The 57,671-nt window shown below is 61.2% G+C and carries 44 protein-coding genes and 7 pseudogenes (2 of these 51 running past the window's edge); 29 read left to right on the top strand and 22 right to left on the bottom strand.

What is annotated here, in order from left to right; all coding sequences use genetic code 11:
• From WI26_RS28580 to WI26_RS28595, 5 genes and pseudogenes are all read right to left on the bottom strand, one after another.
• Positions 1-506, bottom strand: the 5' portion of a protein-coding gene (locus WI26_RS28580; protein ID WP_230939485.1) for a LysR family transcriptional regulator. The gene continues 418 nt to the left of window position 1, outside the view; the window shows 506 of its 924 coding nt (coding positions 1-506); its start codon is at positions 504-506; the stop codon falls past the left edge of the window.
• A gap of 92 nt (positions 507-598) precedes the next feature.
• Positions 599-1,408 (bottom strand): alpha/beta hydrolase, encoded by an 810-nt coding sequence (locus tag WI26_RS28585; RefSeq protein ID WP_236849385.1) that lies wholly within the window; start codon positions 1,406-1,408, stop codon positions 599-601.
• A 264-nt stretch (positions 1,409-1,672) separates the two neighbouring features.
• Positions 1,673-2,287: a nitroreductase family protein gene (locus tag WI26_RS32810; protein ID WP_059539230.1), complete on the bottom strand. Its 615-nt coding sequence runs from the start codon at positions 2,285-2,287 to the stop codon at positions 1,673-1,675.
• A 255-nt stretch (positions 2,288-2,542) separates the two neighbouring features.
• Positions 2,543-2,788 (bottom strand): annotated as a pseudogene (locus WI26_RS33175) (DoxX family protein); the annotation flags it as partial.
• A gap of 113 nt (positions 2,789-2,901) precedes the next feature.
• A complete protein-coding gene (locus tag WI26_RS28595) occupies positions 2,902-3,888 on the bottom strand; it encodes a zinc-binding dehydrogenase (protein WP_069228351.1) in 987 nt (328 codons plus the stop codon).
• Between the two features lie 232 nt (positions 3,889-4,120).
• Here WI26_RS28595 and WI26_RS28600 point away from each other — a divergent pair, with 232 nt between their 5' ends.
• Positions 4,121-5,011 carry a LysR family transcriptional regulator gene (locus WI26_RS28600; protein WP_069228073.1) on the top strand — a complete coding sequence of 297 codons (891 nt, stop codon included), beginning with the start codon at positions 4,121-4,123 and terminating at the stop codon, positions 5,009-5,011.
• Positions 5,012-5,104: 93 nt separating this feature from the next.
• On the opposite strand, the gene WI26_RS28605 is transcribed toward WI26_RS28600, so the two are convergent.
• From WI26_RS28605 to WI26_RS28625, 4 genes are all read right to left on the bottom strand, one after another.
• Positions 5,105-6,505, bottom strand: coding sequence for a kelch repeat-containing protein (locus WI26_RS28605; RefSeq protein ID WP_081334393.1), 1,401 nt, complete (start codon positions 6,503-6,505; stop codon positions 5,105-5,107).
• A gap of 320 nt (positions 6,506-6,825) precedes the next feature.
• Positions 6,826-9,642: a YadA-like family protein gene (locus WI26_RS28615; RefSeq protein ID WP_081334394.1), complete on the bottom strand. Its 2,817-nt coding sequence runs from the start codon at positions 9,640-9,642 to the stop codon at positions 6,826-6,828.
• Positions 9,643-9,921: 279 nt separating this feature from the next.
• A complete protein-coding gene (locus tag WI26_RS28620) occupies positions 9,922-11,643 on the bottom strand; it encodes a ShlB/FhaC/HecB family hemolysin secretion/activation protein (protein WP_167359273.1) in 1,722 nt (573 codons plus the stop codon).
• A gap of 185 nt (positions 11,644-11,828) precedes the next feature.
• Positions 11,829-14,483 carry a filamentous hemagglutinin N-terminal domain-containing protein gene (locus tag WI26_RS28625; RefSeq protein WP_167359274.1) on the bottom strand — a complete coding sequence of 885 codons (2,655 nt, stop codon included), beginning with the start codon at positions 14,481-14,483 and terminating at the stop codon, positions 11,829-11,831.
• A 474-nt stretch (positions 14,484-14,957) separates the two neighbouring features.
• On the opposite strand from WI26_RS28625, the gene WI26_RS28630 reads away from it, so the two are divergent.
• The 7 genes from WI26_RS28630 (at position 14,958) to WI26_RS28660 (ending at position 25,834) form a co-directional block, all read left to right on the top strand.
• Positions 14,958-15,620 (top strand): common pilus major fimbrillin subunit EcpA, encoded by a 663-nt coding sequence (locus WI26_RS28630; RefSeq protein ID WP_155768842.1) that lies wholly within the window; start codon positions 14,958-14,960, stop codon positions 15,618-15,620.
• 85 nt (positions 15,621-15,705) lie between these two features.
• Positions 15,706-16,413, top strand: a complete 708-nt coding sequence (locus WI26_RS28635; RefSeq protein WP_069228080.1) for a fimbria/pilus periplasmic chaperone — start codon at positions 15,706-15,708, stop codon at positions 16,411-16,413.
• Positions 16,414-16,483: 70 nt separating this feature from the next.
• The gene (locus WI26_RS28640; RefSeq protein ID WP_167359275.1) at positions 16,484-19,567 is read left to right on the top strand and encodes a TcfC E-set like domain-containing protein; all 3,084 of its coding nucleotides are present in this window, start codon (positions 16,484-16,486) and stop codon (positions 19,565-19,567) included.
• Between the two features lie 47 nt (positions 19,568-19,614).
• On the top strand, positions 19,615-20,334 hold the full coding sequence (locus tag WI26_RS28645; protein WP_069228082.1) for a hypothetical protein: 720 nt from the start codon (positions 19,615-19,617) through the stop codon (positions 20,332-20,334).
• The gene (locus WI26_RS28650) at positions 20,324-22,105 is read left to right on the top strand and encodes a hypothetical protein (RefSeq protein ID WP_155768843.1); all 1,782 of its coding nucleotides are present in this window, start codon (positions 20,324-20,326) and stop codon (positions 22,103-22,105) included. Before WI26_RS28645 ends, WI26_RS28650 begins: the two co-directional genes overlap by 11 nt.
• Before the next feature lie 456 nt (positions 22,106-22,561).
• The gene (locus WI26_RS28655; protein ID WP_059536067.1) at positions 22,562-23,269 is read left to right on the top strand and encodes a response regulator transcription factor; all 708 of its coding nucleotides are present in this window, start codon (positions 22,562-22,564) and stop codon (positions 23,267-23,269) included.
• Positions 23,270-23,452: 183 nt separating this feature from the next.
• Positions 23,453-25,834 carry an ATP-binding protein gene (locus WI26_RS28660; protein ID WP_081334398.1) on the top strand — a complete coding sequence of 794 codons (2,382 nt, stop codon included), beginning with the start codon at positions 23,453-23,455 and terminating at the stop codon, positions 25,832-25,834.
• Between the two features lie 88 nt (positions 25,835-25,922).
• Here the strand turns inward: WI26_RS28660 and WI26_RS28665 are convergent, their stop codons facing one another.
• On the bottom strand, positions 25,923-28,394 hold the full coding sequence (locus WI26_RS28665) for an ATP-binding protein (protein WP_069228352.1): 2,472 nt from the start codon (positions 28,392-28,394) through the stop codon (positions 25,923-25,925).
• Positions 28,395-28,949: 555 nt separating this feature from the next.
• Here WI26_RS28665 and WI26_RS28670 point away from each other — a divergent pair.
• The 3 genes and pseudogenes from WI26_RS28670 to WI26_RS33355 form a co-directional block, all read left to right on the top strand.
• Positions 28,950-30,365, top strand: coding sequence for an ISNCY family transposase (locus tag WI26_RS28670; protein WP_155768749.1), 1,416 nt, complete (start codon positions 28,950-28,952; stop codon positions 30,363-30,365).
• A 170-nt stretch (positions 30,366-30,535) separates the two neighbouring features.
• Positions 30,536-31,744, top strand: a pseudogene (locus WI26_RS28675) (ISNCY family transposase); the annotation flags it as partial.
• Between the two features lie 256 nt (positions 31,745-32,000).
• Positions 32,001-32,105, top strand: a pseudogene (locus tag WI26_RS33355) (gamma carboxymuconolactone decarboxylase); the annotation flags it as partial.
• Positions 32,106-32,175: 70 nt separating this feature from the next.
• Here the strand turns inward: WI26_RS33355 and WI26_RS28680 are convergent.
• A complete protein-coding gene (locus WI26_RS28680; RefSeq protein WP_069228085.1) occupies positions 32,176-33,138 on the bottom strand; it encodes a 2-hydroxyacid dehydrogenase in 963 nt (320 codons plus the stop codon).
• A gap of 313 nt (positions 33,139-33,451) precedes the next feature.
• On the opposite strand from WI26_RS28680, the pseudogene WI26_RS28685 reads away from it, so the two are divergent.
• The 4 genes and pseudogenes from WI26_RS28685 (at position 33,452) to WI26_RS28700 (ending at position 37,340) form a co-directional block, all read left to right on the top strand.
• Positions 33,452-34,211 (top strand): annotated as a pseudogene (locus WI26_RS28685) (SDR family oxidoreductase).
• A gap of 94 nt (positions 34,212-34,305) precedes the next feature.
• On the top strand, positions 34,306-35,592 hold the full coding sequence (locus WI26_RS28690; protein WP_069228086.1) for an MFS transporter: 1,287 nt from the start codon (positions 34,306-34,308) through the stop codon (positions 35,590-35,592).
• A gap of 47 nt (positions 35,593-35,639) precedes the next feature.
• A complete protein-coding gene (locus WI26_RS28695; protein ID WP_011548570.1) occupies positions 35,640-36,032 on the top strand; it encodes a VOC family protein in 393 nt (130 codons plus the stop codon).
• A gap of 60 nt (positions 36,033-36,092) precedes the next feature.
• A complete protein-coding gene (locus tag WI26_RS28700) occupies positions 36,093-37,340 on the top strand; it encodes a citrate/2-methylcitrate synthase (protein ID WP_069228087.1) in 1,248 nt (415 codons plus the stop codon).
• Between the two features lie 406 nt (positions 37,341-37,746).
• Here the strand turns inward: WI26_RS28700 and WI26_RS28705 are convergent, their stop codons facing one another.
• Positions 37,747-38,184: a winged helix-turn-helix transcriptional regulator gene (locus WI26_RS28705; protein ID WP_069228088.1), complete on the bottom strand. Its 438-nt coding sequence runs from the start codon at positions 38,182-38,184 to the stop codon at positions 37,747-37,749.
• A 93-nt stretch (positions 38,185-38,277) separates the two neighbouring features.
• On the opposite strand from WI26_RS28705, the gene WI26_RS28710 reads away from it, so the two are divergent.
• The gene (locus WI26_RS28710; protein ID WP_069228089.1) at positions 38,278-39,093 is read left to right on the top strand and encodes an oxidoreductase; all 816 of its coding nucleotides are present in this window, start codon (positions 38,278-38,280) and stop codon (positions 39,091-39,093) included.
• Positions 39,094-39,405: 312 nt separating this feature from the next.
• On the opposite strand, the pseudogene blaOXA reads toward WI26_RS28710, so the two are convergent.
• Positions 39,406-40,198 (bottom strand): annotated as a pseudogene (gene blaOXA, locus WI26_RS28715) (class D beta-lactamase).
• Positions 40,199-40,301: 103 nt separating this feature from the next.
• On the bottom strand, positions 40,302-40,592 hold the full coding sequence (locus tag WI26_RS28720) for a hypothetical protein (RefSeq protein ID WP_069228090.1): 291 nt from the start codon (positions 40,590-40,592) through the stop codon (positions 40,302-40,304).
• Positions 40,593-40,873: 281 nt separating this feature from the next.
• Between WI26_RS28720 and WI26_RS28725 the strand changes: the two genes are divergently transcribed.
• The gene (locus tag WI26_RS28725) at positions 40,874-42,013 is read left to right on the top strand and encodes an acyltransferase family protein (protein WP_069228353.1); all 1,140 of its coding nucleotides are present in this window, start codon (positions 40,874-40,876) and stop codon (positions 42,011-42,013) included.
• Between the two features lie 108 nt (positions 42,014-42,121).
• Here the strand turns inward: WI26_RS28725 and WI26_RS28730 are convergent, their stop codons facing one another.
• The gene (locus WI26_RS28730) at positions 42,122-42,748 is read right to left on the bottom strand and encodes a tyrosine-type recombinase/integrase (protein ID WP_069228091.1); all 627 of its coding nucleotides are present in this window, start codon (positions 42,746-42,748) and stop codon (positions 42,122-42,124) included.
• A 204-nt stretch (positions 42,749-42,952) separates the two neighbouring features.
• On the opposite strand from WI26_RS28730, the gene WI26_RS28735 reads away from it, so the two are divergent.
• Positions 42,953-43,459, top strand: a complete 507-nt coding sequence (locus WI26_RS28735) for a hypothetical protein (protein WP_155768844.1) — start codon at positions 42,953-42,955, stop codon at positions 43,457-43,459.
• Positions 43,460-43,667: 208 nt separating this feature from the next.
• Here WI26_RS28735 and WI26_RS28740 read toward each other — a convergent pair whose 3' ends face one another.
• Positions 43,668-45,119, bottom strand: a complete 1,452-nt coding sequence (locus tag WI26_RS28740; RefSeq protein WP_069228093.1) for an IS1182 family transposase — start codon at positions 45,117-45,119, stop codon at positions 43,668-43,670.
• Positions 45,120-45,225: 106 nt separating this feature from the next.
• Between WI26_RS28740 and WI26_RS28745 the strand changes: the two genes are divergently transcribed.
• Positions 45,226-45,480 (top strand): hypothetical protein, encoded by a 255-nt coding sequence (locus tag WI26_RS28745; RefSeq protein ID WP_155624433.1) that lies wholly within the window; start codon positions 45,226-45,228, stop codon positions 45,478-45,480.
• Between the two features lie 179 nt (positions 45,481-45,659).
• Here WI26_RS28745 and WI26_RS28750 read toward each other — a convergent pair whose 3' ends face one another.
• The 3 genes from WI26_RS28750 to WI26_RS28760 all read right to left on the bottom strand — a co-directional run bounded on the left by WI26_RS28750 (position 45,660) and on the right by WI26_RS28760 (position 48,178).
• Positions 45,660-46,634 (bottom strand): DMT family transporter, encoded by a 975-nt coding sequence (locus WI26_RS28750; protein WP_069228095.1) that lies wholly within the window; start codon positions 46,632-46,634, stop codon positions 45,660-45,662.
• 85 nt (positions 46,635-46,719) lie between these two features.
• On the bottom strand, positions 46,720-47,349 hold the full coding sequence (locus tag WI26_RS28755) for a TetR/AcrR family transcriptional regulator (RefSeq protein WP_069228354.1): 630 nt from the start codon (positions 47,347-47,349) through the stop codon (positions 46,720-46,722).
• A 460-nt stretch (positions 47,350-47,809) separates the two neighbouring features.
• On the bottom strand, positions 47,810-48,178 hold the full coding sequence (locus WI26_RS28760) for a MerR family transcriptional regulator (protein ID WP_069228096.1): 369 nt from the start codon (positions 48,176-48,178) through the stop codon (positions 47,810-47,812).
• A 101-nt stretch (positions 48,179-48,279) separates the two neighbouring features.
• Between WI26_RS28760 and WI26_RS28765 the strand changes: the two genes are divergently transcribed.
• The 5 genes and pseudogenes from WI26_RS28765 (at position 48,280) to WI26_RS32490 (ending at position 52,939) form a co-directional block, all read left to right on the top strand.
• Positions 48,280-49,200: an alpha/beta fold hydrolase gene (locus WI26_RS28765; RefSeq protein WP_069228097.1), complete on the top strand. Its 921-nt coding sequence runs from the start codon at positions 48,280-48,282 to the stop codon at positions 49,198-49,200.
• A gap of 327 nt (positions 49,201-49,527) precedes the next feature.
• Positions 49,528-49,746 carry a hypothetical protein gene (locus WI26_RS28770; RefSeq protein ID WP_155768845.1) on the top strand — a complete coding sequence of 73 codons (219 nt, stop codon included), beginning with the start codon at positions 49,528-49,530 and terminating at the stop codon, positions 49,744-49,746.
• A gap of 64 nt (positions 49,747-49,810) precedes the next feature.
• The gene (locus WI26_RS28775) at positions 49,811-51,301 is read left to right on the top strand and encodes an MFS transporter (RefSeq protein ID WP_081334399.1); all 1,491 of its coding nucleotides are present in this window, start codon (positions 49,811-49,813) and stop codon (positions 51,299-51,301) included.
• Positions 51,302-51,817: 516 nt separating this feature from the next.
• Positions 51,818-51,940: pseudogene (locus WI26_RS33480) on the top strand (IS3 family transposase); the annotation flags it as partial.
• 216 nt (positions 51,941-52,156) lie between these two features.
• The gene (locus tag WI26_RS32490) at positions 52,157-52,939 is read left to right on the top strand and encodes a hypothetical protein (RefSeq protein ID WP_155768847.1); all 783 of its coding nucleotides are present in this window, start codon (positions 52,157-52,159) and stop codon (positions 52,937-52,939) included.
• A 232-nt stretch (positions 52,940-53,171) separates the two neighbouring features.
• Here WI26_RS32490 and WI26_RS31935 read toward each other — a convergent pair whose 3' ends face one another.
• Entirely contained in the window at positions 53,172-53,759 is a 588-nt protein-coding gene (locus WI26_RS31935) for a TniQ family protein (protein ID WP_335622153.1), read from the bottom strand.
• A gap of 315 nt (positions 53,760-54,074) precedes the next feature.
• Between WI26_RS31935 and WI26_RS31945 the strand changes: the two are divergent.
• The 5 genes and pseudogenes from WI26_RS31945 to WI26_RS28795 form a co-directional block, all read left to right on the top strand.
• Positions 54,075-54,500 (top strand): annotated as a pseudogene (locus WI26_RS31945) (helix-turn-helix domain-containing protein); the annotation flags it as partial.
• Between the two features lie 160 nt (positions 54,501-54,660).
• A complete protein-coding gene (locus WI26_RS28790) occupies positions 54,661-55,080 on the top strand; it encodes a DUF1810 domain-containing protein (RefSeq protein WP_069228355.1) in 420 nt (139 codons plus the stop codon).
• 51 nt (positions 55,081-55,131) lie between these two features.
• The gene (locus tag WI26_RS33485; RefSeq protein ID WP_155768848.1) at positions 55,132-55,389 is read left to right on the top strand and encodes a hypothetical protein; all 258 of its coding nucleotides are present in this window, start codon (positions 55,132-55,134) and stop codon (positions 55,387-55,389) included.
• Positions 55,390-55,610: 221 nt separating this feature from the next.
• Complete coding sequence (locus WI26_RS31955) at positions 55,611-55,757, top strand: DUF3096 domain-containing protein (protein WP_081054889.1); 147 nt, start codon at positions 55,611-55,613, stop codon at positions 55,755-55,757.
• Between the two features lie 240 nt (positions 55,758-55,997).
• Positions 55,998-56,291, top strand: a complete 294-nt coding sequence (locus WI26_RS28795; protein ID WP_069228356.1) for a hypothetical protein — start codon at positions 55,998-56,000, stop codon at positions 56,289-56,291.
• Positions 56,292-56,390: 99 nt separating this feature from the next.
• Here WI26_RS28795 and WI26_RS32500 read toward each other — a convergent pair whose 3' ends face one another.
• The gene (locus WI26_RS32500; RefSeq protein ID WP_155768849.1) at positions 56,391-56,564 is read right to left on the bottom strand and encodes a hypothetical protein; all 174 of its coding nucleotides are present in this window, start codon (positions 56,562-56,564) and stop codon (positions 56,391-56,393) included.
• Positions 56,565-56,674: 110 nt separating this feature from the next.
• Positions 56,675-57,671, bottom strand: partial view of a YadA-like family protein gene (locus tag WI26_RS28800; protein ID WP_069228101.1) — the 3' portion only. 2,618 nt of this gene lie beyond the right edge of the window; the window shows 997 of its 3,615 coding nt (coding positions 2,619-3,615); the start codon falls outside the window, past its right edge — the gene reads right to left on this strand; the stop codon is at positions 56,675-56,677.

Below are 57,671 nucleotides of genomic sequence, written 5' to 3' on the forward strand. Positions count from 1 at the left end.
CCGCGCCGTGCGAGATAGGCAGGACTCGCGCAGATCAGGTGATGATTCGCGGTGAGTGTGCGCGCAATGAGGTTCGAGTCGGCCAGTTGGCCGACCCGTATCGCCATGTCGAAATGACCGTCCTGCAGATTGGACAACCGGTCTTCCGCCTCGACGTCCACGCACAGTGCCGGATATTTGGCCGCGAAGCGCGCCAATAGCGGTGCAAGCTGACGGGTCATGAACGTGGTCGGCACCGCCAGCCTCAACGTGCCGTGCAGGCTGGCGCCGGCTTCCTGCGCTTCTTCCTCGATTCGTTCGACTTCTTGAAGAAGCAGCCGAGATTGCCCGAAGAAGCTGCGGCCGGCCTCGGTCAATTGCAGCGGGCGCCCGCGCTTGAGCAACGTGCAGCCGAGCCGCTTCTCGAGCTGCTGGACGCGTTGACTGACGATCGACTTGGCTGTGCCGAGGCGGCGCGCGGCTTCGGAAAAGCTGCCCGACTCGACGACCGCCACGAAAGTGCTCATATCGGAAAACTTGTTCATTGCATCCTTCGGAGCGGAGTCACCGGCCGTGCGCGTCCTGTCGCAACCGGCCCGTTGCCGGCCGGGCAGGGGAATTACCGCGAGGTCGTCCGTTCCGTGAGAAACCGGATGCCATCGTCCAGCGCGACTTCGCCCCGCGAATGATTCACTTTGTCTTTGAAGAACTGGATGAAGCCGTGCGCCTGTCCTTCGTAGACGACGACGGACGCTTCCACGCCTGCCGCTTTCAGGCTGTTTGCGTAGGCGACGTTCTCGTCGCGCAACGGATCGAGCTGGCCGACCTGGATCAGCGCCGGCGGCAGGCCGGCATGATCGCCCAGCATCGGAGAAAGCAGCGGCGCGTACGGGCTTATGTCCGGCGGCACATAGCTCGCAAGCACGTTGCGCATCACTTCCCTCGTGGGAAAGTAAGCGTTGCCCAGCTCGGCCCACGAGGCTGTGTCCAGCTTGTTGGTCACGGACGGGTACATGAGCCATTGCGCAACCGGGCGAGGGCCGCCGCGATCGCGGGCAAGCATGGCAGTCGTCGCTGAAAGCGTCGCGCCCGCGCTGTCTCCGCAAAGCACGATCCGCGTGGCGTCGCCGCCCATTTCGTCGGCGTGGTCGGCCGTCCATTGCAGCACGGCATAGACGTCCTCGAGGCCGGCCGGGAACGGAAATTCCGGCGCGAGCCGATAGTCGACGGCGATCACGAGCGCGCGAGCGCGGCCGACGATTGCGCGCACGAGCACATCGTGCGTATCCAGATCGCCGGATACGAAGCCGCCGCCGTGCGCGAACAGCACGATCGGAAGCCGCTCGTCCGCACGCACCTCGGTCGGCCAATAGATGCGCATCGGGATGTTTCGGGACGGTTGACCGGCTGGCACATCGATCGCGAGCACCTTGCCGACCGGGTCGGGCACGCCGGCAGACGGAATCATCGCGCGATAGGACGTTCGCATGTCCTTGGCGAACGCGGATGTGTGGTCGGTGACCAGATCGGTCGCGGCGGCGGCCGGTTCAATGATGTGATGCGACGCCGCGATGCCGAAAAGCGAATGGCTGACGAATTTCCACGGAAACATGCATGCACTCCCAATCTTGCTGTTTGAATACGTTCGTCGTCACCCGGGCTGCGCACGTCACGTGCCGCCCGGGTGAATCGTTCACGCGAAGGTCAACACTTCGGCGACAGGCTTGCGCGGCTTTTGCGGCCAGTTGCCGGGCGCCGGATAGCCGACCGTGACGAGCATGACGGGAACGTCGGTCGGTGCGAGGTTGAATGCTTCGGCCACGCCGTGCGGATCGAAGCCGATCATCGGGCCGGAGACGAGACCCAGATCCTGCGCGGCAAGCATGAGCGTCATCGCCGCCAGCGAACCCGAGCGAATCGCTTCGTCGCGCTGGAATGTCTGGTTGTTCTTGTACATGTTCTGCGCCGCGCCCACCCAGCCGTTGTACACGGCCTCGTCGATGATGCCGGCGTCCAGCGTCGGCTTCAACGCGGTGGCGAGCGTCAGATGCGGATCGAGCGTGCCGCACACGATGAACGTGACGGCGGCGTCCGCGACCTTCTGTTGCCCGTAGGCGAGCGGCAGCAGGCGTGCCTTGGCCGCGTCGCTGCGAACGGCGACGAACTTCCAGTTCTGAAGATTGAAAGCGGACGGCGCGCGGGTGGCGAGCTCGATCAGATCGCTGATCTGTTCTTCCGACACCGTGCGGCCGGTGTCGTAGCGATTCGCGGAAACACGCGACTTGATTACTTCGGCAATATTCGACACTTGAGAATTCCTCTCTTCATTGAGTGGGACAACGGGATGAGTGGCAACGCGAGCGTCGCGGTGCTCATCGAGCGCACCGCGTTTCGCGTCCAGGCTGAAACGGCCTGCGCCGACGCTTGCCAGAAGCAGGAAGCCCCCGGCCATGGCGACGTTCTTGAGGAACATGACCATCTGCGTCTGGTCCGCGAACTGGTTGTGGAACAGCACGCCGGTCACGACACAAAAGGCGGCGAGCAGCCCGGCGACGATGCGGACGCGATATCCGAGGACGATCAGCAGGCCGGTTCCGATCTCGAAGATCACGGTCGGAACGAACAGGAGGCCCGGCACGTGGTTGGCTTCCATGTAGCCGCGAATCGCATCCGGGGCGGCGAGCTTCGACAGGCCGGAAAGCAGGAAGATCAGCGCAAGAAAAACTCGCGCGATCAGCATCGCCGCCGGCTGATATCGGGCGATGCCTGTCGCGGGCAGGGAAATACCGGGCAAGGCGTTCGATTTCATGTTGGACTCCTATGGTTTTGATGGAGTTGAATGGTCGATTCGACGTAGTGGTGGAGATCCGGATTCAGCCGGCCCGGCGGGGCAGGTCGCGCTTCATCGCGGCCGATGAGTCGTCAGACAGACACGACGATCTTGCCCAGCGCCCGGTTGCTTTCCATCAGGCAGTGGGCGCGGCGGAGTTCATCGAAGTCGAAGGTGTGCGTGCGTAGCGACGGCATGCGGCCGTCGGCCGTGGCGCGCGCGATCTCGGGCAGCGGCACGGCCGAGGCCGGCAGCGCCGTCGTGCCGAACATGCCGGACGAGAAGAAGCCGAGACGCGCACCATCCGGCAGATCGCGCATCGGGTGAAAATGCTCGAGCTCCGCGCCGCCGTGCATGCCGACGACACTCGCCGTGCCGAACGGGCGCAACGTGCGCAGGGAATCCCTCAGCGTGCTGGCGCCCACGGCTTCCAGTACGGCATCAACGCCGGACGGAAACGCTTTCCTGACGGTCGATGCAATCTGCCCATCGTCGACGAGCGCAAGATCGGCGCCGACGTCGCGCATCCGTTGCAAATGGGCGTCCGCGCGGCTGGTGGCAACAACCGTGAGGCCGCGGTATTTCGCATAGGCGATGGCCGCGAGCCCGACCGACGACGTGCCGCCGCGAACCAGCAGCGTTTGGCCGGAGCGGATCGCCAGCATCCTGTCGAGCGCACCCGTTACGGTGACATAGGCTTCCGGCAACGCGGCCAGTTCTTCCCACGATAGCGCCGCGTCGGGCACGGCGACGACATTGCCGCGCGGCACGATGATTTGCTCCGCGTAGCTGCCCGGTCGAGTGAACTGCAAGCCGCCCATCGCGGTCGCGACGGCCTGCCCGGTTCGAAACTGGTCGGCGGGATCGTGCAGCACTTCGCCGACGGCCTCGATGCCCGGCACGCGTGGCTGATCGCCCAGCGGCCCGAGTTTGCCCGAGCGAAGATAGGTTTCGGCGCGGTTGAGCCCGAACGCGCGAACGCGGATCCGGACTTCGTCGTCGCCCGGATTCCGAGTCGGGATGTCCTGCAACTGCAGGACGTCCGGGCCGCCGAAGCGTTCAATGACATAGGCCTTCACGAGCACTCCAGATGCACGCCGGGCGCACGCGACGCGATCGCCGTAACGGGCGTCTGTATCGTGACGCCGGACGGAATCCGCTTCCGCATGCACTGCCCGAAGTGCGAAAAGTTGCGTTATGACGGCTCATCCCGCAGACGATGGCCATCGAATGCCTGCCATTCTGGATAATTCAAATCTGCAATGTAACTGGCTAGAATGGAAACGTTGCTTTCATTTTTGGTAGGCTGAATTGGATCTCAACGATGTGCGGATATTCGTGGGCGTCGTGCAGACAGGCAGTCTTTCCGGTGCGGCGGCGCGGCTGGAGATGCCGCTGCCGACGGTCAGCCGCCGGATTCGCGCGCTCGAGAAGCAGCTTCGGGTGCAGTTGCTGGAGCGCACCGCGCGCGGCACCAAGCTGACCGAAGCGGGAACCCGGCTCTACGAGCACGCTAGCCGCGGCGTCGAAATGCTCGCCGAGGGCGAGCAGGCCGTGGTCAGCGATCAGGCACGGCTGAAAGGGCGGCTGCGCTTGTCGTTGCCGCCTGCATTCGAGGCGTGGTGGGAACTGTTGTCGGCGTTTCGGAAGCGGTACCCGGATATCGACTTGCATGTCTATTCCACCGAGCGTCGAGTCGATCTGATCGAAGACGGAATCGATGTCGCACTGCGGATCGGCACGATCTCGCACGAAGCGATGGTGGCGCGCCGGTTGCTGTCCTACCGGCATGTGCTGGTCGCCAGTTCCGGCTTGCTCGACGCCTTGGGTACGCCGGCGGCGCCGGACGACCTCCACCGGTTCCCGTGCGCCGTCTGGAGCACTGGCGCGAATTTCAATCGAGGGTGGCGTTTGGGCGAACGGACGTTCGAACCCGCCGCCGTCTTGTCCACCAATGACTATTCGCACCTGCGCAGCCGCGCGATGTCCGGAGAGGTGGTCACCGAGCTTCCGCCGTTTCTCGCTGCCGAACCGATCCGGCAGGGACGGTTGACGGCACTGCTTCCCGGCCATCCGCTGCCCGAACAGCAGGTCAACCTGCTGTATCCATCGCATCGGCATCCGTCGGCGCTGGTTCGCGCGTATCTCGAGTTTTGCCAGTCGCAGGTTGCGTGGTTTGAAAGCGCCTGTGCCGTTGATTAGCCGGGCGTTTTACGTGATGAGCGGACATGCCGCGGCCGCTGTTGCCTACTTGAATCGTCCGCCGGTTCGTGCGGACGATGCGTCATATTGCGGTTACGGCTCGTATAGCTCCGCCGAAGACAGGTTGCTTTCGCTGGCGCCCGCCGCGACCAGCACCTTTCCGCCATGCAACAGCGTCGCGGTGTGGTTGTAACGTGGCGCAGCCATCCCGCCGGTGGCCGACCATGTAGCGGTGCCCGAGTCGTACAGTTCTGCATCGGATCGGCCGTTTCCGGAGCCATTGGCGCCTCCCGCGACCAGCACCTTTCCGGTGGGCAGCAGCGTCGCGGCGTGATCGTAACGCGGTTCGGCCATGCTGCCCATGGCCGACCACATGCCGGTGTTCGGGTCATACACCTCGGTGGATGATTGGGTTGCACCTTGCTTGTTGCGACCGCCGGTGACCAGCACCGTGCCGCCCGGCAGCAGGGTCGCAGTGTGAGCCAGCCGTGCGGCGCCCATGCGGCCGGTGGCAGACCATATTCCGGTATTCGGGTCGTACAACTCCGCTGAATTCGGATCGAGGAGGCTGCCGCCTGCGACCAGCACCTTGCCGTCGGGAAGCAGCGTCGCGGTGTGGTTGCCACGCGCCAAGGTCATGCTGCCGGCGTCCGACCACATGCCGGTGCTCGGGTCGTACAGCTCTGCGGTAGCCGAGAGGCTGGTAATCACGCTGAAGCCGCCGGCGACCAACACCTTGCCATTCGGCAGCAGCGTCGCGCTGTGGTAGTAACGCGGCGCGGTCATGCTGCCAGTGGCTGACCATGTGCCGGTAATCGGGTCATACAGCTCCGCCGAGGACTTGCTGTCGAACCCGTCGGCGCCTCCGGCGACCAGTACCTTGCCGTTGGGCAAGAGCGTCGCGGTGTGCGTGTGACGCGGCGTAGCCAAGCTGCCGGTGACCGACCACTTGCCGGTGATCGGATCGTACAGCTCGGCTGAAGACTTGCCATCGAGGTTGTCGGCGCCCCCCACGACAAGCACAGTACCGGTGGGTAGAAGCGTCGCGGTGTGTTCCGTCCGCGGGATGGCCATGTTGCCGGCGTGTGTGAATTTACCCACTGACACGACCGTAATGTTCACGATGGTCGAGACCGTTCCCGCGCTGTTGGTGCCGGTGACCGAATATGCCGCCATGTCCGTCGCCGAGGTTGGCGTGCCGGAGATCACGCCCGTGGCCGGATCGAGATTCAGGCCGGCCGGCAACGCCGGCTTCACGCTGTACTGCGTGACTGCGCCGCCGCCGCTCGGTGAGTTGGGTTCGATCGACTGCCCCACCTGGTACACCACCGAGGCATGGTTGTAGATCAGCGAGGCCGGAATGACGCTAATCCCGTCGACTCCGCCGCCACACCCGGTCAGCGTGACAGCAAGCAACCACACAGCGACAAGTGCGCCCCACGAGCGCTTGCGATCCGCTGCGATGGATCGCGAGCCAACTAATCTGCACGACATGTAATTTTCCTCTGCGGAGTTTTCTCCCGCTACGGCCCAGGACGGGCGAAGCAATATTGCGGGCAAAGCTGAAAAGCGTAACGTGAACCCTCTCCGAGGGTCCGGCCGCCAGCCACGCGATGCCGGTTCAAGTACCGGGTACCGGATCGCGCCGCGCTGGCGGGTATTTTGTTTGTGCTGAAGGCCGGCATTCAGCGGCGCTACCCTGATCAGACGATCGAGGACGTTGCAAGAGAGCGATGGCCTGGGCCGGCGGTCAGGCGCATGGCGAACATGCTTGACCAGCCGGTCGATCGTCCGAATCACGGCACTGTTGTCACCTACCAGCGGTAGCCGACGCCTGCGCCAACCGCCACGGTGCCGCGCGTGTTGGTCGAGCCGCTGGCTTTCGCTACCCACTTCCCGTTGCGGGTGGCGGTCGACAAACCGAATGCGACTGCCGACTGGCCGGCATACGTGCCGCCCGCGACCGACACCATGCTTTCGCCGGGGAGCGCCGCTTGCGGCAAGTTCGCGATCGCGACGGCCGAAGCGGTACCGGCGTTCGAGTCACGGCGATAATCTTCGACGTCCGAGCGCAGGCTGCCGAGTGCGCTGTTCATCTGACGCACGTTGACCGCATCGGTCGGTGCCGTGCCGTCCGCGACGTTGGTGATCTGGCGTTCGTTGCCCACCGAGCCCACCGACACCGAGTTTTCCCGATCCGCGACCGAGTTCTGGCCCAATGCCACCGCGTCTTTGCCCGATGCGGTCGAGCCCTGGCCCAATGCAGTCGCATTTTCCCCCGATGCATTCGAACCCTGGCCGACCGCGGTGCTGTTGCTGCCGGACGCATTCGAATCCTGACCAATCGCGGCACTACCGCTGCCCGACGCGTTGGCGTTCTGACCGAGCCCGGTGCTGTTGTTGCCCGTGGCTTGCGAGCCGTCACCGCCAATATTGCCGCTACCGTTTCCGTTCGACACGGCCTGCTCGACAACGTCGATGCGGTTGATCAGGCCATTGTGGCGGTTCTCGAATTCCTGCTGCATCGCATACAACTGGCTACCGTTCACCGCGTCCATGCTGCCGGCCGAAATCGAGCCGTTGGCAACGTTCGCGAGCACTGTGCCGCTCGTACCACCCAGCGTCGCGCGCTTCAGTTCGATGTCGTCGTACGTGAGCGCACCGACCATCCGCCCTTCGGGGTCGACCAGGCCGACCGCTCGCAATTGCGCGATCGTCACTGCATCGCGGTCGCCCTTGCCGTTCGCGAGACCGGTCAATACGCGGTTGCCTTCGGCGCCGGTGAAGTCGACGACCGAACCGCCGATGCCGCGCGCGACGGTCACGCTGTTCGTGCTCGCATCGTGCTTCACGAGGCCGATCGCGCCGCTCGACAAATCATGTTGCATTTGATCGATCGAGGTTTCGGTTCGCGTCACGCGGCCGTCGAGCGTCGTCAGCGATCCGTCGATGCTCTTGATCGCGCTGCCGACGTCCGTCATCGTCCTGCCGTCCACCGTGTAGGTCGGGGCGGCAATCGAGCCGTCGGCATTGACCGTGGCGCCGCCGCCCAGCGCAGCGGCGACGCTCGCCGCCGTGCCGTGCAGTTGGGAGCCGTTCACCGCTTCGCTGCTGGCGGCATTAACCGCGCCATTGGCGACGCCTTTGAGCGTGCGAGCGCCGTCGGCGCCGGTGAAGTCCACCGCCGTGCCACCCTTGGTGCTGGCGACGGTAACGTCCGCGCCTGCGCTTGCCTGCTGCACGAGACCTGCCGTGCCATCCGAGATTCCGGACAGCGAGTTCTGAAGGTCGGCGATGTTGGTTTCCGCCGTGCCGACGCGCGTGTCGAGTCCGCCAATGGCCGAGGTGTTTTTCGCGATATCGGTTTCTGTGGTGTCGACGCGCTTGCCGATGTCGGTGATACCCGTCGCGTTGTCCGCAATGTTTTTGTTGGCGGCGGTAAGGTTACCGTCCAGTGCGTTGAGCGCACCGCCGACATCGCGGTGCGTGCCGCCGTTGGCGAGCGTATAGGTCGGCGCAGCGATTGTACCGTCCGGGTTGACACCGGCACGACCGCCCAGCACTGTCGTCACGCCCTTGAGTTGCGAGAGGTTGACCGCGTCCGTGTCCTGCGTGCCGCGCGCTACGCTGATGATCTGGCGTGTCGCCGTGGCCGTGCCATCGCCGCCGCTGCCTACCGAGACGGCAGACAGGCTGCTGCCGCCTTGGCCGGCAGCCCGATTGGCGATGGATTGGCTGCCCAACGCAACGCCGTCGTTCACCGTCGCGGACGCCGTTGCGCCAAGCGCCATCGCGCCCGCTGCGGTGGCGCGCGTGCCGGTGCCGATCGCAATGGAATCGTCGCCCGACGCAGCGGTGTTGTCGGTCGTGTTCTGAGTCGCGTCTTGGTCGCCGGAATCGGCCGTGGCAGCTGCGCCGAACGCGATGGAGCGCGCCCCCGATGCATCAGCGGATGTGCCGATGGCATTCGCATCCACGCCCCGGCTCGTCGCCAGCGTGCCTAATGCATTGGAGCGATTCGCGACTGCCGCTGTAAAGGAGCCGAGGGCGATCGATTGCGAGCCGCTACTGTAGGATGCCGAGCCGAATGCAAGCGTGTTGCGTCCGAGCGCATTGGCGAAGCCGCCAAAAGCGGCCGCGCCGATCCCGCTGGCAAGGGAATTTGACCCTACGGCTGTCGCGCCAAGCCCTGTGGCTCCAGCATACGATCCAATTGCAGTGGCAGCCACACCGCTATTGTCCGAGTTGATGTCGAAGCCGAGACCGTCCGTACGTCGGTTTCCGAGGATCTTAATACCCCACTTGTTATCGGCCTGTGCGGAAGCGCCTTCACCCAAGAGTGTTTCCTCGGCGGCCGTGGCGAAGGAGGGAACCGCAAATCCCGCAGCCGTCATTGCCACTAAAGCGCACAGTACCCAAACTCTGCGCTGGGCGTCTGCTCCGGACGCCGCGCACGGCAGCGCCAACTTTCCGACGGCAAACAGCCGGGTAAACTTCGGCGATGCACCAGTTGCGGAGCCAGCCGCAGCGGAGCGTGCGCTTTTCGTTTTTCCGAACGATTTGACCCGCTCATCCGCAGCGACCCACACGCCCGTTGCAACGTTCCAGATGACCCGATATACCTTGTTCATTCTCGCCTTTACGTTGAATATCAGAATGACTGGATATTAAATAGCGGCGAGAATATGAAATATAAGAATCGTCCTAAAAGCTGTTTTCTGACAACGAGACAGAGGGCATCAAGAACGGTGCGAGAGCGGACGATATTTACTGATTCTCCGATCTTGACGCCTCCATCCTCAATGCATTCTATACGTCCAAATAAATCAAGCATTCCATAATTAATAGCGTAGATAACGATTTTAAAAAGCACGTCGCGGCGCCCCCTACAGCGCTGACGAACCTGCCTCCTAGAGGCGAATCACACCAGTAACCCACGTCATGGCCTTTGCCGGGTTGCCTGGACCGCCCGTCGTGCGCATCGCGTAAGAGAGACTGACGGTTGCGCGCTTGCCGATCGCGTATTCGATGCCGGCTCCGGCGCCGGCCAGCGTCAACGCGAGCTTGCGCCGCGAGAATTTCTGGACGGTGGAGTGCGCATGATCGTAGAAGACGCTGACGCCGAGGCCGGGAACCGCAGGCACGCCCGCATGCACCGTGGCCGACACGATGTAGCCGGAATCGGCGCTGAACATGTCGTTGTCGTAGGCACGCACTGCATACGGGCCGCCGAGCGACATTTTTTCGGAGCCGTCGAGATTGCGGGTCGTCTGTTGTGCATTGAGCGAGAGATGGACGCGCGTGCGTGCGGACAGTCGCTGATGGAAGTCGAATTGCTGGGTCGTCTTGACATAGCGGCCGCGCGTGGCGACGCCGTTCCAGTCGTCTTCGTTCGTCAGACTGCCGCGGGTGACGCCCACGCGATAGGAGACGATGTTCTGGTTTCCTGACCATGCACCGTATCGAGAACCGGCGAGTTGTACGGTCAGCGCGCGCGCGCTGCGCGGGTTGTCGATGTCGAGCGTCCGGTCGGACAACCGCTTGAATTCGGCGGTGGCTTCGACGTCGAGCGTGCGGCCGGATGTCCTCAGCAACGGGAATGTGCCGTACACGCTGAAGAGCGTTGCATGACCGCCGGTGCCGCTGTCGCGATACTGCTCGCCGCCGAAGGTATAGTCGACGCGCGTGAGCGCCGCGCCTAGCCGCATGCCGCGTGAACCGACAGGAGCGTCGTAGGAGACGCGGCCGATTATCGTGTTGCCGCCGTCGCTGTCGTGACCGCGCTGCAGGAAGTCGGGCGAGAAAAACGCGATGCCCTGCAGACGGTCGCCCAACCCCAACGGACTGTTAATGCCAAGCTGGGCGCCGATGCGGTTGCGGCCGGTGGTGCGCTGACCGGAATTGTCTGCGACGATTGCACCGGTCAACCGCTCGCCGGCTTCGACGTCGATCGACATGGCCGTGCCGCCCGGCAGTCTGCCGGGCACCAGTTCCGGCGCAATCGTCCCGACACCTGGCAGGTCGCCGAGGCGGTCGAGCTGATCCTGCATCCGCCGCACGTCGCCGTCGCGATCGAGGCCGGCGCCGAGATAGCGTTCGATGAACGAATCGCGCACCAGCGAACGATTTTGCCGCAGCGCGGCCGATTCGAGTTTGCCTTGCATCACGGCCAGATGCACGACGTCGTCGACGATATCCTGTTCGGGCAGGTAAGCGTACGAAAGCGATTCGCCGTGATCGAGCAGCACGCGCGTGACACCGATCGCCACCTCACGCAGTTCCGCGAACGTCATCGCGCGCTGTCGGTATGGCGCGACAACGCTATCCACCGCTTGCCGCGTGCGTTCGGGGACGTTGTCCACGACGATGCCGGCAACGTGCAGTCGGATCGCGCCGTCCCTCTCTGGAGTGTCCTCGGAAGGCCGGCGTTCGATCAGCGGCACGTCGGCGCGATGCGGATTGTCCTGCAGCGAGGGGAGCGGATGGTTGCGCAGAATCGAGCCGGTGGAAGGCAAGGGGCCGTGCGCGTCACCCGCCGGCGCGGGCAACGGATTGGCGTGGGCGACAAATGGCGGAAGGACGGCGCACGACAACGCGCCGAGCGTGAGTGCACGAAAGCTTGGAGCGAACATGAGGGACAGGGGGAGCCGCGACGCGCCGTGGTTGCCCGCAGAAGAGCACCCCATGACGTGCGGCGTCGAAATAAGGGAAGCGCCCGGCCGGAGCCGGGCGCTCGAACAGAACGGATCGCGCTAACGCGGTTTCGCCTCGGAAGAGGTCCTCATACGCGATCCGTCAAGCGGGCATGGCGTCGAACTTACGCCTCATCGGCGGCGCGGATCCGTGTGGATTGCGCCGGAACCGAGACCCGAACTGCGCCGTCACGGCTGTAGACCGCGCCGAGGGTCGGTGCGCTGTCCGCCGAGACCGAGACGTCACCCGTTGCATAAATGCCCGGACGATGCGAGTCGTTCCGGCTGCTGACGGCCGTGACGCTTTTGCCGCGGACGGTATTCGACCCGCCGTGCGCCCACAGGTCTGCGCGGAAGCGAACGTCGCCACCGCTCGTGACACGAACGTCGCCGCCACCGGAATGCACGGCAAAGAGGTCGACACCGTGCACGCCGTGGACCGTGACACCTGCCCAACCGAGGATCAGCGGGTCGAATGGCTTGGAATCGCGAGCCGCCAGGACTTCGCCGCCCCGCATGCTCACGATCCCCGTAGCCTGGAGTGGCCCAGAAAAGCGGATTCGTCCGTCGCTGTTGAGCGTCAGATCGCCATACGTCGCCTCCGCATCGCGCACGTTCAGGGCGCCCTTCCCATCGAGCGTCCCATCGTATCGCGCGACGACCGAGGTGACATCAAGCTGCCCATCCGCGGCGAGCGCGACCGACTTGCCGCTGACGTTGCCGAGCGCGGCGTTGCCCTTTGCGGAGACACGCACGTCGCTCGAGCTGGAAATGCGCGCGCGCGCCGAAAGGTGCTCGGTATCGCCGTCGCGAACGAAGGCGGCCGTGACGTTTCTTCCGCTGACGTCCACTGGGCCGCGCATGAACAGGTCGTTGCCGAAGCGCACGTCGCCGTCACTCGCGAGCGACAGGGACGATACGTACGTCTGCCCGGCGTCAATGCCTCGCGCCCCCTGGATCGATGCGTGGGACACCGCGTCGACACGCTCGTAGGCTGCATGGCCGTCCGTTGAGCCGAGCGTGACGCGATTCCCCCGCACATCGCCGAAAGAGGCGTCGCCCCGTACGACCACGTCGACGTTGCCGCTGGCGTCGAGCGTATCGGCAACGAGCTTACCCTGGCCGCGCAGCGTCAGATCGCTGCGCGACTTCGCGCGGCCGATCGTCGTGTCGCCAGCCAGCGACAGACGCGCACCCTGAGCGTCGAGGTCGACGCGCTTCAGCGTGTGCGTGCCGCGAGAGAAGTCGATCTGGCCACCGGACAGGCTGACTTGGTCGGCGCGAACCGTCGCGCGATCGGTGGTTTGCGCTCCGCCGTACCCATGAACGTCGAGCCGCGACGCGTGGACTGCGCCGTCCAGCGTGATGTTCTGGCCGGACAGCGACACGGAATCGGCTTGCGTCGTGCCGGCCAGCTTGATCGAATGGCCCCACACGGTGAGCTGCTTGCCGTGGAAGCCGCTGCTCAGGTCGACATCCGCGGTGCCCGCCAACGACAAGGCGGACGCATTGACGGCGCCGAGCGCGGACACCGTGCCTTGCGACAAGATCCACAGATTCTGCTCGCCTGCCGCCTTGAGGAAGCCGCTGCTGACGGAGCCCTTGCCGCCGGCCAGCGTCGACATGGCGTCGGCGTCGGGCGCGCGGTTCAGCACGTAGCCGGCTTTCGCGTTTTGAGCGCTCAACGTGATTGCGTCGGCCGCGAAGGTTGGCAGCCCGGCGTTTGCTGCGGTCAGCACGTTGTCCGCGACGATATCGACGTAGCCGGCCTTGAGGGTTGCGTCACCGAACGTCACGTGTCCGGCCGCTCCCGCTTGCGGGCGCGTATGCAGCTTGATCGAATCCTGTCCGCCAGCCGTATCGAAGCGCGCGCCATCCGCGATCCGGATGTCTTGCGCCGACACATCGATCGAACGCTCCGGGCCATTCATGGCGGAGCCGGCCAGGCGCATATCCCCTCCCGCAGTCACCGTGCCGCTGCCTTCGCTCGCAATGCGGATCCCGCGCAGTTGCCCCATGCCGCCGGCCTCGATCTTGCCGGTCTGGTTCACGACGGCACGCGTCAGAGCATCACGCGCCCACGCGCTGAGCATCACGTCGCCATTGTCGCTGACGATCATCCCGCCGTTTTCGACCAGCGCCTGCAGGCTGCCGCGCGTGAGCTTCACTTGCAGCCCGTTGCCGGCAAACGAGAGCGACACGCCGTCGGCCGCCGCGAGCGCCACGCTGCCGCGCTGGCTGTGAATCGTGCCGCGGTTCTCGACGCGCGGGCCGAGCAGCGCGACGGATTCCCTGGCGTCGATGTGACCTTCGTTGACGACCTTGGCCTGCGTGTTGCCGGAGAAGTTGAGTCGCCCTCCCAGGAAATCGTCGTCCGACACGTTCAGCGACGAAGCGACCAGGCTGCCGACGTTGATCTTCGCCTGGTTGCCGATCAGGATGCCGTTGGGGTTCACGATGAACACGCGGCCCGATGCGTTCAGCGCGCCGAGAATCTGCGTCGGATCAGCTCCAATGACACGGTTCAATACGGCGGCGGTTTTGCTCGGCTGTGCGAAGTTCAGTGTCTCGTGCGCCGCGACGTTCATGTCGCCCCAGTAGACCACCATCTTGTCGGTCTTCTGATTGACGGTGGTGACGGCGCCGTTGGTGACGACCGAACCATTACCGTGCACGATCGCGCTGGGGCCGACCGCGAGCGCCTGTTGGGCGGCCAGCAGCGACGTTGCAAGCACGATGGGGCGCAGGAGAAATCCGCGTGTTGCAGGCTGTTTATTCAATGTTGATCTCCTCGCAATGAGAAATGTTGCCTTCTATCAGGACTGTCGAAGGCATGTGCATTCTCCTTGAGGGACCGGAGATTGATATAAGACCGTTCCTATTTTTTAATAAAAATCAATTCTATTATTAGCTCATTAATTACTTTTCCAAAATCTACATAGAAAATGACAAAAAATGTTATTTTTTATTAACTTTGCGATCGAGAATCAGGATGGACCCCAATGCAACTCAGAATTCTCCAGCTCGCCAAATTTCTATACTTTTGCACCCAACTATTTCTTGGCTCAGCGCCGATTTACCTTTGGGCATTTTCTGATGTGAGCGAACAAACAAAGCGATTAGGATGACCTCACCCTTTTGTTTGCAAGGGTACTTAACTCATCGACCGAGGCTCCGGCGTCTCCCGGGAGAGTATCCATTTTTCTATGGAAATCGCTGGCCAGCCATTCGGGGTCGCTCAACAACTTCTTTGAATGATCAAAATGAAGAAAAACGCAATTCGTCTCGCAGTAGCCTCCGCGTTGGCCGTAGCGCTTGCAACGCCTGCGATTGCTGCTTCGCCGCCTAACGCTGAAGCCCGTGTCAAGTGGACGGCCTCGGTTCTCAAGAAATCGGACGTGAGCCTCAACGTTTTCTCCGAAGGCAACACGGCGCTCGACTTCCATTGGAACATCAGCGACAACGCCTTCTCGTCGCAGGATCGTACCCTGACCGTCCAGGCTGCCGGTTATGACAAGGGCACTGGCTACAACATCAAGGCGCAGGTGACGCGCGACACGCTGAACGCCGCGCAAGGCGGCGTGAAAGACACGTTGAAGGTGGCCGTCGAGCTGGGCGGCATTGCGCTGACCAACGGGTTGACCGACATCCTGCGCGGTACCACCGGTGCCGTCGATCCGCAAATCGCAGCCAACGGCCTGCAACACATGAACTTGTCGAAGACCGGCCCGAACACGACGCCGAAGGGCGCTTATCACGAAGCCCGCGGCGTTCCCGTCAAGTTCGCCATCACGTCGGGCACGGACAACACGGGCGCACAAATCGATGCAGGCAACCTGCAGAAGATTGCCGACGGCAAGTATAGCGGTGACGTGGAACTGCGTTTTGTAGCCAGCTGGGAAGCACCGCTGCTCTGATGAACGACGCCTGAAACCAGGTTAGATCTGGTGGGCCGGGTCTCCGTAGCTTGAGATCCGGCATTTTTTTGTCGGAAAGCCCGCAATGAAAATACTGAAGACCCTAATGCCAACCTGCGTCGTGGCTTTCAGCCTTCCGGTTCAAGCCATCGATATCGGATCGTTGACAACGGAAATGCAGGAAAAAGAGTTTTATGTCGCGAAGCAAATCCGAAATGACGATTCGGTAGCCAAATTTGTCTCGATGGAAGTCCATCAAGTCAATAACCCGCGCCAGCTTGAAATCCTGCCGCAGCAGAAAAATGATGTGCTCGTTTCGCCGGGCACGGTATTCCTCCCTCCGCATCAGAAGGCCGACATCAAGATCTACTACCAGGGTCTGAAAGACGACAAGGAACGGTACTACCAGCTCAGTTTCATCGAGCAATCCGTTGCGTCCGATTCTCAACTCAAGGAAGGCATCAGCGTTTCCGCCAAGCAGCGGCTTCGACTGAGTTCGATTCTGGTCGTTCGGCCGAGAGTCATTCAGTTTGCCTACGATCATGACGCGAAGGGTCGTGTACACAACCGCGGCAACTCCTTCGTCCACGTCACGGCGACAGGTAGATGCACGGAGAAAGGGCATCACGAACCGCAAGCATGCACGCGCAACATGTATTTGCTACCCGGCGAGTCTGCCGACATGTCCAGGGAACAAGGCATGCAGTCCCTTGGAGGCATTGGCATCTGGAAAGGGAATGACTACCAGTATTTTCCCGTCAACACCAAGCCCGCGAAGGTCGTGACGAAGTAAGCGTTGCCGCATCTTTCCAGTTTATTCTCAACCTCTTATCTATTTGCACTCCGAAATGAAGATGCCGAGGATGTCCGCTTTACACCTGTCGATTTCCCTCGTGGGTGGTTGGGTTTCGTCGTATGCATCGGCGTCGGATCACGCAATGCGCGAAGAGGGCGCGGCGCGGCGGACGGGGGGAGCAACGTGGTTCGTCGAGGCCGACCCGGAACGAGATGCAGCCGTGGTCGACCCGAGCCGAAGCACGTCTGTTTCTTCGCGGCATGCCGCCCCGCAGACAGCGATTCAACATGTACGCGACGACCAGCGGATGATCGGGCAGGCAAGCGACCTTGTCCGCGCACATTCCCGATATTTTCATTCGGCAAAGAGCATTTCGCCAAAGAGCAACGTCTATTTCCAGGGCAAATCAAATGGGACCGTGAAGACACGTGCGTCGCTCCACGTGCCATCGGACATCGAACGTGCAGCATCGACAGCGGACGGGTTGCACGAGGTTGCCTACCGGTCGCCCATCGTGTTGCCGGTTGATGCCGCGAGCGGTGCGCACACGAGCGCGGCGCATCTTACGGGCACGCCGCCTGTTTCGCACGATGCTCACGTTGCACAAGGACAACGCGCGCCGGAAGCTGCAGTTGGATCAAGCGCGCCCGCAGTAGATCCTGGCGAAGCCAACGAACCTTCGCCCGCAATGGACGCACAAGGCTTCAGTCAGCCAGAGCAGAAGGCGACGTTCTCGCGCGCGCCAGTTGATATTGCCGTCGAGCAGCCGGCCGAGAGCCGCACCGCGGGCGAACTGCGCGTGGGCAAGTTCAGCTTTCCAGAAAACCTGCTCGGATCGCTCGAACAAGGCATCGAGGTGCCGGTGAGGGTGAAGACCGCGGCCGGATCGGAGGAAGCCGGCAAGGCCTCCATCAAATATGCAGGCGGTGACATCACGCTGACGGATTTCGCACTGTCCAAGATCAAGCTGACGGAAGCGTCGAAACAGCAAATTGCCGCGCTGCAAGGCAAACCGCTATCGGTCGTTGCGGAGGCAACACCTGCCGCAGCAACGCCCGACACGGTCCTGGCGGAATTCAACCTGCGCACCTTCGAAGTGCTCGCGCAGCTGCCGGAAGAAGCCTACGCAGCCGAAGGCGAAGCACGCAGCTTCGCGCTCGCCGATAGCACGGAAAAGCACCTGAGCGGCGTGCTGAACTACGACGTCTCCGGCGTGAAAAACGCGCGATCGGAAGCCAACGGTTACCTGCACGTCAAATCGGTCACGGGCTACGGCGTCTACCACGCTTACGTGGACGGAGACATTCGCACCGACAGCGACACGAGCCTGTATGAAGCGCGTATCGAACGCGACTTCAAGGGCTTCAACGTCACCGGCGGCTATCTCGGCACGTGGGCCATGAGCACCCTTGGCCAGACGACGTTTCTGCCGGGCGGGAAGTTCTTCGGTATCAGCGCAGGCAACACCGCCCGCTCGGAGATCAACGACGGGTCGCTGGCCCGCACGCCGCTATTTGCCTTCATGCCCGCATCGGGCGAGGTGCAGATCTACCGTGACGGCAAGCTGATCAACGTGCAGCGCCTGTCGATCGGCAATCAGGAAATCGACACGCGATCGCTGCCGGTCGGAAGCTACGCCGTGCGCGTCGACGTCGTGGTGAACGGGCGGGTCGTCTCGTCGAAGGCCGAGCAGGTCTACAAGCCCGGCAATGGTGGAACGGGCAAGGACACGCAGTATCAATTCTTCGGCGGCCAGTACATCGCCAACGGCGTGTACGGCCAGGGCAGTGTCGCCGAACCATTGATTGGCGCCAGCGGCAAGACTGCCACCCGGTTCGGCACCTTCCACGGCAGCAGCTACTACTTCCACGGGCTCGCGGCAGCCGAGTTGCGTTACCAGCGCAACTTCAAATACGGCAGTCTCGGCATCGACACTGGCTTGACAACGGACGGTGGCTTTCGTCTGAACGCAAACGGTGCGGCCAACTACGGCCCGGTCAGTGGGTGGGTCAACCACATGGTGACGACGGGGAGCTCTCCGAGGAACGGCGTCTATAACCAGCGAACCACCAGCTTTGGCGGCAACGTCAACGTCGCGCAGGTGTTCGGTTGGAAAAAGAGTGCCTCCCTGGGGGTAAGCGCCAGTGTTTATCAAGGCAGCAACCAGGACTATCGGCTCGACTGGAACCAGGATATTTACACCAACAAGTGGATGCGCGTGTCGCTGAATGGTGGCCAGATGTTCAGCCGCAACAGTCAACCCGGCCGGACGTGGAACAGGGCGTTCTACGTCGGCCTGAATGCGTCGTTCAGCTTCGGCGATGGAGGCATCGATTACTCGCGCTCGCGGAACAGCGAACAGATCGGCGCGCACATCGGCTGGAAGCCAACGCAGGTTGATGGCCTCGATTACGTCTCCGCCGGCGTGAACCATTCCCGCGCCCTGAACGGCGGGCTCGGCAACGCGAGCAGCACACAGGCCAACATGAGCGCGCAAGGGCACAACAGCCTGTTCGGATGGCAGGGCAACCTCAGCCTGGACGACACGGGGGACCTGAGCGGCACGGCCGCCGCTCAGGGAACGGTTGGGTGGAACGCCAATGGCATCGGCTTCACCAGCAAGCGGGGGGAAAGCGGCGTCATCGTCGGCGTCGACAAAGCCGCACGCGGCCAACTGGAACTGACGTCCGAGAGCAACCGGCAATTGCTGGGCGGGCGTTCCACCTTCGTGCCACTAACTGGCTACAAGGCACACACCGTGCAGATCCGCACTCGGCGCGACACCCCGGAAAACTTCGACATCCAGAACGGCGAAGCCAAGCTGGTGCTTTATCCGGGCAACGTCGCGTCAATCCGGCCGAAGGTGCGCCGCCTTGTCACCGTCTTCGGCGTGCTGACCGAAAACGGCACGGTCAGGCCGAACACCGAGATCCAGAACCATATCGGCAAGACGATCACCGATGCGGCGGGCGGCTTCGTGATCGACGTCGATTCGTCGTATCCCAGCATCCAGTACCAGACCGATTCAGGCGGCACCTGCAAGATCGATTTCGACCTGAGCGCTGCGCAAGGTGCGCTTTGGGTCAACGAGGTGTCGTGCGAACCCGCGCGAGTGGCAAAGGCAAACGCGACGCAGGTGCGCGAGGGTTGAACGTTCAGCATGCAACCACGCAGCAGGACAAATGACGTGAGAAAACCATGTGGCGCTACCTAGTCATCCTTGCGCTTTGGTGGACCCGTTCCGCCTGCGCGCTTTCGATTGGTGATCTGACCTACTTCATGGGGCCGCAGGCAGATTACCTGGCCCGCGAAGTCACCAACGACAGCGACCGGACGCGCGTGTATTCCGTTCATGTGTCACAAAGCGCGCCGCCTTATGCCGACGCGAAGACGTGGCGCCCGGAGGGCGGGGAACTCATGTATGCCCCCACCAAGCTGGTCCTGCGGCCGCAAAAAAGCGGCTGGCTCAAGCTGTATTACAAGGGCGCCAAAGACGAGCAAGCCCGGTATTACCGCGTGGTGTTCAAGGAAGAACCCGCCGTCCAGATGAACAAGGACGCGGTGGAGATGAAACCGCGGCTCAGCCTGGAAAGCATCCTCGTGGTCCAACCGCGGCAGGCGCGGCAGTCGTACCGCATCGAAGGCAACGCACTCGTCAACGACGGCAACACCGTGTATCTCGCCACCGCGTTTGGTCGTTGTCCTGATCCACGCGCGTGTTTTCGGGACCGATTTCTCGCGCCCGGTGAAACCATGGATATCTCCGGTTTGGTGGAGGCTGGTGAATCGGTGCGAGTGGTGCTAGGCAACGAAACAGTTAATGAAAGTCGAGCGGCACCGCGACTCCTGCCGATACCACGCATCGTTGCCGTCGCCCCTGATCGAACCACTCTGGATCAAGCTCACGATGAACCATAAAAACCGCCTCCAATTGAAACTTCGTCTGGCGCGCCTTTGGCTGAGTGCCGCGAACTTGCTAGCTTTCATACGTTCTGCATTCGCCGGCAGGCAACGCTGCAAAAAGACACCCCATCCTGTTCCGACGGGCCAACTGTTGTTCAGCTCGGTCCTGATCGCTACCTTCTTGAGTGCAATGTCAGCCGCCAACGCATACGACGACAGAAATCCATTCATGCCGCCGAACTGTCATCCGGAATCCCTACGAGAACGTCACGAGGCAACCGTCCGGCCGGTCATGGTTTCGATTGGCGACCAGATCTACCTGGCGACAAACAGCCCTTTTAAGGACGGCGCCCTCGTTGGTCGAATCGATCTGGTGGACCCGACCCGCTCACAATTGGGGGTTTCTTTCCGATATCGCCACCAGGGCCACAGCCTTTGGTTTATGAGCTGGGTCGGCGCGCACGCCGTCGGTACCTGGGTAGCCCAAGGGGCAAGCGTCAGCTCGCTAGCCACCTTCGCCTCGCACGACATTCGGGAGCCTTCACTGCCCTACGGGCGTGCCTCTCACAAGAATCGCAACAATGAATTTACTTACAACGGCCACGTTCTGCTCCAGCCGGGCCGTTGGGGTGCAGGGGGAGGGATGGGGGGCGATGATATGCCCGTCGGCACACAGATCATGAACGATGACGCCAAGTGGATTATCGCGCTAGCTGTCATTCAGGGGGAGCCATTCGAGTTCGGGGCAATGGTTGGCTACCACGACTACTTCATCCATTCATGGGGTGTGGAAAACGGCGAAATGATGAGGACGATGTGCGGGGGTAAAGGCGGTAGCGGCGACAACAGCCCCGCGCCTCCTACGGACATCGGTTACGAACGCTACCAATTGAACGTCCAACCTATTGGCGACTCGAAAATTGAGTTCAGGCCAATTTCCGGAACGGTTCAATTGACTTCAAGCAACGTGATCTCCAGCGTGCCGGCAACGTGCAGCAATGTCGGCAATATCATGGCGTGCCCCATTCGCACGGATACCAATACCGGGGCAGATGGCTTCACGCTAAAAGTGCCGAGCGCGATGTCGGGCAAAGTCTGGCTGCTGGTGAATGGGCAGCAGGCAGACAGCATGCGTATGAGCGATCTCAACAATTCGACCGGGCTCGCGGTATCGGCCGAGTACCTCAACGAGTTGCTCGGCCCGAAAGACGAGATGTACCTCCATGACATCGCCCTTCACCTCGTGCCTGATCAAGCCCCCGGATTCAAGATACCCATCAGCCTGTGGAGCGACGTGCTGCTCAAGCGCATCACGTTTGGCGTCGAGATCACAGAGCGCGATCCGAGCGCCAACGGCAGCTATTCCGGCGTGGTCGGCCAGGACCCTGATATTGTGGTGCCGCTTTCAATCCGGCAGTTCGGCATATCGCGCGCCAGCAAAGTGCAGGTCAATGTAGTGGCCGACAACGTGCAGACCCACGAGGGCTTGCAATGCAAGTTCGTCGGCAACAACGGCGCAACTGTCGTGGGCATTCCTTCCACGCTGCGCTTTTATAACGGCACCGAACTGGTTGACCGCCCCGACAACTGCACGGGTCGCATGCATGACATCACGAAAATGCGGTGGCGCGAAACGCTGGGCGGCTTGTCCCCCTACGACGCACATCTGGACATGGATCTGATCTTCCCGTTAGGTCCGTCAGTGCGCTTCGATACGGCCCGCAACGAGTGGTTCGGACGCGTGGAAGCGAAGGGCGAGGTGAGAGTCAGGGCGGAGTGGAATTGAGCGGCGTGGAATGAACAGGATGGCACCGCAGTTTGCACGCGCAGCGTGTGCCCGTTCACGATATTGCACTTGCCGCGTACCGAGCCAACCGGCTTCGCACTCGATATCGGGCCGGTCGCTGGGACGGTCGGAATCTCGCAGCGATATACAGCGAACCGGCCCGAATCGGCAGTTCCCGGTTCGGGCCGTTTTGGTACATGCTGCCGAGCGTCTTTGCGCCAATTCGAGCGCAACAAGGCGTGTTAACGCGTGGTAAAAAGCAGTCGGTTTAAAACGGAAACGCCTTCGGCACCGACACGTCGTTCAACCCATGAAAGTGCCGCCCGGCACATCTCCGTCGGCCAGCGGTCTGCAGTGGCCGATCAGCCGTCATCCGCGAATAGTCGAGCGGAGGCACGTCGGCAGGGTTAAAATTATCCCCTTGGATTGAAAGGTTTGTAACAAAAAGGGGTTGCAATGAGGCCAGCGCATCAACCGATCCGGGTTGTGATTCTGGACGACCATGCCGTCGTCCAGCACGGGATCGCCAGCTACCTGACGGGGCAAACCGGTATCGAGGTGGCAGCGAGCTTCGCGAAGTCGCGCGACCTGATTCGCTGGCTCGAAGCCAATCCGGTGGACGTGGCGCTGCTCGACTACACGTTGGGCCCGGATGAGATCGACGGCCTCAATCTGGTCAAATTGGTCGCCACACGCTTTCCTCATTGCAACATCCTGATGACATCAAGCAGCGATACGCCCGCAACCGTCAACATGACGATGCGCGCCGGCGCGCTCGGATTCTTCGGCAAAAGCGAGAATCTCCGGGAGCTTGCGCATGCGATCCACGTCGTTGCAAGCGGCCGTCCGTATATCAGCGCCGAATTGTCCCGGAAAATGCTGACGAGCACGAGCGCCGATCCGAGCGCGCTCGAGCGCCCCGCCACCGTTGAGGAGAGCGCCGGCTCATCCGACTCCGAACTGTCCGAAAACCTGCGTCTTAGCCCGCGTGAGCATGAGGTTTTGCGCTGCTACCTGGCAGGCATGTCTGTTTCCGATATCGCATCGAAATTCTCGCGCAGTCCGAAGACCATCAGTGCGCAAAAGCAGTCCGCATATCGCAAACTCGGGATCCGTAGCGACGCCGAGCTGTTCGCGTCCCGCAAGATGCTCGAGGAAGGCTGAACGCCGAAGCGTCCGGGCTGTCTACGACAGCGCGCGTGCACGCCATCTCAACCGCAGTTTTCAGTCTTATAAGACAAGTCCTATAGGCGGCGTCTGGAATTCGCGCCGCAAAGTGCGAAATCCGTCGTTCGGCGATTAGATTCATTGCTCTCGTTACACGACTGATGAATCGCACTGGCCTCTATGAAAACTCGGCTCTCCACCAACACCGCCGTCTGGCGGTTGCTTTGCCGCGTACTGCTCGTGGCCATGCTCGTCGCGTCGCCCCCCGCGTCGGCCGAGGCCGAGAGCACGAAGCCAGCGTTCACCAACGAAGAATTGCAATGGATCAAGGCGCATCCCGTCGTCCACATCGCAGTGGAAGCCAACTGGCATCCCATCGAATACCTGCGTGACGGCAAGCATGGAGGCCTGGTCGCGGGCTATCTCGACGCAATTTCCAGGATTAGCGGGCTGTCGTTTCAAACCGTACCCGGTACGCAGTGGGGGCATGCCGACGAAGCCCTGAAATCCGGCCGCGTCGATCTGCTGCCGGGCGTATGGCGGGAACTGGTGCACGACCGTTTCGGCGACGGCGCGCTCGTCAGCATGCCGTATCTCGTCGGTCGGCTGACGGCGGTGACACGCAGCGACTCCACGATGATCTTCAGCCTGCAGCGCCTCGAGGGCAGGCGCGTCGCGATCAAGGGCAACGGAGCGGTCGAATATTTCACACGCCATAGCGGCGTGAACCTCGACGTACTGACATTCGACAGCGAGGAGCAAGCGCTCGCCGCCGTCGCCGCAGGCGAAGCGGATGCCGCGCTCGGCGTGGATGTCACGATGCTGCCGATCGTGCGCAGCCGGTACCTCGGCCAGCTGTTCATGTCGGGCATGCTCGCCGATCGTCCTGTGTCGCTGGCGATGATCACGCGCACCGACATGCCGATTCTCGCGTCGATCATCGACAAGTCGCTTGCCGCCATCCCCGTCAGCGAAACGGCGGCAATGACCCGAAACTGGGTCGAACTGGCAGACTACGGCAAGCCGACGATTCGCTCGATCCTGCATTACCGCGCACCTCAGGTGGTCGCCATCGGCCTCGCGCTGCTGGCCTTTGCCATGCTTGCCTACCTGTCCTGGAAATCCCGCACCGCGGCGGTTCGAAGCGAGCGCGAAAAGGCCACGTTTCTCGCGTTCATCAGCCACGAAATCCGCACACCGATGCAAACGATCCTGTCGTCGCTCGAGTTGCTGCAATGCTCGTCGCTGACCGGGCAACAGGCAAGTCGGGCGGATGCAGCGATCTCGGCCTCGGAAACGCTGCTCACCTTGCTCGATGACGTGCTCGAATTCTCGCGCCTCGATTCGCGCAAGATCCGGCTTGAGCCGCAGGCGGTCACGCTCGAGGCATGGGCCCGGGATACCGTGGGCATGGTGCACTGGCGTACGGACGAGAAGCAGATCGAACTGGCGCTGGAGTTTACATGCCCGCCGTCGATGCAGGTCGTGATCGACCCGGTGCGGCTCCGCCAGATCGCGCTCAACCTGCTCGTCAATGCGATCAAGTTCACGCCGGCCGGTTCGGTTACGCTGCGCGTCGACTACCTGCCCGGTCCGCAAGCGCCGCACGGCACCCTGGTGCTGGAAGTTCGCGATACCGGTGTCGGCATTTCGCCGGAATGTCGTCAACATATGTTCGACGCGTACTGGCAGGCCGAGCGCTTACAACAACACGGTGCGCAAGGCAGTGGATTGGGGCTTGCAATCTGCCGCCAGCTCGTCGAGTTGATGGGCGGGACGATCACGGTCGACAGCACGCCGAACGTGGAAACCACGATCACAGTGCGCCTGCCGGTTTCGGCCACGGTGGAGCCGGCTGCCGCGTGCCAGCCGACGTTCGCTTCGGACATCGCCGTTGCGTCGGAAAATGCCGACGGGAACTGCGAATACGGCAGCAAGCCGCTGATTCTGGTCATCGACGATCACGAGGCCGTGCAGTATTCAATCTGCCAGCAGTGCGACGAAATCGGCTGCCGTACCGTCACGGCGCAAAACGGGATAGCTGCATTGCAGCAATTGGCTCGCACTCGCTTCGACATGGTGCTGCTCGATTGCAACTTGCCCGACATTGACGGCTATGCGTTGGCCCGAATGATCCGCCTCAACGAGGCGACCGGGCAGACGGGGCGAGTCCCGATCATCGCCATTTCAGCTTTGTCCGGCGACGAACACAAGGTGCGCTGCTTTGACAGCGGGATGGACGGCGTGCTCGGCAAGCCGTTGAGGCTGGCTGCGTTGCGGCAGATGCTCGCGATGTGGTGCCCGGCCTATCAGGACATCGCGCCGGACGAGCCAGCGGAATTGCTTCTCGGTAACTCGGTCGACCTGCAAGTGGGCTACGCCCGGACGGTGGTGCAGGACTTCGAGGTGCTCTTCGACGCAATGCAGTCCGGCGATGTCGCCGACGCCTTGGGCGCGGCCCGGCGGATCAAGGGCGCATCGCACACCGTCGGGGCGGCACGCATGGCCGAATTAGCGGAACGCATCGAGTCCCGACTGCGCGAGCATCCCACCGCGCGCTAGGAGGCATGCACATTGTCGCCGATCGCCAGTGGCGCGCCAGGCAACGGGGTGACCCGCCGATGCGCCGCCGTCTGCGACGAAAGGCGATTCATGATGTTGCGTCGGCCGAACCGTTCGCGCTGTCACCGCCATGAGTCACGGCGTCGGCACGATGCATTTGCTGCAACTCGGCAAATTGCTTGTCGACATCGACGGCGGCGCCGTCGGCCGATTCCCGGAGCCGGTGTTCGAGGTCGCCGGCTAGATCGCACATTGCGGTTTTGCCGGCGACCGCCGCCGCGCCCTTGATCCGATGGGCCGCGTGACGGGCCAGATCGAAATCGCGGTTTTGCAGTGCGCGCCCAAGCATCTCCAGATCGCCATCGACGCTTTGCCGGAAAACGGTGCTGAAATCCGCGCGCGGCGTATTGGGCTTCACTGGCAATCCGCTGGGCGCAGCTGACTCATACGACGCGCACCAGAGTTCGATCACCTGTCGCAATACCGCGAGCCGCAGCGGCTTGCCGAGCACGCCGTCCATCCCGCTGTCCAGACAGCGCGCCCGATGTGCATCGTCTGTCGCGGCCGAGATGGCGATGATGGGTGTGCGCTTGCCACGTCGGTGACACTCGATGTCGCGCATTCGTTGCGCGACCGTATATCCGTCGATGCCGGGCAGATTGCAGTCGAGCAGCACCATGTCGAACGGCATTCGTTCGAATCGATCGAGTGCCGCTTCGCCGGTGCCTGCGATCGTAGACCGGCAGGCTAGCGCGTCGAGTTGATGCTGGATCGCGTGCTGCACAGCTTCGTGATCGTCAACGACCAGGATCATCGGGCCGCCGTTCGCATCCGGCGACACAGTTTCCGTGGCGTGATCCGATGCACGCGTCGGTGCGTGCGTGGCGCCGAGGGAAGGGCGTGATTCGTGGGCGGGCGGTCGCGATAACGTCTGCGGACGCACAGGCAGCATGACGGTAAAGACGGTTCCGATGCCGGGGTTGCTGCTGACGGTGATCGCACCTTTCATCAGGTCGACCAGTTCGCGGCAAATGGACAGGCCCAGTCCGCTTCCGCTCGCCCCGCGGTTTCCCGGGTTTTCGACGCGCTGGTAGGGCTCGAAGATGTGTCGCTGGCGATCGGGCGGGATGCCGATGCCCGTGTCGCGGACTTCGAGCACGAGCGTTCCTGAACGGCGCGATTTCCGGGGGAGGTAATCGACGCGTAGCAGGACCGTCCCGGTCGCCGTGAACTTGATCGCGTTGACCAGCAGATTGAGCGCAATTTGCCGTACCCGCATCGAATCGATATGCAATTCGAGTTGCGGCGAGCATGCGAGATCGAGTGTCAGCTTCAGCTTCTTTTCATTCGATCGCCAGCGCACCATCTCGACCGTTTGATTCGCCCACGGCCCGATCTCCGTCGGCTTCAGTGCAAGCGTGACATTGCGCGATTCGAGGCGCGAATATTCGAGCACGTCGTCGAGCAGGGTCAGCAGCGTTTCGGAGGCGGAGATCGCCGCGTCCGCGCGGTTCGCCTGTTGCCCGGTCAGCGCGGAGCGCTGCAGCAATTCGAGCGACGAGAGGATCGTATGCATCGGCGTACGGATCTCGTGGCTGATAAACGCGAGAAACATCGCCTTGTCGTGCTCGCTGCGGACGGCACGTGCGCGTGCGCGCCACGACAGGTACGCTAGCAGCGCGAATGCAATCAGAATGGCGCCGATGACCACGACCTGCTGCTGACGGTAATAGAGGATCGATGCCAGGGTTGGTTCGCCGTAGTCCGCCGTTTCGAGCCATCGATGGCGCATGGCTTCGGTCGCCGATGCAGGAATGGCTATCAGGGACTTGTCGAGAATCGAAGCGAGTATGCGGTTGTCGCTGCGCGTTGCCAGAGCCAAGGCATATGGGCGGTCCCACAAGCTTCCCGAGAGGAAGAGCTTCCCCTTGAACTGCCGATGCAACAGCGGAAGGATCGTGGCGTCGGTGCCGAGCGCGACATCGGCATTGCCGTCGGCAACCGCTTTCAGCGCCTCGTACTCGTTCGGGAAGGTCTGCAGCGCCACGGGCACCTGGCTTTGACGGACCGCGTATTCGAGGGCGCCTCCGCCCTTGATCGCGATGCGCTTGCCGGCAAGCCCCTGAAAATCGACGAAAAGATACTCGCGATCGGTCGTTACGACGTCGATCGTGCCGACGAAATAGGGCGTGGTCGAGATGACGCCGGTGCGATACCGTTCGAGGATTTCGCTTTTGGGCCAGTCCGGCGACACGTCGATCTTGCCGGACGTGAGCGCATTGACCGAACTGTTCCAGCACGAACCCGCGACGAATTCGAAGCGCAATCCGCTAATTCTGGAAATAGCATCGAGATACGCCGGCACAAGGCCGGCGATTTTTCCGTTCTCGACAAATTCGAACGGGCGCCACTCGGAACTGACGCATGTGCGCACCACCGGATGAGCTGAGATCCATGCCGCTTCCTCGGCCGTAAACTTCGGGGCCATGTTCGCCCATCCGGGCCCCGGCAACAACAGCATCGTCGCGAGGGCAAGGGAGGCGGGGCGGATCCAACTCATCATGGTCAAGGTTCTGTATCGCAATGTTATCGGGTTGAAGTGAGGCCAGTCGCTGCCTGGACATGTGCAGTGACATAGGTCGAACCCGACATTGTGCGCCTCCGTTGCAAGGGTATCCGCTGCGTCCAGGCATTTTGCGCCATAGGGCGAGTATGTTGCAGCATCCGCCGATGTTGCTCAACACGTCGTTTATCGGTTATCTCGCCAAGTCAATGAGAGTTGACTTCCTTTTGTCGGGTACGTGTTGCATATCAACATGCGTGGTATGGGGGCCGGTGTTTTTTGGAATGTTTCAAGATCAGACGAGACCGGGCCCGCGTCAAGTGCCAGCATGCCGGCAACGATAGGTACGGGCCATTTGATTGAATTTGCCACGATGGACTACAGGTGTATCGTTCGTGGCGAGGCGATATTCAATATTTGACATAAGCTAAATTATCGACAGTTTTCGTTGTAGCAGCCATATCCTAATGTCGTGTTGTGGCTATTTACAGATGTCGTGTTTTTGACTGCTGGCATGCTGGACGGCTCGTTGAGTAAGCCCGGGAGCCGACCATGCAGCCAGCCGGATTGGTGACACTGACGATGCGAGAGCTTGATCGACTCAAGGTAATCCAGGCCGTGGTGGACACGGGCTTGAAGCCTGGGCGTGCGGCTGAACGGCTGGGCCTGAGCGTGCGCCAGGTGGAACGGCTGATCATCCGATATCGAGAGCAAGGAGCCAGCGGCGTAGCTTCGGGCCGTCGCGGCCGGCCGGGCAACCGCAAGCTCGACGACGGGCTGGCGTTACGTGCCCTGACCGTTATTCGCGAGCGCTACGCCGATTTCGGGCCGACGCTGGCGTGCGAGAAGCTCTGGGAGTGCCACGGCATTCGGCTGGCCAAGGAGACGGTCAGGAAGCTGATGATGGACGCTGGGCTTTGGATTCCGCGTCGACAGCGGCCGCCGAAGGTGTATCAGCCACGAGCCCGACGCGCGTGCCTGGGCGAACTGATCCAGATCGACGGCAGCGATCATCGGTGGTTCGAGGAACGGGCGCCGGCCTGCACGCTGCTGGTGTATGTGGACGACGCGACGAGTCGGTTGATGATGCTGCATTTCACGCAGACCGAATCGACCTTCAGCTACTTCGAGGCCACGCGGGCATATCTGGAGCGCCATGGTAAGCCGGTAGCGTTCTACAGCGACAAATACAGCGTGTTCCGCAATACGAGCGCCGGCAAGACCGGCCAGAGCGTCACGCACTTCGGCCGCGCGATGTATGAGTTGAACATCGACACGTTCTGCGCAAACAGTAGCTCGGCCAAGGGGCGTGTCGAGCGTGCGCACCTGACGCTGCAGGACCGATTGGTCAAGGAGCTACGATTGCGCGGCATCAGCACAGTCGCGGATGCCAACGCTTATGCGCCCTCCTTCATCGCTACGTATAACGCGCGCTTCGGGAAGCCGCCGCGCAGCGGCTTTGATGCGCATCGGCCGCTGCGATCCGACGAGGATCTGGACCTGCTGCTGACCTGGCGTGAGACACGCCGGGTCACGAAGGCGTTGACGGTGCAATACGACCGGGTGCTGTACCTGCTGGACGATACGCCGGGGAATCGAGCGTGGATACATCGCGACGTCGAGGTGTGGGAGTACCCGGATGGTCGGATCGAAATCCGAGCAGCCGGTCAGATATTGGCAGCTCAGTCCTATGACCGGCTGGCCGAGGTCGATCAAGGCGCCATCGTGGACCACAAGCGGCTAAGTCACGCGCTGCAAGTGGCACAAGCGTTTCAGGCGCAGCGCGACAGCCGGCGGATCGGAACCGCGCCGTCGCGAACGCATCGAGGGCTGCCGGTGCGGGAGAACGAAGCGCAACCTGGCACCAAGAAGCCGCGCCGGTTCACGGCGGCTGACATGGAGGCGGCGATTCTGGAGGTCGCATCAAAAGCAGGAACTGAGCGGCGGTCTGCCACGGCCCGCGGATGAGCGTAAGCGCCCTGCTGCTTCAGGCTCGGCGCTTCAACGCTGAATGACGAGAAAGTCGATGAAACATGCGACATTTGTATTTAGCTGGCGCTGCGACATCTGAATCTGGGTATGACATTCGTTGTGGCGGCTAAGTTGTAATGTCCGCTTTTCGACCCATCGTAAGCTGGCTGGCCTACGAGAAACTGTACGAAAGCCACAACATTCGGCTGGCCAAGGAAACGGTCCGCAAGCTGATGACCGACGCTGGCCGCTAGGTGCCGCGCCGGCAACGCCCGCCCAAGGTCTACCAGCCGCGAGCGCGTCGGGCATGCTTGGGTGAACTGATCCAGATCGACGGCAGTGACCATCGATGGTTCGAGGATCGGGCGCCGGCCTGCACGTTGCTGGTGTACGTTGACGATGCGACGAGTCGGCTGATGATGCTGCACTTCACGCAGACCGAATCGACCTTCAGCTACTTCGAGGCGACGCGCGCGTACATCGACTGCCACGGCAAGCCGGGGGCGTTCTATAGCGACAAGTACAGCGTGTTCCGCAACGTAACGCCAGGCAAGACTGGTAATCGGGTGACGCACTTCGGCCGCGCGATGTACGAGCTGAACATCGACACGTTTTGCGCGAACAGCAGTCCGGCCAAGGGGCGAGTCGAGCGAGCACATCTGACGTTGCAGGATCGCTTGGTCAAGGAGCTACAACTGCGCGGGATCAACACGGTGGCCGATGCCAATGCGTATGCGCCCTCCTTCATGGCCGCTTACAACACACGCTTCGCGAAGCCGCCGAAGAGCGATTTCAATGCGCATCGACCGTTGCGCGCCGATGAGAATCTTGACTTGGTGCTGACGTGGCGCGAGCCGCGAAAAGTGACGAAGTCGCTCACGGTGCAGTACGACCGGGTGATGTACTTGCTGGAGGACACGCCGGAGAATCGAAAGTTGATCGACCGGCAGATCGAGGTGTGGGAGTACCCGGATGGGCGCATCGAACTCCGAACAGAGGGTCGCGTGTTGCCCTGCAGGCAGTACGACCGGCTGGCCGAAATTGATCAAGGTTCCATCGTCGAACACAAGCGTCTGAGTCATGTGCTGGAGATCGCGCAAGCGCTTCAGGCGCAACGCGATAACAGCCGAATCGGTAAGGTACCGTCTCGAACGCATCGAGGCGAATCGACCAAGACGAATCGCAACACCACTCAGCCGAACAAAAAGAAGCAGCGTGAGTTCACGCAGACCGATGTCGAGAAAGTGATCGTGGATCTCGCCGAACGCAGACAGGTCCAACAGCCCGCGCGCAAACCTGGCCGTCGGTCTGCGAGGGGCAGTGACGCAAGCGTAAGCACCCTGCCCGTTCAGGATCCGCTCTTCGACACTGCGTGATCTATACCAAGACAAACAAGCCTCAAGCCCGGAAACCCGGACATTTCAACTTAGCCGAGAGGCGGACATTTGAGAATGGCTTTGACACACAGCCACCACATGACATCTTATGACAAATGGTGAACGGAAAAATGGAATCCGATGCTTCGCAAAACTAAGAGCGGCGGCATGGTTTGGCGCATCACGCGAGACCAAGGCGGAACCTCTATCCAACTCGACATTAGGGCGTCCGTCGTCACTCCCCTGGACGTAATAAAAGCGACCCCTGCTGCATTCGACCGCCTATTCGGGTATTCCGCATCGTCTCAGCGCGTTCAAGGCCGCGCATGAGGTGCTGGTGGCGGAGGCGGTGTTGAAGTAACGACGCGGTTGAAGCCGGGGGTTCCGTCATCGGACACCCCGGCATGGGCGAGCGCTCAAGCCTGCCGTCATCACAGCGCGTTCGGCGCCCCCTTCCCGTCAAGCACCGCCGCGACGTTGTCGAGCGCGGTAAACCCCATCTGGTCGCGCGTCTCGACGGTCGCGCTCGCCATGTGCGGCGACAGAAACACATTGTCGAGCGCGGCAAAGCGCGGATCGATGTTGGGTTCGTTCCGGTAAACGTCGAGCCCCGCGGCGAACAGCCGATGCGAGGTCAACGCGTCGTACAGCGCATCCTCGTCGACGAGACTGCCGCGTGCCGCATTCACGAACACGGCACCGTCGCGCAGTAAGCCGAATTCGCGGCGGGTCATCAACGGCGTGCCGCCGCCGGGCACGTGCAGCGTGAGGATGTCGCACTGCGGGAGCAGCGTGTCGAGATCCGCGCAATAGCGCGCGCCGGCCTCGATCTCGGGCGGTGCGGGACGTCGGTCGGTATAGACGATCTTCATCCCGAAACCGCGCGCGCGCTGCGCGACCGCGCGGCCGATCCGCCCGAAACCGACGATTCCGAGCGTCTTGCCGTTCACGCGCGTGCCGAGCATGTCGGTCATGCCGAACGACTTTCCCCACCCCGCGCGCACGATACGCTCGTACTCCGATGCACGCCGGCACGCGGCCAGCGCCAGCAGCATCGTGAAATCGGCCGTGCAGTCGGTCAGCGCATCGGGGGCGTTGCTGACCGCGATTCCGCGTGCGCGTGCGGCGGCGACGTCCATGTGGTCGTACCCGGCGCTCGCGTTCGCGATGATCTTCACGCTCGGTGGCAATGCTGCGATGTGCTCGGCCTGCAGCCCCGATTTCTTGCCGATCAGCACCGCCGGCGTCTCGTAGCGATTGCAGAACTCGACGACGGACGACGCGTCCATGTCGGCGTCCGTTACATACGCGTTGAATTCGGATTCTGCGCGTGCGGCGACTGCGGCGGGAACGCGTCGCGCAACCAACAGGCGGGTGCGATTGTTGTCAGGCATGGTCTCGTCCTTGGGTCGGAAAACGGAACACAGCCTACGAAGCGCAGTCGGCGCAGGTCAATATTGATTGGTTCAATCAACATGTCCGCGCGGCATTGAGCGACCGGATAATCGACCGATTCCGATCATGTCCTCTGCTATACGCGATGCCGTGCCGGCGCGCGAACGGCGCAGTCTCGAACTCAGGAAAACCCTGACGCCAGCCCGTCGGGACGGGGCGGTTGATGTTGATTGAAAGAATCAAGATTGCTGCGAATTCGTCACCGCGCAATGCTTTTTGCATGTTCAACGGACTGAAGACGAGGGCGTGAAAATGCAGGCAGAGAAAAAAATCGCGGCGGTGACGGGTGCCGGCACCGGCATCGGACAGGCCGCTGCGGTAGCGCTCGCGCTAGCCGGCTTCAGCGTCGCGCTGCTCGGCCGGCGCATCGATCCGCTACTCGCGACGCAAGAGATCATCGAGATGGCCGGGGGCGTCGCAGCGGCGATTCCAACCGACGTGTCCGACGAAACATCGGTCGATGCGAGCTTCACGCGAATTGCGCATGACTTCGGCCGCCTCGACGTGCTGTTCAATAACGCGGGCCGCAACGCAGGCGCCGTGCCGCTCGAGGATTATTCGCTTGAGTTCTGGAACGACGTGGTCGCCACCAAACCTGACCGGCGTGTTCCTGTGCGCCCGCGCCGCGTGGCGCCAGATGAAGCGCCAGACGCCGCAAGGCGGCCGCATCATCAACAACGGTTCAATCTCCGCGCACAAGCCGCGCCCGAACACGATCGCGTACACGGCCACGAAGCACGCGGTCCTCGGCATCACGCGTTCGATCGCGCTCGACGGGCGGCCATTCAACATCGCGTGCGGCCAGATCGATATCGGCAACGCCGCCACGTCGCTGACCGAGCGGATGAACAACGGCGTGCTGCAGGCCGACGGCCGCATCGCGCCCGAGCCGCGCGTCGACGTTACGCACGTCGCGAACGCGATCGTGCAGATGGCGAGCCTGCCCCTCGAAGCGAACATTCTGAACATGACAATCATGGCGAGCGCGATGCCCTTCGTCGGACGCGGCTGACAGGACGCGCACCGGCACACACGGCAGGTGCACCGGCACAACCATCACAAAACAGGAGACGACATTGAAAACCGCTGAAGAACAGGTTTCGGTCATGCGCGAGTTCGACGCGCACGCAGGCGCCGCCAGGCGATCGCGGGTGCGCTATGGCGTGCTGTCGATGCTGCTGGTGGCCACCGTCCTCAACTACGTCGATCGCTCCGCGCTCGGCATCGTCGCTCCAGCGTTGTCGAAGGATCTCGCGCTTACCCGCGTGCAGATGGGCGAACTGTTCGCGGTGTTCGGCCTCGCATACTCTATCGCGCTGCTGCCGGCTGGCGCGCTCGCCGACCTGCTCGGCTCGCGCATCGCGTATGCGCTGTCGCTCGTCGGCTGGTCGCTGGCCACGCTTACGCAAGGGCTCGCGCATGGCTACCACATGCTGCTCGGCTCGCGGCTAGCGATGGGCGCGCTCGAAGCGCCCGCGTTTCCGTCGAACGCGCGCGCCGTGACGATGTGGTTTCCGGTCCAGGAGCGCGGCTTCGCGACGAGCGTATACGTGATGGGTCAGTACATCGGCACGCCGCTCTTCACCGGGCTGCTGCTGTGGATCTCATCCGCGTTCGGCTGGCGTACCGTGTTCTTCACGACCGGCGCGTTCGGCATTCTGTTCAGCGTCGTCTGGTACCGGCTCTATCGCGATCCGTCGCGCCATCCACGCGTCAACGCGGCCGAGCTGCAGTACATCACCGAAGGGCAGCCGGTAGTGACGGCGCGCGACCGATTCGACTGGCGCATGGCGCTGCGCCTGCTCGGCTACAGGCAGATCCTCGCGATCTGTCTCGGCAAGTTCTGCAACAACACGCTGCTGGTGTTCTTCACGACCTGGTTCATGACCTACCTTGTCGAGGAACGGCACATGTCGATGATCAAGGTCGGTTTCTTCCAAGCGATGCCGTTCATCGGCGCGACGCTCGGGATCCTTATCGCCGGCTATTTGTCTGATCTCTGCATCCGGCGCGGCGTATCAATGTCGTCGTCGCGCAAGGCGCCCCTCGTGATCGGCACCTTCCTCGGCGCATCGATCGTGCTTGTCAATTTCGTGCAGTCGAACGCGCTGGTGATCGCGATCCTGACCGTCGCGTTCTTCGCACAGGGAATCGGTTCGATGTCGTGGGCTGCGGTGTCCGAGATCGCGCCGAAACGCTATGTCGGGCTCACCAGCAGCATCACGAGCCTCGCCGCGAATATCGCAGCCGCGACCACGCCGCTGATGATTGGCTACGTGACGCAGCACACCGGCAACTTTTTCTGGGCGCTGAACCTGATGGGTGCGATCTGCCTCCTCGGCACGCTGTCGTACTCGGTGCTGCTCGGCAAGCTGTCGCGCATCGAGCTCTGACCGGGTTCGTCCCCTTTTACGCTCCACTGCACGTACCGCACACGACCATGATCGAATTCAAATGGGATCACCTGCAACTCTGCTCGGCTGATGCCGAGGCCACCGCCGCGTGGTTCGCGCGCTGCCTGAACGCCGAAATCGTGCGGCGCCCCGGCCGCGTCGACCTGCGGATCGGGGCGATCAACCTCTTCATCACGGCGCTGCCGGACGCATGTCCGGCGATCGTGCCGGACGGCGCGCGCATGCAAGGGATCGACCACTTGGGCGTGCTGGTCGAGGATCTGGATGCGGCTTACGCGCATCTAGTCGACAACGGCGCAGAGATCGTCCAGCCCGTCACGCGGATCCGCGCCGGCGTGCGCGGCTGTTTCGTGCGCGCGCCCGGCGACATCCTAGTCGAGGTGCTCGAGCGGCGCCCGGCCGAGATGACATTCAACTGAACCCGGTCTATAGTCGGCGCAAGCGGCCGCGCACCGGCCGCATCCTCATCACGACTCCCCATGCAGAACTGGATCACCCTGACGGAAGCGGCACGGCGGCTCGGCGTGCGGGCGCAGACCGTCTACGCGTACGCGAGCCGCGGCAGCATTGCGGTGATGCAGGATCCCGACGATCCGCGCAAGAGCCTGTATCGGACCGAGGATGTGGTCGCGCTGTGCCGCAAGAAACAGGTCGGCCGCAAGCGAGCGGCGCTCGCGGCCAGCACGATCTTTGGCGCCGAGCCGTGCATCTACAGCGGCATCACCACGTTCTCGAAAGGCCGCGCATGGTATCGCGGCCGCGACAGCATTGAACTCGCGGATACCGCGACGCTCGAGGAAACGGCTGCGCTGCTCTGGCAGGCCACCGCGCCGGTGTCGTTCGACGCGCCGGTGATCGTGCTGCCGCCCGGCGAGCGCGACCGGCAATGTGCGTTCACGATGCTCGCGACGCTGGCCGCGTTTGGCCATTCGACGCTCGGTCGGCTCGACAGCGCGCTGCACATCGAGGCCGGGCAGCTCGTCGCGATCGTGTCGCGCGCGTTCGGCGCGCACGACGATGCCGGCGCAAGCCCGCTTCACGCCCATCAGCGGCTTGCCGCAGGCTGGGGCCTCGACAGCCATGGCGCAGACCTGTTGCGCCGCGCGTTGGTGCTAGCCGCCGATCACGAGATCACGAGTTCTGCATTCGCCGCGCGCATCACCGCATCGACCGGCGCGTCGCTGGCGGGTTGCCTGCTGACGGGACTCGCGACGTTATCGGGGCCGCTGCACGGCGACGCGTCGGGACGCGTGCGTGCGGTGTTCGACGACGTGCAGCGATTGGGTGCCGAGTGCGTCGTCGATCATCACCTGAAGTCCGCGATCCCCATTCCCGGTTTCGGCCATCATCTTTACCCCGACGGAGATCCTCGTGCGGCCGCGCTGCTCGCGCGACTCGATCCGCCCGCCGAACTCGCGCGCTTCGTCAGCAAGGTTACGAAACTCACCGGCCAGCGGCCGACCATCGATGTCGCGCTAGCAACGCTGTCGGTTCAGCTTCAGCTGCCACGCGATGCGGCGTTCGGCCTGTTCTCGATCGCGCGCAGCGTCGGGCTGCTCGCACACTGCATCGAGCAACTGCGCGTCGGCAAGGTGATCCGGCCGCGCAGCCGCTATACGGGTCCGACGCTCGACGATCGGCATCTGCGGCCCGCCGCTGACGAAGACGGCAAACAGACAGAAGCCGGCGTGATCGACAAGAACCGCCTGTTCAAGGTGGTGGGATAACCTGCCGGACAGCCGTCAACCAATCCAGAATTAATTCCGTTTGCGAATAAATATGGCCGCTGGCCGTGGCTGCGAAGACCGGGATCAACTCCTCTTCGGCGCCGTCGCTGGCGGTCACGCATTGTGCCGGAACTGAACTTGAACCGACAAACATGCCGTAGCGATAAGGTTCCTTCTATGTTGCTGGTGCGCTCATCCCGACGGCAGGGGCGGCATGCGACCGTGAATGGCGGTTCCGGTGCGACGCGAATGGCTCTGAGCGACCCTTCTCAGCCGATCGGCTGTGTGATCAATCGATGTCTGTTTACGAAGCGCAGCGACCGTCGCCTATTCAGATTCATCTAGCGGATTGCTATCTCAGACGCTTAGCGAAGCCAACTCGTACTGTCGCGTGTCCTCAAGGCGATTAGCCTGGAGAAATGACTCGTATCGGGCGTGATCCTATCCGGGCGCCCGTATTCTCATCAACGGCCACCGGCTTGATTTCCGTCCCGGCTTCGGCATCGAGGAAACGCACTAGGTCACCGCCACCACGGTGCTCGCGTCCCCACGCGCCAATCATGAAGAGCGCCGGCAAAACGTCACGTCCGGCCGCAGTCAGGACATATTCCTCTCGCGGAGGGTTCTCCGAATACAGCCGCTTCTCCAGCATGTCTTCCTCCGTCAGCTTCGCGAGCCGCCGAGAAAGGATCGTCGGAGCAATGCCGAGGCTTTTGCGGAACTGGTCAAAGCGGGTAAGCCCCGCATGGGCATCCCGCAGGATCAACAGACTCCACGCGTCGCCGAACACGGCCAGACTGCGCGCGATCGGGCACGGTTCATCGCAGGGAATTTCCTTGTCCATACTGTTTCGATAGTGACTGTGTTAGCATGGTTAGTATCGATTCGATAGTAACACTTTCGACGACATCCCCCGTACCACCTGGAGACTTGACTGATGAGCACGAACGACATGCGTGTGGCCATCGTGACCGGGGCGTCCTCCGGCATTGGACGGGCCACGGCCTTGGCCCTCGGGCAGGCGGGTTACCGTGTATTCGGAACCAGCCGCAAGGCATATCCCGTAAGCGCCGATGGCATCACGATGCTGGCGTGCGACGTGACCGACGACGACTCCGTACGAAATATGGTTACCGAAGTAGTGGGAGCAGTTGGAAGGATCGACCTGCTGGTCAACAACGCAGGCATCGGCCTGTTCGGCGCCGCCGAAGAGTCGTCTGCCGCACAGGCCGGGGCGCTATTCGATGTCAATGTGTTCGGCGTGCTTCGCGTCACCAACGCGGTTCTGCCGGAGATGCGTCGCCAGAAGCGGGGGCGGATCATCAACATGAGTTCCGTGCTGGGTCTGGTCCCGTCGCCCTACAGCGCCCTGTACGCGTCGACGAAGCATGCGGTGGAGGGCTACTCCGAATCGCTGGACCACGAGTTGCGCACGCGTGGCATCCGCGTCGTGCTGGTGGAACCTGCCGTGACCCGTACGTCGTTCGAGGACAACACGATCAGGCCGGACCGCGAGTTGCCCGTCTACGATTCGGATCGCGCCCGGATTCATGCGCTGTTACCAGCCATGATCGCAGCGGGTGATGCTCCAGAGATCGTCGCCGCCACGGTGCTCAAGGCCGCGACAGAGATCGCGCCGAAGCGGCGATACACCGCAGGCAAACAGGCCAGTCAGGTGCGTTTTCTGCGCCGCTATCTGCCTGAGTCCTTCGTGGACAAAGCCATTCGTAAATTCAATCGATTGCCGGCATAAGCAGGCGAAGGCGAAGGAACGTCCGCACCTGCGGCCCCTCGCCCAACGCTTCGCCGGTGGTCCATGGAAGGACCGCAAAGTCACTTCGCGAGGGCCGCTAGCTGGGTAAAGCGGACTTTTGAATGGCGATCAGTCGTGTGAGCCAATGACCGAGCCTGGCCGAACCCGAAAGTTCGGCCGGCACCCGTTAGCGGCCTGCCCGATCTCGGCGCGAACTTCTCTTGTCGACCCACAAGGGACGTCCGGCTCTCCGCGAAGCGGACATTCAACGCACGGACGAATTCAACTTTTCGAGGCAGCAAGAGGCGCGATCTAATTGTGAAATTCGGACAGAAACGCGTCTCGAGCACGCAATCCGACTGGCGTTTTCTGCGGTCCCATACCGTCGTCCTGTATCACTCTCGCGAACACAAGGGTTTTGCCGTCACGCCGCGCCCATCCAACGAACCATCCCCAGCCGCGCGTCGTGTCGTCTGACCCGTCAGCGTTGGCGGGGAACCCGGTGCCGGTTTTTCCATGGACGTCCCACCCGTCCGAAAGCCGAGTGACTTCCGTTATCTGTTCAGTCATCGCGAAGGCATGCTCGCTTGCGGGCAACTTGCGATTCACTAATCTGGTCAGAAAGGCTACCTGCTCCAGCGGACTAATTTGAAGCGATGAGTCGATCCATGCATGAGTCAATCCGTCGGGGCGGCGCCCGTCGCCTGCAACGTCCGCGTTACCAAAATCGAATTTCTTCGCATAGTCTGCAAAGCGGCTCATGCCTAGCGATTTCGTTACCTGTTGAGAGAACCAGACTACCGAATATTTGATCCAGCGAGTCGGATCGGTTGGTTGCTTCCATGCTGCGCCGCCCCAATCTGGATAGCCTTCCTGAAACTGAAGTGTCGGGGTATGGGCGTCTTTCAGAAAGCCTGAATCATATCCCATCAAGCTGATGGCGATCTTGGAGGTCGATGCTGGAGTCGTGCGGATAGAACAGTGCCCCTGTTTCCATCAGTATTTTGCCGATGCCCGGATCGCTAACGACTGTGCATATCGTGTGCGCATTGACTGAAGTGACAACGCTTGCAATCGCAGCGGCCAGAAGCATTCGATGTTTCATCACGTCTCTTTTCTCGTTGGCATGGGCAGAGGCGTTATCTCTCGCCTCATTGGAGTCAGGGCCGTCGGCGACCGTCGCAACGCCCCACTATGAAGGCGAAGCGTCACCGGACGCTATCCCGCTGTATCACGAATGTTTCGGCGCGGGCGCCATAGTACTTCGTCACCTCGGCGTCGGCCATCAGTTTGGATGACTTCAGGATTGGTCCCGCCACCCTATACAGTCGATCGGGATCAGGACCGTACATATACAAATACCCATCATTGCCGTCGATATGAAACTCCGTCTCACCAAGTTCGCCAACACCCGCACGTTTTATTGCACTTTCCAGTCGCTGTTCGAGGACCCGAATTCGCGCCCGGTCCTTGGGGTAGTAATCGAAATGGACCATCATTACCGGTCCTGGTGGCCTCTGTGGCTGTTCCGAAGCTGCTCTGCCTGCGAACAGAACTATGCATAGGCCCACGACAAATACTTTTATTCTCAACATGGGTGCGATATCGTCTGCAAGATGAAACTCAATTGTCGACGATGTGGACAGTCGCGTCGAGCATCCTTGTGTGGCCGCACCCGGACCCACGATACGGCTGGGTCTGCTGAGGCAACTATCCGATGGCCCGACGCCTGCATGCAGGCGCTACCCACGTCCGCAGACGCGCCGCTGGGACGGCGATCGTGAGCCCGCCCCCCCGCAATCCGCTGATCGACGCGCTGCGCGGCGTGTCGATCCTGCTCGTTTTGCTGCATCACTTCAACATAGCGTACGTATTGCGCGATACGGCCGTCTCACGCGCATTCGGCTGGGACGCCGTGCATGCCGTTGTCAGGAACGGCAACTATGGCGTCACGATGTTCTTCGTCATCTCCGGCTACCTGATCACGTCAAACGCACGGCGCCGATGGGGCTGTCTCGCCGCAATCGATGCGCGAACATTTTATGTGTCGCGAATCGCGCGCATCATGCCGTGCCTGCTCCTGTTGCTCGTCCTCGTCAACGGGCTTGCGGCGGCCGGCGTGCCGATGTTCAGCAATCATGCGCCGCTCGGCGTGCCGGTGTCGTTCTGGCTCGTCAATTTCGCGTCGTTGACCTTCTGGATGAACGTGCTGATCGGCTCATACGGCTGGGTCAATTACGCGCTCGGCGTGCTGTGGTCGCTGTCGGTCGAAGAGGTGTTCTACCTGTCGTTTCCACTGCTTTGCATCGCGCTGCGCCGCGATGGGCGACTGCTCGCGTTCTGGGCGTTCGTCGTCGCGATTGGCCCGTTATATCGGGCGACGCATTCTAGCGACGAAGGCGGCTTCCTGTACGCGTACTTCGCGTGCTTCGACGGAATCGCGATCGGCTGCTGTACAGCGCTGCTGGCCGACCGGCCTCTGTGGCGCGCAGTCACGATGCGCACAACGCAATGGCTGACGGTCGCCGGAATGGCCGTTCTCTATCTTGCCTGGCCCATCGCGCAAAGCCACGTCTTCGGCGTGACCGGCATCGCACTCGGCACGGCCGTGCTGCTGATCAACGCGCACGCGAGCGGTGCTGCCGGAAACGTTCGCCTGCTGGCGCCGCTACGCTGGAGCGGCAAACTCAGCTACGAGCTTTATCTGTTCCATCTCGTTGTGCTCGGCGGACTTCGCACGCTGTATCCACCATTGGCGACGCAAGGTAATGAGAAGCTGCTGTTACTCGGCGTTTATCTGGTGCTGTCGGCTGCCGTGAGCACACTGATCGCGCGAGGCTATGCGACACCGCTCGATCGCTTTGTTAAGCGGAAGTGGCTTCGCGCCTCGGCGCAAGTTCCGGACGGCGCTCGCGTTTGACGCTGCGATGCGGGTCCTCACCAGTTGTAACGATTGTCAGCGATCTGGCCATCAACCGCGAATGGCCGAATGTGGCCGGCAAGCGACCGCTCGCCGGCTGCGATGCCATCAAACCTCCGTCTGCTCCGCCATCTCAAGGGCATCGTCGACCTCGATGCCGAGATAGCGAACCGTGCTTTCCAGCTTCGTGTGTCCGAACAGCAACTGCACCGCCCGGAGGTTCTTCGTCCGCCGGTAGATCAGTGAAGCTTTTGTGCGTCGCATCGTATGGGTTCCGTATGCAGTATCGTCAAGGCCAATCGATGCAATCCAACGATGTACCAGCCGGGCATATTGCCGCGTCGACAGATGCGGTGACGTGTGCGACCGGCTCGGGAACAGAAAATCCGCCGCCTTCAGTCCTCGCGCTTCGATCCAAGCTTCGAGGCTCTCACGGGTCTGTTCCGTGATCTCGAATTGCACCGGCCGCTGGGTCTTCTGCTGCATGATTGTCGCTCTGGACGCCACGTGGCTTCCGTGGCGGACATCTTGGACCAGCAACCGCGTAAGATCGCACGCTCGGAGCTTGCTATCAATTGCGAGATTAAACATCGCGAGCTCACGAAGGTTCGACGCTATTTGAAGTCGCGTCCGAATCGCCCAGATTTCTCGGAGCTTTAACGGCGGCTTCTGCCCGGTAAGCTTGCCCTTGTTCCATGGCACACAGTGACGAACGACGACATTCTCGGATTCCATGACAATCTCCTTTCAAGCGAAGGGAGATTGAGTGTGCGCCTTTTCCGGCGGGCGCTATCCGACCCGAAGGGGACCTTCAGATTTGCCGAAAGCTGCCGTTCACATTGCTTATAGGCTGCTCCGGCGTATAAGATCGGTCGAGGCGATTATTCCACACTCTGACTCGCTGGAGCGAGTCAGAGTTATCTTGGAGTGGGAATTCTCTTGAAAACAATGGTAAAGCGTTTCCTGTTAGCGTTGATCGCCCTGATGGCTTGCGTTCGCGGTGGAGTTGCGTTGGCAGAAACCCCGCCCGGCCAGGCCTTTTCTCCTGATGCAAAAATCCAGAAAATCGCGGAAGCCTACTCGCTAGACGCCGTTGACTTCTCCGCGAAACAGTTTGGAATAAAACTCGACTGGTCGGACGCGAGTATTGCAAGTGTCGAAAAGGTCTTGGCGCAAATGAGTTCATCCTACGTCAGCACTAGTCCCAAGCCAACGGACGAGCAAGTAATGTCATTTGCGAAAGCCTATGGAAGTTACGTCGGAGAGGTGTATCGCCGCAATCATGGTGGAGAATGGGGTATGGTTACCCTCGGCGAAAGCCGATTCCCGGGTTTGCGAACTACCACAGGTTCCAGCTTCTGGCCATGGGGACGGGTGTTCAATCGGATCACCAAGGGGACGGAGGACAATATCGCCGACTACTACGCGGCCCTATTGAAGAAATAGGCAGCTGACGGCGCATCCAGTCGACTTGGCCATGAAGGTGCCAACGATTCAAGCCACGACATTGACCGTCCGTTCCTGGCCGAGACCGTGTAAAAACGCGCAGAACGGCTGACCGGTGACGCCCAGTTGGGCGGGCAGTTGTTTTCGACCGAGGTGCAGGCAGATGAAGTAATTGTGTTTTGCGGGTAAGCAGCGTCGGCTCGCGAGTTCACGCGCCTGCCAGCTTCATCGCTCGCATCGTCTTTGCGAATCCGAGTATCCTGATCACCCGCTTGAGGTTGTAGGCCAGTACATGCAAACTCATTTCGGCCGCAACATGGCCCAAACAGCGAGTCTGGAAGTGGGTTGAGCCCATCCAGTGTTTGAGTGTGCCGAACACGTGTTCGACCGTCCGGCGCCGTATCGTCATGGCGTCAAGCTGGCGATCCAGTCTTGACTGCATTGCCTCAAGCACCGCCTCGCGTTCCCATCGTCGGATGCGTCTGTAGTCTGCCGGCGTGCACTGGCTTTTCATCGGGCACTTCGGGCAAGCGCTACTCCAGTACGTTCGCAGCTCCAGCAGATTTGCGCCTTCGAAGGAGGTGTATCGGTATATCGCACGTTGACCTGCTGGGCACAGGTACTGATCATCTCTGGCGATATAGATGAATTCGGCCCGGTCGAACCGTCCATCCGCCTTTGCACCTGATGTCTGTGTTTTCGGTACCAGCGCCGCAATACCCGCGTCGTCGCAAGCCTTGATTTCCGTTGCATTGAAGTATCCACGATCGGCCAGTGCCTTGAGCTTCTTCTTGCCCATCGCTTCGCGCGCGGCTTTGGCCATTGGGCTTAGCTGCGCGCGGTCACTACCGACGTTCGTCACTTCATGTGTCACGATGAGGTGATGCTTCGTATCAACAGCCACCTGAACGTTGTAGCCCACCACGCCGGTGCCTTTTGCCTGCGACATCATCGAGCGCGAGTCGGGATCAATCAGCGAGACCTGTTTTTCCGGTAAGTCATTCAACAGTTCTGCGGCTCGATCCAGTTCCCGCATCTGCTCGCGCAGCGTCTGGATCTTTTCTCTTAGCCGTTCGGTTTTGGCTTCCACCTCGACTGGCTGCGTGCGATCCGCCGTCTCCAGAGCATCCAGATAACGCTGAATGGTCTGTTCGATCTGTTCCTGACGCCTAGCGATCTTGTTGGGCGTGAAGTTGTTATCGCGGCTGTTGACGGCCTTGAACTTGCTGCCGTCGATGGCAACGACTGCTTGCGTGAAGAGCTTCAAGTCGCGGCATATCACCACGAAGCGCCGACATACATTGCGAATGCCGACGCCGTTGTTGCGTCTGAACTCGGCGATTGTCTTGAAGTCCGGCGCGAGGCGCCCGGTCAACCACATCAGTTCGACATTACGCTGGCACTCGCGCTCCAGACGTCGGCTCGACTGCACGCGGTTTAGATAGCCGTAGATGTAGAGTTTGAGCAGAACGGCCGGATGGTAAGACGGTCGGCCCGTATTCGCAGGCGTGGTGCCCTCGAATCCCATCGAAGCCAGATCGAGCTCGTCGACGAATGCATCAACTATCCGCACGGGATTGTCTTCGGCGATAAAGTCTTCGAGACATTCCGGCAGCAGCGTTGCCTGATTGCGGTTTGCACCTTCGACAAATCGCCCCATCTCCGCCTCTCGCGCTAACAGGTTGATTCAGTCTAGGCGATTGATCTGGATTCCGGGCAATATATGCGTTCAACACGTGGCCAGTCACGACACAATGGAGACGGAGATGGTGTTTTTTGCATGCTCGAAGATCGGGGTTGCCGCATTCGAAAGTCTATGGCGCGATAACAACGACCATCAATTGTGGGTGGACGCAGGCGTGCTAACTGAGGAAGAAATTGCGGTGCTTCGCTCTACAGGAGCACTCGTCACGAATTTTGCGGGCCATGCTCGCGCGGGAGACGCCAAGGAAATGGCGTGCGCAGTTGCCGTAATTCAAGAGCACCATCCCGTCGAACCGATTTGGATCGAGGCTGCGTGAATTGAACGGTAGTTTTCTCGTCCGAGGCGTTCTCCGTGCGTTTTTACACGGTCTCGGCCGACTGCTGCCAGATGTGGCCGGCCTTAGCCGACCCACAAGCGACTTTCAATTCGTCCGCATACCAACGGCCGTTGCCGAAGACAAAGCTGCAGACCCAATGAGAGACGGCCTCGCTAAGGTCAGGTCAGCGCGGACACCGCCATTCGTTGGGAGCGTCGGCGCAAATACAGGTTGTTGAGAACCAATGCAGACGCGGTCATCGCGGCGCCGAGTACCTGTGCTCCGCCTGGCATAACTCCTGTCAATGCCGACACGGTAAATGCAGTAATCGGCACCACGTCCATGAACAGCACTCCATTCATCGGTCCGAGAATCCTGTTACCAGAAATCCAACAGAGAATCGCCGCAAAACCCGCGATCGGGCCCATGTAAATCAGGTGCGGCGTGATCGTCCGAAGTGCTGCGAGCGTGGGAGCGGGTATTGCGTGCGTCACGATGAGCAGCACGTTCACGCCGACAATCGTGCTCAATCCCAGCCATGTCGTAATTGTCGTGTATTTGAGCGCCGACCAGCGTGTGAAGTACGCGGAGCCGAAAGTGTAAACAACCCAACAGAGTGCACCCAGAACGATGAGGCCGCTTGCCGCGTAGTGTTGCGGAGCGAGCACCGCAGTCCGCAGATCACCCCGCGTGATGACGAGGGCGACACCCGTGAACGAGACGACAACGAATAGAAATGAAGGAAGCGGGGGCGCGGATCTCCGCACGAACGCATTGAGGAGCAACCCCATCATCGGTTGCGTGGCCATCATGATAGACGCGCTAAGTGCCCCTTGTTCTCCAGCTAACTGCTGCCCCAGAAAGACAAACGATCCGAACCCGCAGAAGCCAATCGAACCAAGCAACCAGGCAATCAGCAGCGACTTGCCATCTGCTCGTAACGCACCGATTCCTTCCCGTTGCAGCAATAGGACGACAAAGGCCACGCCCGCGATTAGGTACCGGAATGAAGTAAATGTAAAAGGATCGATGTAACGTAGCGCATCAGTCATGACGGGAAACATCACACCAAACAGAATTGTGGCGACGAGGCAGCAAGCAATCCCGTTCCAATAGCCGACAGACTTTGAAGCCAAAGCGGTCGATGAATTCATGAATGGTCATTCTCAAAATCATTAAAAAATTCGGCATTCACCTTTAGTGGATGCCGCCGACCGAGCTATGACACTCGGATATGCTTCACGTCACTGCGCGCAACGCCATGTCGACGATCGATGCGAGTGCAGTCTCGTTCATGTCGACCTTACCGAGCACGCGTATCCCTTGAACCATGCATAGTAGGAATCGCCCGGCTTCCTCTGCGTCGATACGACGATCGAATTCGCCGACTTGCTGACCTCTTGCAATCGCGAGGCTGAATTGCGTCGCTATACGCTGCAAAGTCAATTCAATTTTTGACCGCAGAGCTTGATCGCCCGGCAGGAGTTCGATCACTGCATTGGTAATAAAGCAGCCATGGCGCTCGGATAGGTTCACGCTCACTTTCGTATAGTGCAGAAGCGCTTCGCGAAGTGCCCGTCGTGGAGGCAAGTCGGCAGTCAACCTCTCCTTCAGTCGTGCAATGGCCCCTTCTGCATAACGGTCGAACGCCGCAACGAGCAATCCATGCTTATCGCCAAAGGTTCTATACAGGCTGCCGCGAAAGACCCCGGTCGCTTCGCATAGCGCATCGACGGGAGTCGCATGGTAGCCGTGTTCCCAAAACACTCGCGCAGCAGCCTCGATTGCGCGGTCAACATCGAATTCTCGTGGTCGTCCGCGCTCAGCGGCTCGCCCAGAATGACGGCGGTTTGTATCAGGCATCTTCATGAGAACCATAATAGGACTGTTCAGTATCAAAATCAACATCTCACGTGGCGCGGAGGATGTCCGATCCCCCAGGTCGACGGACACTGATGGCGACTTCAACGACGAGATGCGGGAATCGCCCGGGAACGTTGCTCTCATGGACCGCTGAACGCCGTGGATGCGACGTTCGAAGGTCGCGCTGCACATGCGGGTGACCGTCTCGAACTGGCCGAACCCGTACCGACAATGGAGGCTGCACCGCGTCGTTGGAGGCTACGGACTCCGATGGCAGCTGATGCCCCATATCGGCATTCGGGCGATTATTTCCGAGCGCCTCTACCACGGTCGATTGCTGTCCTTCGCCGGAGAGACTTCCTTGAAGGATGGTCCGAAGCATTTACTCCCGGACCCGATGTCGCCACATGTCAACTTGCCGGGCCTCGCCAAAGGGCAGTGCGCCAAGTTCGAGTCGACGCAACGGCTAGAGCGGCAATGTCTCGTTGGTGTCGACCGCATCGAGCAGTCTCGCGACCACTTTTCGCGTTTCACTGAGTTCGCGCAGCCGAGTGTCGAGCTTTTCGACTTCGTCGCGCAGCAACGCGCGAGCTTGCACGCATGGATGAAACACAGGTTTTTCGCCGAGTACGCAAGGCAGCAACAGCCGGATGCTGCTGATCTTCAGTCCTGCCGCGCTGAGCGCGCGAATGCGCTGCGCTGCGTCTATTTCGTCGGAGCCGTAATCGCGGTAGCCCGAATCGGTCCTCTTCGGACTCAGCAGACCTTCCTGTTCGTAATACCGCAGCATCCGCTCACTGATGCCAGTGCGGCGAGCCAACTCTCCGATACGCATGCCATCTCCCGAAAGATATGCTTGACCTTGACAACGGTGTCAAAGTTTAACCTCTTTCGACCGGACGGATTGTCCGCCGCTCTATTCGTGAGGGAACCCTGATGACACCATCGAATGACACGTTTGACGGAACATTTCCGTTTGCTCCGCGCTTCAGCGATGTCGGCGGCTTTCGCATGCATTACGTTGATGAGGGAACCACTGGTGGCGAGGTTGTCCTGTGCATTCATGGGGAACCGACGTGGGGCTATCTGTTTCGTGATCTGATCGCTGCACTCGCGGGCAGCTACCGTGTGATTGCGCCCGACCACATGGGCTTCGGCAAGAGCGAAACGCCGGAACGTCGGACGTACTGGCTGCAGGATCATATCGACAACATTGAAAAGTTCGTGCTTGCCCTGGACTTGAGCAACATCACTCTCGTCATGCACGACTTCGGCGGCCCCGTCGGCATGGGACTGGCCGCACGACATCCCGACCGCATTCGTCGAATCATCAGCACGAACGGCCCGACGCCTTTCGGCCAAAGCACGTTATTCGACCGCCTGAACGCAAATGCCGCAGTCTCGCCTTGGTTCCAGTGGATCCTCCGCGCTAATTCGCAAGGCCGTCTCGAATCCGTGCTGAACGAACTCAGCTTCAATATCCTGAGTACCTTGAAGCTCAACGGCTTCGAAAACCACGCGCGTATCAACGATACGTGGCTGCGTGCCTACAGCTCGCGTTTCGCCGTGCCAACCGACAGTGCTGGCGCGATAGGGTGGGCGAAGGGCTTCGCGATCGGGGCACATCGTTTCGAAATGCCAGACGCGACGGCACTCGATACAATCCGTTCAAAACCAGCGCTCGCAATCTGGGGCGAGGCCGATCGCACGCTGGCAGCTGAACACTTTCTGCCGTTGTTCAGCGAAATCTTTCCCATGGCACCGATTCACCGGCTCGCGGGAGTCGGTCATTACAGCTTCGAGGATGCACCGCGAGAGATCGCCGAGTTGATCACCGCATTCTTAAAGACCCACTAGCTCGCGGTCAACCGGCTCTCAAAACCGGCTTGCTGCGTCAAGGATCGTGCACTCTGTTGATTTCCGCCGAATCTTGCCCCCCCCGGCGGTTGGCGGCCAAAACCGGCCGGCCGTCAACAATCGAGGTCCCGTAAACGCATATGGCCCTGGCATTTCGTGGCACGCTGCCCTGCAGCGCGCAATTTCGTCGATTTCGCTTGCACCTGACGCTACGTCAGCTTTTATGGTTGAAACCGACGACTGGAAAAGCAATGCGACTGAAAGCGAGCCGCGCGTCAGGCAGGTTAACGCGCAACTTGCTACGGGCGTGAGCCGCGCGGAAGCTGAATGCGTAGAACCGTCAGCCAGCGACAATTGACGCCGGACCAGCTCGACGATCTTGTCTGCTCCGCATACAACGTCGGCAATATCGGCGCCGTCGAGGCACTACGCTCCGCGAGCCAGAGCAACAATGCCGGCGTTGTGTCCCGCTTGAACCCGTGCGTCTACATCCATCCGTGCGATGCGCATGGCCAGGACGTGTTCAGCCGGTCGACCGCGCGCTGAAACAGCGCGCCCTGTGCGGGCGAATGCGTGCACTTCCCGGATTCATCAACAGGGAGACGATTTCATGGCGTCAGCCGCCGAACTAAAACAGAACGCATCGCTGTATCTCCTCGCGCTGGGGGCCTTTGCAATCGGCACCGAAGGATTCATGCTCGCGGGGCTGCTGCCGATCATCGCGAAGGATCTATCCATCAGCCTCGCAGCGGCAGGGCAGCTCGTCACCGTCTTTTCGCTATCCTATTCGATCAGCTCGCCAATCCTGACGACGGTCAGCGCGCGCGTCAACCGGAGGCGCTTCCTGATCGTCGCATTGCTGTGTTTTACCGCTGCCAATTTCGCGGCTTGCGCATCGCCCGGCTATCCGACGCTCCTGGCCGCGCGCGTGCTGCTGGCGGTGTCGGCTGGCCTGTACATGCCGAGCGCGAATGCGCTCGCCGGCTCGCTCGTCGCGCCGGAGCGCAGGGGGCGCGCGCTCGCGACCGTCCATGGCGGGATCACGATCGCCGTCGCGCTCGGCGTGCCGCTCGGCGCGTGGATCGGCGGCCACTTCGGCTGGCGCGCGACGTTCGTCGGCATCGGCGTGCTGTCCGCGATCGTGACGCTCGGGGTGGTGGTCGGCCTGCCGAGCGGGATCGGCGCGAACCTGTCGGTGCCGTCGCTCGCGCAGCGCGTGGCCGTCGGGCGGCAGCCCGCCGTACTGGTCACGCTGCTCATCACGACCCTGTGGGCCGCGGGCATCTGGACCATCTACCCGTATCTCGCGCCGTTCCTGACGGGTCGCCCCGGCTTCAGCGGCGCGGAAGTCGGCGCCGTGCTGCTGCTGTACGGCGTGTTCGCCGGAATAGGCGTGTTTATCAGCGGCCGTGCGATCGACCGCCTCGGCAGCGGCAAGGTGCTGATCGTCTGCCTGGTCGTGATGATGCTGTCGTACGAGAGCCTTACCGCCAGCGCGCTGCACTTGGAGCCCGCGCATGCGCGCGTCGCGATCCTGGTCGCGATCGCCGCGTGGGGCGCGGCTGGCTGGGCATTCAACCCGGCCCAGCAGACCAAGCTGATCGGCATCGCCGGCCTCGACGTCGCGCCGGTCTCGCTGTCGCTCAATTCGTCGTTCACGTATCTCGGCTTCGCGCTCGGCGCGGCGCTCGGGTCGTTCATCGTCGCGTACAGCTCCGTGGCGGACATCGGCGCGATCGGCGGGCTGTCCGAACTGGCCGCACTGATCATCACGCTGGCGGCCAACCGCTATGCCCGACGCGCGTGCACGTCGCGGTCCAGGCCGCCGCCCCGCGCGCCGACCGCTCGACGCAGCCGTGACACGGCGCGTACGCAAGACGTCGAAGGAGACGCCATGAGCCGGGAAGGAATCAATGTACCGTACGACACCGGCCGAACTGCAGCGGCGCCAAGCGATACCTCACGCCAACTCCGGGGGCAGTTCGTCGGCGGGTTAATCGGGTCATCGAACGCTCCCGCATGCTGCCCACGCACTGTCAGACCTCGGGGTCGCTGTCGTGGAAAACCTTCTTTGAAACGGCTGTCATTGCCGATACGTTGAGTGCATTGGGATACATCCACAGCAACGCGTGGACTCCCGAGGAATTGAACCAGCGCTATCTCGCAAACCGCGATGACGGGCTGCTTATCGGTGCGACACCCGCGCGTCTGGTTCTGGCAACGGTCTGAGATTGCTTCTCGGTGGGGCGATCCATACCCCGATCCAGGTAAGCCTGACTTGCGCTTCGACCGCGTGCCGATCTCCAACGTCTCCTTCTGGGAACATTGAAGGACCGCTTCGGGGCGAATCATGCCTTTTACATGAACGCTGCTTAGGAGGAGATCGCAGCGCTCGGTCGCTCGGTCGTCGGGCACTACCCGGCCAACTTGAGACATTCGACGCGGCAGCCTACTTCGTCGACAATCGGAAATCCGAGCGCCGAACGATTTGCGAGGCAACCGACGGTCAGCGAGTGGAGCGTCCATGCGACGTGGTTACCGCGCAAATTGGGGCAGTTGGATAAGTGGTTTGTCCGGGGCCTAAGCCAGCGATAATGCTGGCAAAAGAACCGAGGAAATGACGAAGAGAACCCGACGGACGCACTCAGCGGCGTTCAAAGCGAAGGTAGTGCTGGCAGCGGTCAAGGGCGAGTGGACGTTGGCTGAACTGGCGCAGCAGTTCGATGTGCAAGCGCCACAACCAAGCGCTCGTCGCGCTCGTACGGCGCCGCCGCGACGTTCTGTTCGCCATGCTGCGCGACGGTACCAATTACCAACCCAAGTCAGCCCCTAACACTTGGCGAAACTCATAGCCCCCCCGGACGGGACGCAATACCCGCTCGAGCGCACGAAGTGGTGCGATTTTTTGTCAAAGAATGGACATCGCAAAGCAAACTCACTTCACATTAAAAATGTCATGAATCTATCTTTCGATTATTTTCCAGTCAGAATGATGGTTGCAAAAATCATATTGCTTTCAATATCTCAGGCGGCATTTCCTGCCACGAAAGTAGTAGAATCGACTCATCCAATGTATTACGGCAAGGTAGATGGAGACAGGCTAATATCACTTACAATTCCGCCGCGAGAGCTAATTCTCGATATGAATCCTGTTAACTCCATAAAATCTGAAGCGAATGATTTCAAACAGGCTCGTTATTATTTTCCGAATGCCAACACTCCACTGTCAGTGGTAAAGAATTTAGAGAGAATCTACAGATTCGACCGACGTCGAGATGTTCCTATCGTGTCCTCAAGTCTTGATTGGGTCATCGCAGAATATTTCAAAGCAAACTCTCATGTTCCCATTTGTCGTTTCAGGCTCCTAGGGAAGAGCGTCGAGCGCCAGGAGCAACTTGATTTTTCAGGAAAAGTAATCAAAATTATTCTGATCGGCTGGGCACCTCGAAATTCAACGGAAGATGAAGAACGGGTCCCAGATCTCTCGGTATTGGGTGAGCACCCCGCATGGATTCGCGTATTGCGAGTGACGCCTGACGGAAGAAAAACTCTGGTCGCAGAGGCCTGGAAAGCGACAGATGTTCCATTCGATGCGCCAACGGATAGCGAACCGAAGGCGAGTGATCTCTATTTTGGATTGCCAAATGGAGCCAGACGCTGGCGTTCGATAGCAGATTTTACGAAATATAACGAAATTGACCTTCACGCAGCATGTTTATCGGGGGCTAGACCGAGGTAGGACGTGATCCTGAAATTATACTTATTTTTCGTAACTGAGCGCCTTGATTGTCGCTTGTGGGTCCGACTTATGCTTCTTATGCATCACGCACATAGCCAAGATGGTAGTCACGCTCGATCATGGAACGTTGCCCGGCGGGGCAATATCGCATTCGTTCCTGTCGTCACGTGTTGAAGTTCGAAGTTTGTGCTAATAGCGTCCGCCGCAACGCTAATCGTGTCCGTTAATTCTGCTAACGCAGCCATCTACGGTCCTTGAACGCTCGTTTCTCGCGATAACGGCTAATCGCGCGCGGCGCGGCAGCAAAGTGACCCGACAGCCGAAATACAGAGGCGGGGACTGTTTCCAAAACCGTGTGATGCACACTACAGAATTCGGCTGTCGGATCGAGCCACTCACGTTTCCAGCGAGGCACTGAAACGTCCGCGTCGTTCAGCACGAGGCATCTGAAGCAGTACGGCACGCAGCGCCAGTTGAAGAGCCCGGCCGATGGCGTCTGGATGTGCCTCAATCTGTCTTCATCAAGACGTGCGAGCGTTGAGAATCGTTGAAGCGCTGGTTGAGAAATCGGAGGAAAAAGAATCCATCCAGCAGTCCCAAGCGAGGGCAGCGGCTCGCTCGAGCTCATCTGCCACAGCATCGCAACGCTCACCTGATATCGCGTCGCGACACGGCCTAACCAGCCACCAAAGGCCTCCTCGTAGAAGGGCCTGGGGGCAATCGGCCATGGAACGACGTTACTGCTCGACTCGGCAGACATGCTCGAGATGCGTAATGTCGATAAATTCGTCGCCGTTGCGAATTGATAGCTCGGCGGCATCGTTCAGCAACGTGGATACGCGACAGCGAATGGCCATTCTGACGCGCAGCGAACGACTCTGAACGACCCTAAGCGGTCGCTCAGTATGAGATCCCGTCAATGACCTTTCGCAAGATAAACGAGACACTTCGATGTACGACGCCCCATCATTTATGAGATCGTTGAATTTAATTCTGTGGACCGAACTTCCTATCGTAGAACGGTCGCGGGGATCGGACTGACCATTTCATTATGTCGTAGTTCGGAGGTTTCGGCCGATGCTGGCGGCGGTTTGAACTGCCGGAGCGCATTGTGGGCCATCCTGGACTGATCACCATGAGCATGCGCGAGCTGGATCGTCTGAAGATCGTGGAAGCCGTGATCGAGCAGCGTCTGATGCCTTGGCAAGCCGCGCAGCGGCTCGGAATCAGTCGACGGCAGATTGAACGACTGGTCGCCCGATATCGTGCTGCTGGCCTGGCGGGACTGGTTTCGCAGCGTCGTGGCCACGCAAGCAATCATCAACTTCCCGAGGATCTGGCGCATTGAGCCTTGAGCCTGATCCGCGAGCGCTACGCGGATTCTGGGTCGACGCTGGCGTGCGAGAAGCTGCCTGAATGTCATGGCATTGACCTGGCTGTCGAGACGGTTCGTACGCTGATGAGGGCTTCCGGCCTATGGATTCCACGCAAGCAACGCCCGCCGAAGGTCTACCAACCGCGCAACCGCTGTGCATGCCTGGGCGAACTGATTCAGATCGACGATCGAACGCCGTGCAGCGCAGCAAATCCGTTCTCTCGCCCGTGGGACGTGACGCCCAGCCACGGGAGCGCGCGATGGAGGTAGCGTTTGCACGCCGTCCGGGTCACGCTCACAATAAGCGTTCCGGCGGCTTTCCGCACCGGAACGGATGGAGGGCGAAATGAACGATCCCTATGATCTTCAGCGCTTTGTCGACGCACAAGATCCGGTGTATGCGCAGGTATGCGACGAGTTGAAGAGCGGACTCAAGCGAAGCCACTGGATGTGGTTCGTATTTCCACAGATTGAAGGACTTGGCGACAGCGCGATGGCGCAACGGTACGCGATCTCGACACTGGCCGAAGCCGTCGCGTATCTTCAGCATCCGCTGCTCGGCAAAAGGCTGCGGGAATGCACACGGCTGGTAAATCAGGTCGAAGACCGTTCGATCCAGACGATTTTCGGGTATCCGGATTACCTGAAATTCCGATCGTCGGTCACGTTGTTCGCGCACGCGACTGCCGACAACGCGGTGTTCGTGGCGGCGCTCGAGAAATATTTCGGCGGCGAGGCCGATCACAATACGCTCGCGCGAATCTAGGCGGTGCCGGTCTCGAGCGGCCAGATCTTGCCACTCGTCAGCGAGCGGTGGATGGCAAGTTCTGCCTGCATGCTGACGAACGGATTCACGTTCAGCCGGCACGCCGATTCCGATGCGACGAGGCGGCCTATTCTCGATCCTCCACGTCAGGTTCCATTTCCGTTTCTTGAATCGCTCCTTCACATCGCCGAACGATACTTGTGTCTCGCCGACGATCTGTTCGGCCTTGCCCACCATCTCCTTCAGCTTGCCCTTTGCTTCCGTGAGGCGGCTTCTCACCTGGTCTTTGTTCGTGACATCGCTCGTTGAAACTGACGAATGCTCGAACTGCGAATGCCCGATCAGGCGCGCCGATCCGAATCACATGAAACGTCCGTGCAGGTACGGCGATTGCGACGGTCAAACCGTTCGCGCTTGTGGACGGCAAGTTGACGGCCAAACGCTTGCCGCTGCCCAGGCTCTCGTTTCTGTAACGGGTGCCGACGGCAAGGCCGGCCGTGGCCACTCGCTTTCAATCCTGCGGAGGAAGCATGAACATGCTCACTAGCGCCGGCCCGCTGGTTTCACTGATCGCCGGCATTCTCATCCTCGTGATACCCCGTCTTCTGAACTATATCGTTGCGCTCTACCTGATCATCATCGGGTTGCTCGGTCTGTTCGGGGGACGTCTCCATTGAATCGATACGACCGCGAAATAGCTGATTACGACCCATATCGGTTACGTCGTCGTGCCATGCGTGGGTCCGGGGCTGGCAAGCACCGCCAGCGCAATGCGCGCGTTCGCGAATTGGCTCCATCGATCGCGAAATAAAATGCGTAAGACGTGGATCGCGTAGTTCAACCAGCAAGCGAAGTATCTCCGGTTCGTATGGGAACGAATCGTGCTCGTCGTCAGGTATCGAATGGAGGACAGCACAATGAAACCCGTGACAATTTCGAACCGCAAGACTCTGGCGACACTCGTGGCGAGCGGCACTCTCGCCATGGCCAGCGTGGCCTTCGCTCAGGTCTACGTTGCACCTCAACCGCGGCACGAAGAACCGGCCCCGGCACCTGATGTGTCGGTAACGATAGGCATGCACGGCGACCGTTACTGGGACGGCCATCGTTATTGGGAACATGACGCGTGGATGCATCGTCATCCGCATGAACATGATCCGTGGCGTGAGCACGAACGCGAGCACATGCACGAACACGAATATCGTGAATAGTGCAAACCGGCCGCCAGAGACCGGAGAAACCGCGGCTGCTCCACATTCTCATACTGCGCACGAACCCGCTGACTTATTCGGACAACAGATATATCCGCATCAAAACGCGCTCATCAGCGGCTGGATCAGATCGGCGGCCATCAGTCGCCTGAGGCCGGTCGCGTAGTCGTATCCGACCGCCGTGGTACAAAGCGTGCCGCATGTGCCGTTCGGGCCGCTTTCGAGAAGACACACTCCCGAAATCAGGCCAAGGCGGTCCGGTGGATGCTGCATGTTCCCGCAGCACGCGCTTGACGGGCGATCGCTCGAAATCGCGCGCCACCGGCGTATCGAAAGCGGCGGACATCCCCTGCCCGCCGCCGCTCAACGCTGTTCAACCCCGATCAGAACTGGTACCCCGCCCCGACCACCGCACCGAAGTCCGACCGTGCATTACCCGTCACCGACGCCTTGACGACCCAGCGATTGTTCTCCGTCACGTACGAATACCCGGCCGCGAAACCTTGTTGCCCGTGATAATTCGAAGTCGCCGCCGACACCATCGAACGCCCTGCCCCGGTCGGCTGCGGCAACCCGGCCACCGCCATCGCCGACGCCACGCCGCCGTACATGTCCTTCTTCAGGTCGTTGAACGCGTTGTACACCTGCCCGATCCGCTGGTCGGTGTAGCCTTTCGCCTGCGTCGACGCTGCGTTGAGGTTGTCGTTGAGCTGCTGCACGTTCACCGCATCGGTCGGCGCCGTGCCGGCCGCCACGTTCGTGACCTGGCGCTCGCTGCCCTTCGCGCCGACCGAGAACGAGTTGTCGCGATCGGCAATCGAGCCCTGGCCGACCGCCACTGCATTCTTGCCCGTTGCCGTCGCCGTCGATCCGATCGATCCCGCATCCGCGCGCGTGATCCACGACGTGTTTGCATCTGTCGCCGCCGCGCGGACCTTGTCGTTGATCGCCGCGGTCTTCAGTGCATCGTTGAACTGAGCCATGTTGACCGCATCGTTGGCGTTCACACCGGCCGCGACACCGCTCAGCACGCGGTCGCCCGCCGTGCCGGCAAAGTTGACGCTGGTGCCGCCCGAATCCTTGCCGACCGTGATCTGGCCGTTCGGATCCTGCTGCTGCACGAGGCCGGCCTTCCCGTTCGCAATGTCGGTCACGTTGTTCTGAAGGTTGGCGATATCGGTCGTGTTTTTCGACACCTGCTGGTTCGTCGCGTAGAGCTGAGAACCGTTGACAGCGTCCGTGCTGGCCGTGCCGAGCGTGCCGGCCTTCACGTTGGTGATGCGCGTGCCGCCCGCACCGCCGAGCGTGATCGAGCTCTTCGAGCTGTCGTCGTACTGCACGGCGAGCGCGCCCAGCTGATCGAGATTCGACTGCACCGAT

The organism is Burkholderia diffusa (assembly GCF_001718315.1).
Lineage (GTDB): Bacteria > Pseudomonadota > Gammaproteobacteria > Burkholderiales > Burkholderiaceae > Burkholderia > Burkholderia diffusa_B.

Excerpts from the sequence above, each read along its gene's own strand:
- WI26_RS28605 (WP_081334393.1), bottom strand. The coding sequence starts at position 6,505 with ATGTCGTGCAGATTAGTTGGCTCGCGATCCATCGCAGCGGATCGCAAG.
- WI26_RS28615 (WP_081334394.1), bottom strand. The coding sequence starts at position 9,642 with ATGAACAAGGTATATCGGGTCATCTGGAACGTTGCAACGGGCGTGTGG.
- WI26_RS28620 (WP_167359273.1), bottom strand. The coding sequence starts at position 11,643 with ATGTTCGCTCCAAGCTTTCGTGCACTCACGCTCGGCGCGTTGTCGTGC.
- WI26_RS28630 (WP_155768842.1), top strand. The coding sequence starts at position 14,958 with ATGATCAAAATGAAGAAAAACGCAATTCGTCTCGCAGTAGCCTCCGCG.
- WI26_RS28635 (WP_069228080.1), top strand. The coding sequence starts at position 15,706 with ATGAAAATACTGAAGACCCTAATGCCAACCTGCGTCGTGGCTTTCAGC.
- WI26_RS28640 (WP_167359275.1), top strand. The coding sequence starts at position 16,484 with ATGTCCGCTTTACACCTGTCGATTTCCCTCGTGGGTGGTTGGGTTTCG.
- WI26_RS28645 (WP_069228082.1), top strand. The coding sequence starts at position 19,615 with ATGTGGCGCTACCTAGTCATCCTTGCGCTTTGGTGGACCCGTTCCGCC.
- WI26_RS28650 (WP_155768843.1), top strand. The coding sequence starts at position 20,324 with ATGAACCATAAAAACCGCCTCCAATTGAAACTTCGTCTGGCGCGCCTT.
- WI26_RS28655 (WP_059536067.1), top strand. The coding sequence starts at position 22,562 with ATGAGGCCAGCGCATCAACCGATCCGGGTTGTGATTCTGGACGACCAT.
- WI26_RS28660 (WP_081334398.1), top strand. The coding sequence starts at position 23,453 with ATGAAAACTCGGCTCTCCACCAACACCGCCGTCTGGCGGTTGCTTTGC.
- WI26_RS28665 (WP_069228352.1), bottom strand. The coding sequence starts at position 28,394 with ATGAGTTGGATCCGCCCCGCCTCCCTTGCCCTCGCGACGATGCTGTTG.
- WI26_RS28670 (WP_155768749.1), top strand. The coding sequence starts at position 28,950 with ATGCAGCCAGCCGGATTGGTGACACTGACGATGCGAGAGCTTGATCGA.
- WI26_RS28680 (WP_069228085.1), bottom strand. The coding sequence starts at position 33,138 with ATGCCTGACAACAATCGCACCCGCCTGTTGGTTGCGCGACGCGTTCCC.
- WI26_RS28690 (WP_069228086.1), top strand. The coding sequence starts at position 34,306 with ATGCGCGAGTTCGACGCGCACGCAGGCGCCGCCAGGCGATCGCGGGTG.
- WI26_RS28695 (WP_011548570.1), top strand. The coding sequence starts at position 35,640 with ATGATCGAATTCAAATGGGATCACCTGCAACTCTGCTCGGCTGATGCC.
- WI26_RS28700 (WP_069228087.1), top strand. The coding sequence starts at position 36,093 with ATGCAGAACTGGATCACCCTGACGGAAGCGGCACGGCGGCTCGGCGTG.
- WI26_RS28705 (WP_069228088.1), bottom strand. The coding sequence starts at position 38,184 with ATGGACAAGGAAATTCCCTGCGATGAACCGTGCCCGATCGCGCGCAGT.
- WI26_RS28710 (WP_069228089.1), top strand. The coding sequence starts at position 38,278 with ATGAGCACGAACGACATGCGTGTGGCCATCGTGACCGGGGCGTCCTCC.
- WI26_RS28720 (WP_069228090.1), bottom strand. The coding sequence starts at position 40,592 with ATGATGGTCCATTTCGATTACTACCCCAAGGACCGGGCGCGAATTCGG.
- WI26_RS28730 (WP_069228091.1), bottom strand. The coding sequence starts at position 42,748 with ATGGAATCCGAGAATGTCGTCGTTCGTCACTGTGTGCCATGGAACAAG.
- WI26_RS28740 (WP_069228093.1), bottom strand. The coding sequence starts at position 45,119 with ATGGGGCGATTTGTCGAAGGTGCAAACCGCAATCAGGCAACGCTGCTG.
- WI26_RS28745 (WP_155624433.1), top strand. The coding sequence starts at position 45,226 with ATGGTGTTTTTTGCATGCTCGAAGATCGGGGTTGCCGCATTCGAAAGT.
- WI26_RS28750 (WP_069228095.1), bottom strand. The coding sequence starts at position 46,634 with ATGAATTCATCGACCGCTTTGGCTTCAAAGTCTGTCGGCTATTGGAAC.
- WI26_RS28755 (WP_069228354.1), bottom strand. The coding sequence starts at position 47,349 with ATGAAGATGCCTGATACAAACCGCCGTCATTCTGGGCGAGCCGCTGAG.
- WI26_RS28760 (WP_069228096.1), bottom strand. The coding sequence starts at position 48,178 with ATGCGTATCGGAGAGTTGGCTCGCCGCACTGGCATCAGTGAGCGGATG.
- WI26_RS28765 (WP_069228097.1), top strand. The coding sequence starts at position 48,280 with ATGACACCATCGAATGACACGTTTGACGGAACATTTCCGTTTGCTCCG.
- WI26_RS28770 (WP_155768845.1), top strand. The coding sequence starts at position 49,528 with ATGCGTAGAACCGTCAGCCAGCGACAATTGACGCCGGACCAGCTCGAC.
- WI26_RS28775 (WP_081334399.1), top strand. The coding sequence starts at position 49,811 with ATGGCGTCAGCCGCCGAACTAAAACAGAACGCATCGCTGTATCTCCTC.
- WI26_RS32490 (WP_155768847.1), top strand. The coding sequence starts at position 52,157 with ATGAATCTATCTTTCGATTATTTTCCAGTCAGAATGATGGTTGCAAAA.
- WI26_RS31935 (WP_335622153.1), bottom strand. The coding sequence starts at position 53,759 with ATGCCGCCGAGCTATCAATTCGCAACGGCGACGAATTTATCGACATTA.
- WI26_RS28790 (WP_069228355.1), top strand. The coding sequence starts at position 54,661 with ATGAACGATCCCTATGATCTTCAGCGCTTTGTCGACGCACAAGATCCG.
- WI26_RS33485 (WP_155768848.1), top strand. The coding sequence starts at position 55,132 with ATGGCAAGTTCTGCCTGCATGCTGACGAACGGATTCACGTTCAGCCGG.
- WI26_RS31955 (WP_081054889.1), top strand. The coding sequence starts at position 55,611 with ATGAACATGCTCACTAGCGCCGGCCCGCTGGTTTCACTGATCGCCGGC.
- WI26_RS28795 (WP_069228356.1), top strand. The coding sequence starts at position 55,998 with ATGAAACCCGTGACAATTTCGAACCGCAAGACTCTGGCGACACTCGTG.
- WI26_RS32500 (WP_155768849.1), bottom strand. The coding sequence starts at position 56,564 with ATGCAGCATCCACCGGACCGCCTTGGCCTGATTTCGGGAGTGTGTCTT.